Source organism: Microbacterium sp. A84, assembly GCF_051842815.1.
GTDB lineage: Bacteria > Actinomycetota > Actinomycetes > Actinomycetales > Microbacteriaceae > Microbacterium.
Genome location: NZ_JBPXMS010000001.1, coordinates 1,412,799 through 1,468,532, shown reverse-complemented (window position 1 = coordinate 1,468,532; position 55,734 = coordinate 1,412,799). Strand labels below are relative to the sequence as shown.

The following is a 55,734-nucleotide window of genomic DNA, read 5'->3' as shown; positions in this document are numbered from 1 at the left end:
AGCACCACGAACGGTACCGAGCGCCACGTGTCGATGATGACGATGCTGATCATCGCCATCCCGGCGTCACCGAACCAATCGATCGGCTGGACTCCGAAGAGGCCGAGGAACCAGGTCACGACTCCCCAAAGCGGATCCAACATGATCTTCCAGATTCCGCCGGAGACCACGGGAGCGACGACCATCGGGATGAGGAAGAGGGCGCGGACGGCGCCGCGTCCTCTCCACTCGGCGTTGAGCAGGAACGCGATCCCGAACCCGAGCACGATCTGCAGGGGGAGGGCGAGCACCAGGTAGACGCCGGTGACGACGAGCGAGTTGAGGAAGTTCTCGTCGCCGAGCGCGTCCTCATAGTTATCTGCTCCCGCCCAGCCCGACGGTGCGAAGGTGGCGAGGTCGAAGTCGGAGAAGCTGATCTGGAGGGTATAGAGCAGCGGGTAGGCCAGCACGGCCACGAGGAGGACGATCGCGGGGACCATGAAGGTCCACCGACTGGCCACATCCCTCAGGATCGCACCGCGTCGCGCGCGCGACCGTTTCAGCGTCAACGAATCGACCGACATGGGTTACTTCTCCAGCAGTTCCTTGATCTCGGTGGTCGCTCGAGCGAGCGCCTCCTCTGCGGAGCGGTCGCCTTGAACGGCCGCGCTCGTCTCGTTCGCCAGGATCTCCTGGATCGCATTCGAGTCGGGCGAGCGTGGGCGCCACATCTCGCCCTCGGCGGCGACGTCGAATCCGCTCTGGATCGTCGTGTACACCGGGACGAGCCACGGCTCTGCCGGTTCAGAGGCCAGTGTCGACTTTCGCGCGGGGAACGACCCCAGGTTGACGGAAGACCACAGCTCGCCCTCCTTGGAGCTCATCCACTGTAGCAGCGCCCATGCCGCTTCAGGGTTGTCGCTGTTCTTGAAGACCGATCCGCTCCAGATTCCGCGGTGCGCACTCGCGCCCTCAGAGCCTGCCGGCATCGTCTGAATGCCGACCTGATCGGGGGTGAGGGTTGTCACATCAGCGTCGACCGCAGCACTCTTGTACGCACTGCCCCAGGTGAACAGGGTGGCGATCTTGCCCTGGCGGAACGCGTCGAGCGGCTCGTTGTAGTTGTACGTTGAAGCGCCAAGAGGAGCGTACTCGAGCAGGTCGACCTGGGTCTGCAACGCTGCCACACCCTCGTCGGTGTCGAACGTAGGGTTCATGTCGTCGTCGAACAGTGCTTCACCGTTCGAGTTGAGAACGGTCTGCCAGAACGGCGGGGACAGCACTCCGCGCACCCAGGTGAGTCCGACCGCCCAGGAGTCCACCGTGCCGTCGCCGTCGGTGTCCTGAACGAGCTCTGGTGCCTGTTCCATGTACTCGTCCCAGGTGAGCTCCGGGGTGGGTTCGGGCAGCCCGGCCTTGGCGTAGAGATCCTTGTTGTACATCATGACCAGCAGATTCGAGCGGAGCGGCACCCCGTACTGCCCGCCGTCCCATTCGCTCGATGCGAGCGGGGCGGAATTGAAGTCACCCCAGTCGTAGTCGTCTTCGGTCCACTGGTCGGCCTCAGCCTTCAGATCGAGGAGGACTCCCGCCTCGGCCAGCTGAGGTGTCCACGGGTCATCGAGTGTGATGAGGTCGTAGTCAGGGCTGGGGCTCGTCCCGTTGAGCAGGCCTTTTGCCAGGAGGCTGTCGTACGGAGTCGAGTCGATCGTCACATCTATGTATGGGTAGGCCTTGTTGAACTCGGGCACGAGCTCCTTCTGCCAGGTTTCAGCAAAGGCGTCGTTCGACATCATCGTGATCTGGACATGCTTTTCGGCTGTGCCGAGTCCGCCGCCGTCGGCGGAGGCATCGGAGCCGCCACCCGCACCGCTGCATGCGGTGAGCGTGATCGCGAAGACGCTGATCGACGCGATCGCGATCACGGACTTCCGGTGGGTGTGGTGAGAACTGCGCTGGGACATCTGGGTCGTCTCCTCATCTTTGAATAGAGCGTCCGCTTCGTCGGGCGTGTTGCGGTCGAAGCAAATCGGCGTTCGCGGCCCGCTCTCTGTTGAAGTGCGGGGGCTGGGCACGTTTGACCTTTTGAATAAACCATATATTCAGGCGTATTGCAACGTGGAAACAAAAATCATGACCGGATATGGGAAAACGTGCATGGGCATCACCAAGTGGCGACCGGTCATGCGTCTGGCCGTATGTTTCCACGTTGCACGAATGTGCGGCTCGCCCGTGAGTACACTGCAGATGGGCGGATCTACGCCTCGATGCGGACGATGCCCTCGGTCGACTCGCGCAGGATGAGTCGGTGGCCAGCCACGTCTCCGACCGGCGCCGCGTTGGGATCGCTGATTCGCCGCAGGAGGGCTTGGACTCCGAGCTCCGCGATGGCCTCGAGATCGGGCGAGATGGTCGTGAGCGTCGGCATGGAGAACGCAGACTCGGGGATGTCATCCCACCCGACGATCGCCAGGTCCTCTGGTACGCGGATGCCATGCTGCCGGAAGGCGTAGAGCATGCCGATCGCCAGCAGGTCGGTCGCGCAGACGAACGCATCGAAGTCGCCGATGCGCCCGATCAGGGATTCGGCAACCGAGTGACCTTCCTGGCGCCAGTAGTCGCCCTCAGCCTCGATCGGTGCGGACGGCGCGCGCTCGAGTCCCGCATCGATGACGAGGTCTGGGTCCACCGGCAGCCCAGCGGCCTCGAGGCCCAGCTTGTAGCCAGAGAATCGCAGGTCCCCGGTGCCGAGGGTGTCCTGCGGGAAGTACCCGACGAACCCGATCCGACTTCGACCGAGGGAGATCAGGTGTTCGGTGGCCGCGCGGCTCGAGCCGACGTTGTCCACGACCACGTTGTCAACCGCGTCGTTGAGCGTGTGCTCGCCGAGGAGCACCAGTGGTGTCGAATCGCGCTCGTTCAGCAGCTCATCGATCGGCAGTGACAGCGGGCTGAAGATGATCCCATCGGTTCGGATGCTGCCGTAACCCCGAGCGACCCGTCGTTCTCGTTCGGGCTGCCCGAGTGTCTCATCGACCATCACGTCATAGCCTTCGCGGCGTGCTGCGGCGACGACCGCGTGGGCGAGATTGGCGAAGTAGGGGTGCGCGAGAGAAGGAATCGCGAGCGTGAGTAGGTTGCTGCGTCCGCTGCGAAGCTGGCGGGCGGCGGCCTGGGGGCGATAGCCGAGCTCGGCTATCGCCGCTTCAACTTTGGCCTTGGTCTCGGGGCGCAGATAGCGATGCCCATGGATCACGTTGGATACGGTGCGCCACGACACCTGGGCGCGAGCGGCCACATCCTTGATGGTGGGTGGGCGGTCACCGCGTGAAGCCGGGCCAGGGGTGTCGTCCATCAGGCAATTCTAGGCAGTGTGCGACGCCCCAAGACCCGCTCGGTCATGGTGCCGCGCACGAAATGGCATTACCGGTCGAGGCCGGCGAAGCGTTCGATATCGCTGTTGGTGCCCGAGACGATGATCAGGTCGTGGTTCGTGACGACAGTGTCGGCTTCGGCATAGCTGAATGGCTTGCCAGGGCTCTTCACGCCGACGACCGTGACCTTGTACTTCGAGCGCACACCCGACTCGTTCAGACCGACGCCGCGAATGAACTTCGGCGGGTACATCTTCGCCAGTACGAAGTCGTCGTCGAAGCGAATGAAGTCCAGCATCCGTCCGCTGACGAGGTGGGCGACGCGCTCGCCGGCCTCGCGCTCGGGATAGATGACGTGATTCGCGCCGACGCGGGCAAGGATCTTGCCGTGCGACTGCGAGACGGCCTTCGCCCAGATCTGCGGGACCTTCAGATCGACGAGATTCGCCGTGATCAGGACGGATGCTTCGATGAGAGAACCGACCGCAACGACGGCGACCTGGAAGTCCTGCGCGCCGATCTGCTTGAGCGCATCGAGGTTGCGGGCGTCGCCCTGCACCGTGTGAGTGACCCGATCTGACCACTTCTGGACGAGCTCAAGGCTCTCGTCCATCGCCAGCACTTCGCGGTCGAGACGGTCGAGCTCGCCCGCGCATGCGGCACCGAATCGACCGAGTCCGATCACGAGTACGGGGGCATCTCCCCGGAGCGCTTCAACCAACGATCGGCCTTTCCACGGGCAGCGAGTAGAGCTGCGAGCGCGATGTCGCGGCGACTGCCGCGGCGAGAGTCACTGTACCAATGCGCCCCATGAAGATGGTGGCGGCCATAACGTAGGTCGCAGAATCAGGCAGCTCCGCGGTCAAACCCGTCGAGAGTCCCACCGTGCCGAACGCCGAGATCACGTCGAAGAGCACCTCCGCGATTGGGGCCTTCGTAATCTGAGCGATGACGATCGTCGAGAGCGCGACGATCGTGGCACCCCACGCGACGACGCTGAGGGCGACCCGCTGCACATCGCTGGGGATACGGCGACCGAACGCCTGCACTGACTGACGTCCGCGCGCCTCAGACCACACGGCGATCGCAAGCACAGCCAGCGTCGTCACCTTGATACCGCCTGCAGTGGACGCAGACCCGCCGCCCACGAACATCAACATGGAGCCTGCGACAAGCGAGGAGCCGTTCAGATCGCCGATCTCGACGACGCTGAAACCGCCAGAGCGCGTCATCGCGGACAAGAAGAATGCCTGGAACGTCGTGTCAGCGGCATCCATCGAACCGAATGTGAGCGCGTTGTCGTACTCGAGAATGAGGAACACCGCGGCACCCGCGACGAAGAGGATCGCCGTCGTGATGAGAGTGAGCTTGGAATGCAGAGACCAGCGCTTCACATGCCAGTGATGCTTGGCAAGCGTGTAGATCACCGGAAATCCGATGCTGCCGAGGAAAACGCTGACCATGAGCACAGTGAGTACGAAGTAGTCATCGGCGAACTCGGTGACGCCACCCGCGTTCGGTGTGAAGCCGGTGTTTGTGAATGACATCGCCGCGTAGTAGGGGGCTTCCCAGAGGGCGGCGAGCGGGGGGATGCCGGCCATCAGAAGTCCCGGGTACAGCAGTAGCGCGACCACGCCCTCGATGACCAACAGCGACAGCGCAACAGTCTTCAGCAGTTGGCCGACCTCGCCGAGCCGTACGGTCTGGCCCTCGTTGACGACGCCGCCGTGCGCACGCAACGGGTTGGTGTCGCCGGCCGCGAGAAGCTTGGCTCGTAGCCCGAGCCTCTTCGAGATCACCATTCCCAGCAGCGACGCCAGCGTCAACACGCCCATGCCGCCGATGTTCACGCCAAGGAAGACGAGCACATGTCCGAATGGCGACCAGTGCGCTGCCATGTCGACCGTCGCGAGGCCAGTGACACAGATCGTCGACACAGCAGTGAACAGCGCATCGCTGATCGGCGTCACCGTTCCCGATGCTGAGGCGATCGGCAGGGAGAAGAGCGCGGTGAACACCAGAATTAGTCCGGCGAAGATGACGATCGCGAAGCGCGACGGAGACGATGTGACCATGCGTCGGACGAAGTGCCACAGATCGTGGACGCGCGTGCGAGGGGAGAACGACGAGCCGATGCTTGACACTCGTCCCTCCCTGCGCTTCGTCTGAGATGCCTGTCGAGGATCGTTCGACAAGCCTTCGACATGGTACTCCGGCCGTGGGGAGACTACCCTGATCTCATGACCGACATCTTCGACGTGATCGCAGACGGCACGAGGCGTGACATTCTCCAGCTCCTCCTGCGCCGGTCATCTGAGGAGGACGCAGGCACCAGCGTCTCGCACATCGTCAGTGAGCTCGGAATCAGCCAGCCGACGGTGTCGAAACACCTCAAGGTGCTGCGCGAAGCCGAACTGGTGAGCGTGCGCGAAGACGGCCAGCGCCGTTTCTACAGCATCGATGTGGGGCCGCTCGAGACCATCGACGATTGGCTCGTGCCCTTCTTAGTCGACGCCTTCGGCGACGCCGCGCCCGACATCGATTTTTCTCTCGTCCCGCTTCCCGACGGTGCAGCGCACGCTGCCGAGGTCTTCGGCCGCGCTGCAGCATCGGCGAAGCATGTGGTCACCACAGCACTCAAGCGGCTCGGGACCTGAGCCGCACGCGCACCTGATTGCGGGGTGCCCCATTCACACAGGCCACAATTGCCCCGTGGGTTTACACGCGTCCCACCTTCCCTCTAGAGTGTGCTTCAGAGAAAGGGGTAATGGGGATGCCCGAAGTTCCAGATGTCCGATTCCTGACGGTCGCAGAGGTCGCAGCAATCATGCGTGTGTCGAAGATGACCGTCTATCGGCTGGTGCACTCCGGTGAACTGCCCGCGATCCGCTTCGGTCGCAGTTACCGCGTGCCCGAGTCGGCAGTTGCCGATGCCCTTCAACGGCCGATCTCTGAGGTCGGCTGACCGTCTCGGCTCACGAGTCGTGGTCGTGCACTTTGCACCGGCCGTGGTTTGATAGAATGATCCGAGGCATTTTCCGTGCCCGTACCCGGGTGTCCGACATACTGCGACGCCCAGCCACTTGACTTAGTGAGGTTTCCGTGGGTTCTGTCATCAAGAAGCGCCGCAAGCGCATGGCGAAGAAGAAGCATCGCAAGCTGCTTCGTAAGACTCGCCACCAGCGCCGCAACAAGAAGTAAGCGCGGCAAAAGCCACAAAGCGCCCCCGGCCTGCTCACAGAGCTTGTCGAATGGGGCGCTTCGTGTCTGTATTGCCGTTTAGAATTAGCTGCCGTTTCATCGCAGAGACACGACCGTGAGGACGTCATGAAGTCGATCAATATCGCAGACCTCGCCGCGCGCGAGAGCACTCCGCTTATCGACGTGCGTGAGAGGGACGAGTTTGCGGCGGGGCATGTCCCCGGGGCGGTGAACATCCCGATGTCTGAGCTGGGAAATCGACTCGAAGAGCTTCCGTCAGAGGCTTTCGACGTCATCTGTCAGGCCGGCGGCCGTTCCGCACGCATCGTGGATGCGCTGGAATCGCGCGGTTATGACGCGACCAACGTAGAAGGCGGCACCGGCGAGTGGATCGCAGCCGGTCACCCGGTCGAGATTCCCTCCGCGTGACCACGATCACGGTCATCGGCAAGCCGGGGTGCCATCTGTGCCCCACGGCGCTGGCGATCGTGGAGACCGTGGTCGCCGATCTTCCTGATGAGATCGGTGACAGCATCGAGATCATCGAGCGGTCGATCGAAGACGACCCCGCCCTGTACGAGCTGTGGTGGGAGAAGATTCCTGTCGTACTCATCGACGAGGAACTGCATGCGCACTGGCGGGTCTCGCCCGACCGGCTGCGTCAGAGACTGGAGCAGAAATGACGATTCGCCACGTGGTCACCTGGAAGCTCAAGAGCGAAGATGCCGCGGAGCGCGGCGCGCAGGCTGCGGAAGTCGCCCGCCGACTAAACGCGCTGGCCGGGGTTGTACCCCAGCTGCTCTCCATCTCGGCGGGCGCCAATTCGGTGTATCCGGAAGCGAACTGGGATGTCACGCTCGTCGCTGATTTCGACTCGGTTGAGGCGCTCGAACAGTACGCGGTGCACCCCGCGCATGAGGAGGCCGCGCTATATATCAAGTCCGTCGTCGCCTCACGGGTCGCCGTCGACTTCGAGGTCTGAGGCTGCGCCGATCGGCGCGCGCTCAGGAGCGAAACGCAAACGTAACCCTCCGAACGGGTGCACTGGCGTCGCCACGTGTCAGGATGAACTCCATACCCGTCCGTGGGCGTAGCCGCCCCGTTACCTTGGAGCGGTCATGCCTCGTCGCCGTAATCTCATCTTCGGTCTTGCGCTCGTCGCGACCGCCACGCTTGCTCTCGCCGGCTGTGCCGGTGGAGGCGACACGCCCGCAGGCGATGGTGCCACACCCACAACGGGGGGCGATGACTACGGTCTCGTCGAAGCGGGCGTGCTCACCATGTGCTCTGACATCCCCTACGCGCCCTTCGAGTTCGAGGGTGAAGACGGTGAATACACCGGCTTCGATGTCGACCTGCTCAGCGCGATCGCAGGCAAGCTTGACCTGACTCTCGCTGTGCAGGACGTCAGTTTCGAAGCGCTGACCTCTGGCACTGTCCTGCTCGTCGGCGACTGTGACCTCGGCGGCTCTGCGATGACCATCACTGATGAGCGCAAGGCGAATCTCGACTTCTCCGACCCGTACTACGATTCGCTGCAGTCGCTGCTGGTGCGTGCCGATTCCAGCATCGAGTCGATCGACGACCTCGCGGGAAAGACCGTCGGTGTGCAGCAGGGCACGACGGGCGAGACCTACACGACAGAGAACGCGCCCGAGGACACCGAGATCATCCGCTATCCCTCGGACGGCGAGTTGTGGCCCGCGATCCAGGCCGGTCAGATTGACGCGATCCTGCAGGATCAGCCCGTCAACATCGAGCACGAGCGTGCCGACGAGACCTACATGATCGTGGAAGAGTACGACACTGATGAGTCCTACGGTTTCGCATTCGCGAAGGGCGAAAAGGACGCGCTCGTCGAGGCGGTCAACGCGGCTCTGCAGGAGCTGCGCGATGACGGGACCTACCAAGAGATTTACGACACGTACTTCGCGGCCAACTGATCCGCGCTGACACGCATCGACGACGATGGCGATGAAACGCAGGACCAAGCAACGGGCGTACCGCTTGGTGATGTACGCGATCTTCATCGCTATCGTCGCCTGGGCGGTTCTGGGCACCGATTGGGCGAGGTTCAGTAAACAGTTCCTCGACCCGGCTGTCGCGATCAAGCTGTTCCCCGAGATCATCACGGTCGCGCTGGTAAACACGCTGTGGTTCACCCTGGTCGGATTCGTGGGCGGGGCAGTTCTCGGCATCCTGTTCGCCATGATGAAGCTGTCCAGCATCCTGCCCTACCGCTGGTTCGCGACCGCGTGGATCGAGCTGTTCCGGGGGCTGCCCGCTCTGCTGACGATCTTCGCCGTCGCGTTCATGCTGCCGATCGGCCTCGGGATCAAGATTCCCGGCGGGCCAGCGGCATCCGGTCTTGTCGGTTTGATCCTGGTGTCGTCGGCATACATGGCTGAGGTGATTCGCGCCGGCATCCAGGCCGTGCCGAAGGGGCAGATCGAGGCATCTCGGTCGCTCGGTATGTCGCCGCTGAAGACGATGCTTTGGGTGATCCTTCCGCAGGGTTTCCGTATCATCATCCCGCCGCTGACGAACGAATTCGTGCTGCTGCTGAAGGACACCTCACTAGTGTTCATCGCCGGCAGCACACTGATGACGCGCGAACTCACCACTTTTGCGCGTGACCTCGCGAATCAGAACGCGAACGGCACACCGCTGGTGATGGCGGCGATGCTGTACCTCGTGGTGACGATTCCGCTCACCCGATTGGCGGCATGGCTGGAACGAAAGATGGCGAAGCAGCGATGAGTACCGACATGATCGACATCAACGCTCCGGCCATCGAGGTCCGCGGGTTGCGCAAGAGCTTCGGCGACAACGAGGTACTCAAGGGGATCGATCTCACGGTTCGGTCCGGCGAGGTGGTCTGCGTGATCGGGCCGTCTGGCTCAGGAAAGTCGACTCTGTTGCGCTCGGTGAACCTGTTGGAGGAACCCACTGAGGGCAAGATTCTCATCGAGGGCATCGACGTCATCGATCCTGATATCGACATCGACCGCGTGCGCACCCGCATCGGGATGGTGTTCCAGAGCTTCAATCTGTTTCCCCACCTGAGCGTGCTGGGCAACCTCACACTCGCGCAGCGCCGGGTGCTCAAGCGTTCCAAGGCGGATGCCGAGAAGATCGCGCACGAGATGCTCGATCGCGTCGGTCTCGCTGAGAAGGCCGATGAGTACCCTGGGCACCTCTCCGGTGGTCAGCAGCAGCGCGTGGCGATTGCACGGGCGCTGTGCATGAACCCCGACATGATGCTGTTCGACGAGCCGACCTCGGCGCTTGATCCTGAGCTGGTCGGCGAGGTGCTGCAGGTGATGCGCTCGCTGGCGGATGAGGGCATGACGATGCTCGTCGTCACCCACGAGATGGGCTTTGCCCGTGAAGTGGGTTCACGCCTGATCTTCATGGATGGCGGAGCGATCGTGGAAGAGGGCGATCCCCGCGAGGTGCTCGCGAATCCGCAGCATCCCCGCACCCAAGACTTCCTAGCCCGGGTCCTATAACCCCCCTCCACATCCCGCGAGACTTCGCGTGTGTCATCGAAAACGCTTGTTTTGGTGACACACGCGAAGTCTCGCGAGAGGTGGGGCGTGGGTACCGGTGTCAGTCTTCTACTTCGACGACTTCGGCATCGGCGGCGTTGCGACGGACGGAATCGATCCCGTTCAGTGCGCCTGACTTGGACGCGTAAGCCTGACCGGTCGCAATGACCTCGCCGTTGCCGGCCTTGAGGCGGAACCGGTACTCGCCGGCCTTGTCGGTGTACAGCTCGAACTTTCCTGCCATGGGATGTCCCTTCTCCAGAGCCTCGAGGGATCCGTCGCGTCCCTCGACGACACGCTATTTGGCCCGTACCGCCACGGGAACCGGCTCAACGGCGAGGTGCACGCGGTCGCCGTAAGCAGGATGGAACTGCGCGTCGTGCTGTACGCGCACCAGCTCGCCGGAATCCGTCTTCACGAGCGTGCGACGGATACTGCCGAGGAACGTGCTCTCCTCGACGATGCCGCTGGTCGAGGCATCCGCTTCTCCGGCGAATCGCAGATTCTCCGGGCGGAGGTGCACCTCGACCTTGCCCTCGGCGGGGGTGTTGGTCGGCAGGTCGCGACCCCAGACGGTGACCCGCCCGCCAGAGGCGATGCCTGACACGATGCTGGAGAGTCCGACGAAGGCAGCGACGTGCGCGGTCGCAGGTCGCAGGTAGAGCTCCTCCGGAGTGTCGATCTGGTCGATGCGTCCGGCATCCATCACGGCGATCCGATCAGAGACAGCCAGCGCCTCCTCCTGATCGTGTGTGACGAACACCGTCGTGATGCCCAGGCGCAGCTGGATGCGGCGGATCTCGTCGCGCAGCTGCACACGCACCTTGGCATCGAGCGCGGACAGCGGTTCGTCGAGCAACAGCACTCGCGGCTCGGTGACGAGTGCGCGGGCGAGTGCGACGCGCTGCTGCTGTCCGCCGGAGAGCTCGTGTGGAAACCGTTCGGCAAAGCTGCCCAGGCCGACGAGTTCGAGGGCGTCCATGGCTCGCTTCGCAGCCTTCGCCTTGCCCATTCCTCGGCGACGCAGTCCGAACGCCGTGTTGTCGTCGACGCGCAGATGTGGAAACAGCGAGTACGACTGGAAGACCATGCCGATGTCGCGCTTGTTCGTCGGCACCCGAGAGACGTCCTGCCCGCCCAGCAGCACAGCGCCTCCGTCGGCGCTCTCGAGCCCAGCAAGCACGCGCAGCGCCGTCGTCTTACCGCAGCCGGAGGGGCCGAGCAGAGACACGAACTCGCCGGGGGCGATGTCGAGGTCGACGCCGTGCAGCACGCGGTTCGAGCCGTAGCTCTTCTCGATGCCCTGGAACTGCACGCGGGTTCCCTCGCCTGCCTCGGACAGCAGCATGTTGTCCTTAGTCGGGGGGAGAGTGTTCGGGGTTGTCATGAACGGGCCTTTCGGTTGCCGCGGGCGGCGCGGCCGATGACGAGCAGCAGCAGGAAGCAGAACAGCAGCGCCAACAGTGTGAAGATCGCAGGGGCATAGGCATCCTGCTTCTGGACGACGACCAGCGCGGTCTGGAAGACCTGACGGTTCAGCAGCGAGGCGATCGTGAACTCGCCGAGCACGACGGCGATGGAGATGAGGGAACCGGCGAGCAGTCCCTGGCGAATATTCGGGGCGAGTACCTTCACCACGACGACCGGCCAGCTTGCGCCGAGCGAGCGGGCGGCCTCTGCGAGCGTCTTCAGGTCGGCGGCGTCGATGGATGCCTGGATCGATCGGAAGGCGAACGGCAGCACGGTGATGCCGTACGCGAATGCCAACGTCCACGTGCCGGTTCCGAGCGTGCGCCCGATCTGCAGGTAGATCGGTGCGAGGCCGACGACGAGAACGATGGCCGGGATCGAGATCGGCAGCAGCACAGCGAACTCGAAGAACGGCTTCAGCTTCGGGAAGCGCAGGTTCACCAGAATCATCGTCGGCGCCAGCAGCAGGAGAACGATTGCGACCGTGACGACGGCGAGAACGAGCGAGTTGCCCAGGCCTGTCCAGATCGGTTTGATCGCGGCGGATGCGGCCGGGTCGAACAGTGCCGCCCAGCGGTCAAAGGACCAACTGCCGTCCTTGCCGCGCACCGTGTACAGGAACGTCGAGAGCAGCGGCACCGCGAAAAATGCGCCGACCAGGATGCCGATGATCCAGCGGGTCGCGCGGGAGGGGGCAAGACGGTTCATGACTGCCACCTCGCTGCCCGGCGTTGGATGATCGAGTACAGCCCCATCACGATGCCGACGACGATGATCATGCCGAGGGCGAGCGCCCCCGCAAGGTTCTCGCGGCCGAGCACGGTCTCGCTGGTGAGCGCGGCGCGGATCTGCAGCGGCACGATCTGCGAGCCCTGACTGATCAGGGCTGCCGCGGTCGCATATGAGGAGAACGCATTCGCGAACAGCAGCAGCAGGCTCGCGAAGAACGAGGGGGCGAGTACAGGGATACCCACGTGCGCCCAGAAGCTCGCGCGTGTGCCGCCGAGTGTGAGGTTGGCCTCTGACCACTGCGGCTTGAGAGCTGCGAGGGCAGGCATGAAGGTGATCACCATGAGGGGGATCTGGAAGTAGACGTAGGGCATGATGAGCCCTGGCACTTCGTAGAGCCAGACGCCGTTCTCGTAGATGTTGATCCCCAGGGTGTCCTTGAGGAACAGCGTCATGACGCCCTGCGCGCCGACAGTGGCGATGAATGCGAACGCGAGCATGACACCGCCGAACTGGGCGAGCACGCCGGCTGCGGCGTCCACTGTCGAGCGCACCGTGCCCTGTGCGTTCATGCCGAGCAGCGCGTAGCAGACCAGGGCGCCGACGACCGCGCCGACGACCGCGGTGAGCAGGGAGAGGCCTGCGGAGCTGGCGAAGGTGTTCAGTACGACCGGATCTGCGAGCGCGGTGACGTTGCTCCACGTGAAGGAGCCGTCTTTGGTGAAGAATCCCGATCCGATCGCGAGGATGGTCGGCACGGCCAGGAAGAGCAGCACATATGCCGAGAACGGCACGAGTCCCAGCCAGGCCCACGACGGCGCCGACCGTCGGGCCGTGCGAGACGGCCCGACGGTGGTGGGAGCGGATGCCGAGGCATCCGCCCCCAGAGTTGCGGACGTCACTGGATCGCCGCAGCCCACTTCTCGCCGAGCAGCGTGCCGGCGTTGGTGCTCTGCTCCTCAGTGGGAACCACGGTGTCTTCCGGAACCTCGGGGAGCGCTGCCGCGAGATCGGCGTCGATCGTGCCAGCCTCTGTCATCGCCTCCATACGAACCGGTCGGGCGCCGCCCTTGAGCCACAGGTTCTGCACGTCGTCGCTGTAGAGGAACTCCTGCCACAGGCGGGCAGCCGCCGGGTTCGGAGCATCTTTGTTGATCGCCTGGTTGTAGTAACCGGCGTAGCCGACGCCATCGAGCACGACGACCTTCCAGTCAGGGTTGTCGGCGGACAGCCCGGCGTTCAGGTAGTCCCAGTCGAAGACGACGGGCGTCTCGCCGCTGGCGACGGTGGCTGGTGTCGCATCGACCTTGAGGAAGTTTCCGGCCTTCTGCAGTTCGCTGAAGAAGTCGATGCCGGGCTGGAAGTCGTCCAGTGTGCCGTCGGACTGGACCGTGGCCAGCCCCACAGCGGCGAACGCGGCGCCTGCCTGTGTCGGGTCGCCATTGATCGCGACGGCGCCCTTGTAGTCGGCACCGAGAAGATCGTCGAGCTCAGCCGGAGCGTCGAGCTTCGAGGAGTCGTAACCGATCGACAGGTACCCGCCGTAGTCGCCGACGAACAGCCCAGTCGGCTCCTTCAGCGCGTCAGGGATCTCGTCCCAGGTCTGCACCTGGTACGGGGCGAAGACGTCGGTGCTCGAGAGCGCGACGGCGAGGCCGAGGTCGAACACATCTGGCGCAGTGTCGAGGCCCTCGTTGGTCTTCGCAGCGGTGATCTCCTCGGCGCTGGAGACGTCGGGGGACTGCTCGTTGATCGTGATCTCGGGGTACTTTTCGGCGAACAGGTCGAGGACTTCGCCGTAGTTGGCCCAGTCGCGGGGGAGGGCGATGACGTTCAGCTGGCCCTCGGCCTTGGCCGCCGCCTCAAGGTCTTCGAACGAGCCGAAAGCGTCTACAGATGTCGCCGTCGCAGCATCTACGCCGGAGTCTCCACCATCGCCTGTGGTGTCGTCTCCGGAAGCGCAGGAGGTCAGTACGAGGGCGGCGGTCGCGGCGAGGGCGATACCGGCGACGAATCGCTTACGTCGGGTGAAGCGTGCCATGAGGTTCCTCTCGGTGTCCGGCGCTGTGGAGCCGGTGTCGGGTTGCGAGAGGACGCTACGCGCCAGTGGTTACTCAATAAAGCGGTTCGGGTGAATGAGAGGTAGCCGATCGGTGGCGCGCGGTGTCCTCCTGCCCTCGCACACTATCGCCGGATCAGTGCCGGGGTCTAGCCCGGGGCCCCGTCCCGTGCAGGGTGACGCGGAGTGAAGAGTCGCTGACGCCCCCACTTCGCGACAAGACCCCGTGTTGCAGACGCTTGGTCTGCAACACGGGGTCTCGACGAAAACCCGGGGTCTCGGGTCAGGACTCGTCGTTCTCTGGCTCGAAGTCGACTCCAGCCTCAGCGCGCTGCGCATCGGTGATCGGTGCCGGTGCGGCGGTCAGCGGATCGAAGCCGTTGCCGGTCTTCGGGAACGCGATGACCTCGCGGATCGAATCGGTTTTGGTGAGGTGCTGCAGCACGCGGTCCATGCCGAGCGCGATGCCGCCGTGCGGGGGAGCGCCGAACTTGAACGCGTCGAGCAGGAAACCGAACTGCTCGTCAGCGACCTCATCGCTGATGCCCATGACCTCGAAGACGCGCTTCTGGACATCTTCACGGTGGATGCGGATCGATCCTCCGCCGAGTTCGGAGCCGTTGCAGACGATGTCGTATGCGTAGGCGAGCGCCGAACCAGGGTCGGTGTCGAACGTGTCTGCGAACTCCGGCTTCGGGCCAGTGAACGCGTGGTGCACGGCAGTCCATGCTCCCGCGCCGACGGCAACGTCACCGGATGCCACGGCATCGGCCGCAGGCTCGAACATCGGAGCATCCACAACCCAGGTGAACGCGAAGGTGTCGGGGTCGAGAAGACCCAGACGGCGCCCGATCTCCACGCGCGCAGCACCGAGCAGCGCACGGCTGTCCTTCGCAGAGCCGGCAGCGAAGAATACGCAGTCGCCTGCGGATGCGCCGACGAGGCCCGCGAGACCGGCCTGCTCAGCCTCGGACAGGTTCTTGGCGACGGGGCCACCGAGCGATCCGTCGTCGTTGAAGAGCACATACGCGAGGCCGCGGGCGCCGCGCTGCTTGGCCCAGTCCTGCCACGCATCCAGCTGCTTGCGTGGCTGGCTCGCGCCACCGGGCATGAGCACTGCGCCAACGTAGTCGGCCTGGAACACACGGAACGTGGTCTCCGAGAAATACTCGGTCGCCTCGACGAGCTCAAGACCGAAGCGCAGGTCGGGCTTGTCGGAGCCGTACTTAGCCATCGCGTCGGCGTAGGTGATGCGCGGCAGCGGAGTCTGAACTTCGACGCCGATCGTCGCCCACATTGCCGGGACGATGGCTTCCATCATCTCGATGACGTCTTCCTGGTCGACGAAGCTCATCTCGATGTCGAGCTGCGTGAACTCCGGCTGACGGTCGGCGCGGAAGTCCTCATCGCGGTAGCAGCGGGCCATCTGGTAATACTTTTCGACGCCGCCGACCATGAGCAACTGCTTGAACAGCTGCGGGCTCTGCGGGAGGGCGTACCAGCTGCCGGGGTGCAGGCGTGCGGGCACGACGAAGTCGCGGGCACCCTCAGGAGTGGAGCGCGTGAGCGTCGGAGTCTCGACCTCGATGAACTCGCGGGCGTCCAGCACATCGCGGACGGCCTTGTACACCTTCGAGCGCAGGCGCAGGTTGGCGGCCGTCGACGGTCGACGAAGGTCGAGGTAGCGGTGCTTGAACCGCACGTCCTCGCCGATCGTGTCGGTGTCTCCGAGGCCGGTGGAGACCTGGAACGGCAGCGGAGCAGACTCGTTGAGCACCTCGACCGTGGTCGCGATGACCTCGATCTCGCCGGTGGGCAGGTTCGGGTTCGCGTTGCCGGCGGGTCGCTGGGAGACCTCTCCGGTCACCTTCAGAACGAACTCGCTGCGCAGCGGATGCGCGGTCTCCTCGTCGCGGATGACCACCTGGGCGATGCCCGAGGCGTCGCGGAGATCAATGAACGCGACTCCTCCGTGATCACGACGACGATCAACCCAACCCGTGAGGGTGACGGTCTGACCGATGTGTTCGGCTCGCAGGGAGCCGGTCGTGTGAGTGCGAAGCACGGAAGATTCCTCCAGTTCAGTAAAGGGAACTCCGCCATTCTACGTGGGCGGGCCGTGCGTGCCGTCGCGCCCGGGCTCACCGTCCGGTCTCACCGTCGAGGCATCCCTAGACTGGCCTCATGCCTGCCGAACGCCTTCATCTTGTCCGCCACGGCGAAGTCCACAATCCCGAACGGGTGCTCTACGGTCGCCTTCCGAATTATGGGTTGAGCGAAGACGGTAGAGGGATGGCGCGGGCCGCAGCCGAGTACATCGCAGGGCTTGATCGCCCGGTGACCTCGCTGCGCTGCTCGCCCTTGCAGCGCACGCAGGAATCAGCAGAACCGTTCACCGAGATCTTTGGACTCGATCCAGTCATCGACGAGCGAGTCATCGAGCCGACCAACGTGTTCGAGGGCACTCGAATGAGTCGTTCGCTGCGCAACCCACTCAACTGGTGGCATCTGCGCCAGCCGTCGATTCCCAGCTGGGGCGAGCCGTATGCGTCGGTCTCCGAGCGCATGGAAGAGGCGATGAACAGCGCCTGGCACGAGACCGACGGCGGCGATATCGTCATCGTCTCGCATCAGGCGCCGATCTGGATCACACACCTTCACGTCGCTGGACTCCGGCTGCGCCATGATCCGCGCACCCGCCGCTGCGCACTGTCGAGCGTGACCTCCTTCGAGCGGGTCGGCGATGTCTGGCGGGAAGTCGGCTACGCCGAACCTGCCGCGACCGGCGGCGCGGTTGACGTCGGCGCCGTCTGAGCTACTTAGTCCAGCTCACGCGCTCAGTTCCTGGACGACGAAGGCCGCAGCAAGTTGGCCTGCGGCTGCAGCCTGAATGACGGATGCAACGGGCCCCGGCATCGTCGCGCGGTGAGCGAGATCACCCGCGGCGAAGATCCCGGCTACGGAAGTGTGCCCGAAGTCATCGATCTCGATCGCACCGCTGGATAGCATCTGAAGTTCTAACTGCGCGGCGAACGGAGAGTGCTGACGGATCGATCCGGATGCGAGGAACAACCCGGCCAACTCGGTGTCGGCCCCGCCGGAGGTGACGATCACACCGCCGTCTGCCCCTGCTCGCACCGAATCCACGATCTCGGCGGCGACACGTGCGCCGCCTGCCTCGAGAATTGCCCGCTCGTCGTCGGTCACTGCGGTTTCGATGGGGAACACCGTGATTCCGCCGACCACCGGACCCAGCAGGGCAAGGAGGTGCCCCGACCGAGGACCGGCGCCGATGATACCGATCTCGGCACCGTGGAACTCGTGGCCATCGCAGAACGGGCAGGCGAAAGCATGGTGACCCCAGAGGTCATTGAGCCCAGGAACAGCCGGGAGTTCATCGGTGACACCGGTCGCGAGGATGATCCGCCGCGCACGCTCGACTTCTCCGCCCTCGAGCGTGACCGTGAAGTCGTCTGCAACCCCGGCGATGCTCTCCGCCACGGCAGTCCTGAACGTCACATCGGAATAGGCCGTCAGCTGCGCGCGGGCCCGCGCGCGGTGTTCTGCTGGGGCAGTACCGTCGTCGCCCAGCACATTGTGCATATGAGACACCGGGCCGTTTCGGTACTGTGCGGAGTCGAGCACGAGCGTGCTGCGATGCATCCGTCCGAGCGTCAGCGCGGCCTGAAGTCCTGCGGGTCCGGCGCCGATTACGATCGCGTCATACATGGGTGGAGTCCTCTCTGATCTTGTGTTCTCGATCATTCTGTGACTTCATGTCAACATGAAGTCAAGTGTGTCGCGTTCATGGTCCGTCGGCGAGGTCGCGGAGAAGTTTGAACTGCCCACCAATGTGCTGCGGCATTGGGAGGCGGTGGGGCTCCTGCGTCCCGAAAGAGATTCGGCCGACCGTCGACGATACGGCGAGGAGGACATCGTGCGCATCGCGGTGATCAAACGGAGCAAAGACGCGGGGATGACCCTGGAGCAGATCGCGGTGCTTCTGGATGACGGCCGCATGGGGCGCCACGAAGTGCTCTACGCACACCTCGCAGATATCGATCGGCGGATGGTGGAGATGCAGCGCTCGCGGGAGATGACCGAGCACGCGCTGCGGTGCAGCGCCCACGACATCACCACCTGTCCGAGGTTCAGGGCCGGGGTTGATGACGTGCTCGCTCGGTTCTGAGAGGCCCGTCGATGCGTCCAGATCACCCATAGAAACGCAGGCTTAGACTGATGATGTGCCACTCGCTTCGACGATTCGACCGATTCGCGACGGCCGCCTCTCCCGCACTCGACGTTCGCGTCGTGTGGCCGGAGCCGCGTTCGCCGTGCTGTTCGCCGTCGCTCTGACCGCCTGCACCGCAGATCCGGTCGCCGAGCAATTTCTCGAGGGTGATGACAAGGGATACATCTCGGCGGAGTTCACGGTCGTGGAGATCGCGCCCGACGATCGAGGCGCGCCGGTTGAGTTCGGCGGCGTCACGGAATCCGGCGATGAATTTGACAGTGCTGACATCGCCGGAGATGTCACGGTCGTCAACTTCTGGTACGCCGCCTGCGGCCCATGCCGGGTTGAAGCGAAAGACCTCGAGTCGGTCTGGCAGGAGTATGAGGGCGACGGAGTTTCCTTCGTCGGCGTCAACACCTACGACCAGCCCGACACCGCACGTGCCTTCGCCGAAGAGTACGGCGTGACGTATCCGAGTCTCATGGACGTTGACAATGGCGATGCGAAGCTCGCCTTCGCCACAGTCACGCCGATTCAGGCGACCCCGACCACGCTCGTGCTCGACAAGCAGGGTCGCGTCGCGGCCCGCATCATCGGACAGCTCAAGGGCCCATCGGTCCTCTCCACGCTCGTCAAGGACGCGCTCGCGGAGAGCGCGTGAACACAAACGAACTGATCGGTTCCGGCGCACTCTGGCTCGCGATCCCTGTTGCGATGCTCGCCGGTCTCGTGTCGTTCCTTTCGCCGTGCGTGCTGCCGCTTGTGCCCGGTTATCTCGGCTTCCTCGGTGGTGCGGTGGCGCCGCGTGGCGCTTCGACCGGTGCCTCGACCGGACGGGGACGCCTTGTGCTCGGCGTGCTGCTGTTCATCCTCGGTTTCAGCGTGGTGTTCATCGCGTTCACCGTGATCGGCGGCACGGCTGCCGTGTTCTTCTTGCAGTGGGGTGAGTTGATCACCCGCGTTCTGGGTATCGTCATCGTCGCGATGGGTCTTGTCTTCCTCGGACTGTTCGGCTTCGCGCAGCGGGAGTTCAAGTTGCACGTCAACTCGAAGACCGGCCTCATCGGTGCGCCTCTCCTGGGGTTTGCCCTCGGGATCGGATGGGCGCCGTGCATCGGACCGACGCTGGCGGCGATCACTGCGGTCTCGTGGACGCTCGGCGATCCGGTCCGGGCGGGCTTCCTCGGCCTGGCATACAGTCTCGGTCTCGGCATCCCGTTCCTGCTCGTTGCTCTCGGTTTCGGCTGGGCAACGAAGACGATCGGGTTCCTGCGCCGTCACATCCGCATCGTGAACATCATTGGCGGCGCCATGCTCATCCTGCTCGGCGTTTTGATGATCACCGGATTGTGGACCGACATCATGTCGCGACTCGGGGCGGTGATGGGCAGTGTCATCCTCCCGCTCTGATTCCGGCTCTGATTCCCGCTCTGATCTCAAGAACAAGGATGCTGTGAACAGCGACGTCTCCGACCCTCTGCGCCCGTCTGACCACATCGACGGAGACGGCGGCGGCATCACCCAGCCGAAACTCGGCGTCATCGGATGGCTGCGGTGGGGCTGGCGTCAGCTGACCTCGATGCGCACCGCGATCATCCTTCTCCTGGTGCTCGCGATCGCGGCGATCCCCGGCTCGATCTTCCCGCAGCGGATGGCCGACCCGAACGGCGTCACCCAGTGGCAGACCGACAACCCCGACCTTTTCCCCGTGCTCGATGCGATGAACCTCTTCGACGTGTACCTGTCGCCGTGGTTCTCGGCGATCTACCTGCTTTTGTTCATCTCGCTGGTCGGATGCGTGATTCCGCGCATCAAGCACCATCTGAAGGCGCTGCGCGCGCGACCCCCGCGGACGCCAGCGCGACTGCAGAGACTCGAAGACCACCGCGAGGTCACACGCCCCCTGCTCCCTGAGGCGATCGAGGATGCCGATGCCGAGGCATCCCGCTCGATCGATGTCGCGCAGAAGCAGCTCAAAGCGCTCGGCTATCGCGTCGAGCGCTACGACAGGGGTCGCACGTACTCTGTTTCGGCCGAGCGCGGCTACTGGCGCGAGACCGGCAACCTGATCTTCCACCTCGCACTCGTCGGGGTGCTCCTCGTTGTCGGTATCGGCGGCAGCTTCGCGTACACAGGGCAGCGCGTGATCGTCGAGGGGCAGACGTTCGTCAACACGCTGCTCGACTACGAGTCGATGAACCGTGGGCGTTTCGTCAGTGACGACGCGCTCAGCCCCTATGCGGTGACCCTGGACTCGTTCGATGTGACGTACCAGGAGTACGGCTCCGCGGCATCCGGTCAGGCAGGTAACTTCTCGGCCAACGTGTCGGTGCGCGAGAACGGTGAAACCAGCGAGGATGCCGTACGGGTGAACCATCCGCTGGGTGTCGCCGGCGACAAGATCTACCTGCTCGGCAACGGCTACGCGCCCACGCTCACCGTGCGCAATGCCGAGGGTGACGTCGTCTACAGCAACTCGGTGCCCTTTCTGCCGCAGGACAACAACATGACCTCGCTCGGGGTGATCAAGGTGACCGACGGGATGCCGCAGCAGCTTGGCATCGCAGCATTCTTCTACCCGAGCGCGGCCGAGCTCGACACCGGTGCCTTTACGTCCGCGCATGGTGATCTGCTGTCGCCGCTGCTGACTCTGGACGTCTACGAAGGAGACCTCGGCATCAACGAGGGAACGCCTCGCTCGGTGTACGTGCTTGAGACGGGGGAACTCACGAAGCTCACCGGTCGCACGACAGACGTCGCGTCGATCGAACTGCAGCCCGGTGAGACGGCGGACCTGCCCAACGGGCTCGGAACGATCACATTCGAGGACGAGGCGCCCGCCGACGCGACCAACTACAGCCAGTCGGTCAAGCGCTTCGTCTCGCTGCAGATTCACCACGACGATTCGGCCGTGTGGGTGCTCGTGTGCGCCCTGCTCGCTCTTGCCGGACTCATGCTCGCACTGTTCGTGCCTCGCCGCCGGATGTGGGTCAAAGCGATCGTCGCGGATGACGCTGTGCACCTTGAATATGCCGGTCTCGCCCGCGGGGAAGACCCGACTCTTGCCTCCGCCGTTGACGATCTGGTCGCCGGTCACGCACGGCTGCTCGACGTCGGCCGTGGACCCAGGGCACTCTCCGATCCTGTCGAAGTGACTGACCCCTCCGACGAAGACACTCGAAAGTAGACTGGCATCATGCTCGACTTGGACTCCCTCTCGATCCTGTCCATCTGGACGGCGATCGCGATCTACGCGGCAGCATTCATCGCTTACGCGTTCGATCTCGCGCGCCGCTCTGAGGTCACCTCGGATGCTCGACTCGAGCGTGAGACGGCGCTGGTCGGTGCGAGTGCAGCCGCTGGTGCTGTTGCAGGCTCGGGTGTGGCGACAGCGGGCGCAGCGTCCACCGAAGTGGCCACACCTCGCTACGTGATGGCGCGGATTGGCACCACACTCACCGTGCTGGCATTCGTGTTCCACCTGGCGGCGACCGTGCTGCGTGGCATCGCCGCAGAGCGCGTGCCGTGGGCGAATCTGTATGAGTTCGCGATGATCGGCACACTGTTGGTCGTGCTCGTTTACCTGCTGGTGCTCACCCGCATCGATCTGCGATTCCTCGGCACATTCATCACGGGTCTTGTCATCGTGCTGATGGGTGCTGCCGCAATCAGCTTCTATGTCGGTGTCGTGCCGCTGATGGACCCGCTGAAGAGCGTGTGGCTCGTCATCCACGTCTTCGTGGCGTCGCTGAGTACGGCATTTTTCGCGCTGGCCTGCGGCCTGTCGGTACTGCAGCTGATGCAGGAGCGTCGTCAGCGTCGTATCGCCGAGAACGCCGAGAAGCCCGGCGCGGCATTCCTGCGCACGCTTCCGACGGCCGACCGGTTGGAAGGCATGGCGTTCCGCTTCGCGATCGTCGGTTTCATCCTCTGGACCTTCACGCTGATCGCCGGCTCCATCTGGGCTCAGGATGCCTGGGGTCGCTACTGGGGCTTCGACGTCAAGGAGACCTGGACCTTCATCGTCTGGGTGCTCTACGCCGGATACATCCACGCTCGAGCGACTCGCGGCTGGCGCGGCAACCGTTCAGCGTGGTTGTCGATCGTCGGTTTCACCGCCGTGATCTTCAACTTCACGATCGTCAACGTCTTCTTCAAGGGTCTGCACGCGTACTCCGGCCTGAGTTGATCGTCGAGGGTGTGACCGTCTGTGACGGACCGCCCCGTCGTGCCCTTTCCTTGGCGTACCGTCCCCTGTAGATTCAGCGCAGGGAGAGAGGTAACGTGCGAGTCAGCGCAGGGAAGCCCAGAACGCCCATTCTCGTTGGAATCGTCGAAGATCATCCGGCGATGCTGTTCGGGACTGTCGCAATTCTGAACAACACCACGGATATTCGCGTCGCGGCGAGCGGAGCGGCAGCGGCCGACATCGTCGCCCGCGCCAGGCGGCTCGATGTGGTGCTACTTGACCTGTCGCTGTCCGATGGTACTGACCCGGCATCCAACGTTCGCACTCTTGCACCGTTCGGGACGAGCATCCTTGCCTACACCTCCGGTTCTCAACCGCATCTCATCCGCGAGGCGGCGCGAGCCGGAGCGGCCGGGATGATCCACAAGTCGGCGCGGATCGAGGTCATCATCGACTCGGTGCGCAGCGCCGCCCGCGGCCAGACCATCGCATCCCCGAACTGGGCCGCCGCTCTCGAATCCGATCGCGACTTCGTCTCAGCCCATCTCAGCCGACGTGAGGCAGAGGTGCTATCGCTGTACGCCTCGGGCGAGACGGCCGAGCGCGTCGCGCACGCCCTGTTCCTGTCCCGGGAGACCATCACCGATCACGTCCGACGCATCCGCGTGAAGTACGCGGCCGTCGACCGCGCCGCGCCCACGAAGGTAGACCTGTTCCGCAGGGCCGTCGAGGACGGGCCCGTACCGCAGGATCGATGACCGAAGGCCAATCAGCAGGAGAGCGGCTCGGCAGGAGAGTGGCCAGGTCAGTTCGTGAACGGCCAGATCAGGGGCACATAGAACACCGCGACAGCGAAGAACAGCACCATGAGCGGAAGGCCGAGTTTGGCGTAGTCGCCGAAGCGGTAGCCGCCTGCTTCCATCACCATCAGGTTCGCGGGCGTGGCGACGGGGGTAAGGAACGCGGCGGCTCCGGCGATCGTGAGCGCCATCATGAACGGCTGCGGGGAGACATGCATCGCCACGGCCAGCGCCACCGCCACCGGGGCGACGATGAGCACCGTCGCAGTGTTGCTGATCAGCTGACCGAGCACCAGCGTGATGAGCACGATGACGGCGACGGCGGCGTAAGGCCCGGCATCCCCGAGCATGTCTCGCAACCCCTCCGCGATGAGTCGGGCCGCCCCCGTCTCCTCGAACGCCGTGGCCAGCGGGATCATGCCGGCGACGAGGATCACGGTCGTCCACGAGATCGCGCGGTAGGCCCGAGTGATCGAGACGACGCGCGTAAGGATCAGTGCGCCGGCCGCCAGGAGACCCGCGATCGCCGCGGGAACGACGCCCGTCGCGAGCAGGATGATCATCGCGACGAGGATCACGAGGGTGCGCTTCGCGCCCGTGCCGAACGGGACGGACCGCCGCAAGGTGTGCGGTGCGTCGACCACGAGTACTTCGTCGCGCTTTGCCGTGTGCCGTTGCAGAGCGTCCCATGGGCCGTCGAGCAGGAGTGCGTCTCCTGCTCGAAGGTCGGTTCCCGTCTCATCGAGTGACTCATCGCCCCGGCGGACGCCCAGCACAATGAGATCGCCGCTGGGGGTGCTCATGCCGGGGAAGACATGCAGGCCGATCAGGGATGAGCGCGGTGGGACCACGACCTCCGCAACGCCGCGACTCGATGACATCAGGGTGCGATCGGAGTCGATCTCGTAGTCCGTCCGCAGCGTCGTAGCGAGTTGTTCGAGATCGATCGGTGCGGTGGCCGGGGTGCGGTCGGGCAGCAGCCGTGACCCGAAGAGCAGGATGATCGCCAGAGTGCCGACGAGCAGCGGGAGCCCGGCGAGAGCGAACTCGAAGAAGCCGAACTCCCGACCTCCGCTGTCCGCGGCCATGTCGGAGACGATGATGTTCACCGGCGTACCCGTGAGCGCCAGCATGGATCCGGCGTGCGCCGAGAAGGCGAGCGGCATGAGCATCAGCGATGGACGGATGCCGGCGCGGGCGGCGACCATGACGACCAGCGGTAACAGCGACGCCACCGAGCCGTTGACGCTGATCACCGCAGTCAGGAGGGCGGCCAGCAGGCCGATGGTGAACAGCAAGCGGGTCTTGTTCGTGCCCGTGCGGTTGATGACCTCGTTGCCCGCCCACGCGACGATGCCGGTGGACTCCAGCGCCTCGCTGACCACGAACAGTGCGGCGATGAACAGCACCGTCGGATCTCCGAAGCCCGCGAGCGCGCTACTGAGATCAAGAATGCCGAAGAGGTAGAGGGCAATCGATACGCCAACGGCCACGATGCCGAGCGGTACTCGATTCGACACGAAAGCGATCACTGCGCACAGCAGGATGACAAGCGTCGTGACAATCGGATCCATATCCCTCGACGATAAGGGGCGTGTAGCCGGCCGGCATCCCCACTTCTGGGGGGATGGGTTGCAGGCGGGATCGTGCGTCACGATTATTGGGGCATGACTGCTGACAAGGCGTTGAGTACCCCGGATGCCGAGAGCAGGGGGTTTTTGAACTGGATCGAGAAGGTCGGCAATAAGGTGCCGAACCCGACGATCATGTTCGTGTACCTGATCGGCATCATCGCCGTGCTCTCCGCGATCCTGTCATGGGCCGGTGTCTCTGTCACGGATGATGTGGTCACACCTGTGCCTCGCGATGAGTTTTCGCAGATCAACGAGCACCTGGGCGGCACGTGGAGCATCTACGACTCGACCACCGGCGAGCCGGCAGAGGTCCCCGATTACATCGTCGAGGAGCGCACCTTCGACGTGCAGAACCTCCTCTCGGTTGAGGGCGTACGTTACTTCTTCAGTTCCTTCGTCGACAACTTCGCTGGCTTCGGCGTCGTCGCCGTCGTGCTCATCGCGATGGCCGGAGTCGGCGTCGCGGAGCACGCGGGCTTGATGGGTGCGCTGATCCGTCGGGTCGTCAAGGTCGCGCCGCCGCGGTGGCTGGCGTTCATCCTGATCTTCGTCGGCGTGCTGTCTTCGGTGGCGACGGATGCCGGATATCTGATCCTTGTGCCGTTGGCCGCGGCCGCCTTCCTCACCGTCGGGCGAAATCCGCTCGCGGGTCTCGCCGCCGCGTTCGCGGGTGTCGGCGCGGCGTTCGGGGCGAACCTGCTGATCACGCCGAGCGACAGCATGCTCACCGAGATCACGAATGAAGTTCTGACCTCGGCGGGCATGGAGCCGATCGAGGTCACGCAGAACTTCTACTTCGGGATCGTCTCATCGTTCCTGCTGGCAGCAGTCGCGCTCCTGGTCACCGTGTTGATCACCGAGAAACGGCTGGGCGCCTACGACAGGGCGGATCTCACTGTCGTGGACGATTCCGCCGACGTTGATCACGACGCCGAGAGACGAGGCTTGAAGTTCTCGTTCTGGGCGATGCTCGGCTTTGTGGTGTTGATTCTGGCGCTGATACTTCCTCCCGGGGCGCCGTTGCGCGACCCGGAGACCGGCGACATCATCGGCACGACACCGTTCATGGCCAGCTTGGTCTTCATCATCTCGCTCGCTTTCCTCGTCTGCGGCGTCGCCTACGGTGCCGGAGCGAAGACCCTCCAGGGCGGATCTGCGGCGGTCGAAGCCATCGGGAAGACCTTCGCGAGTTTGGGCGGGCTGTTGGTGATGTTCCTGATGATCGCCCAGTTCATCGCTCTGTTCAACTGGACGAACCTGCCAACTGTCGCCGCTGTCTCCGCAGCGGAATTGCTGCAGCAAGCGAACGTTCCGGCGATCGTGCTGCTGCTCGCATTCATCGTGGTGATCGTGATCCTGGACTTCATCCTTCCCGGGCTCGTACCGAAGTGGGTCATCTTCGCGCCGGTGTTCATCCCGATCTTCGCCTCGCTCGATGTGGCCCCGCAAACACTGCTCGCCGCCTACCGGGTCGGCGATTCGCCGGTCAACGTACTGACGCCGCTGATGGTCTACCTGCCGTTCATGGTGACCGTAGCCCAGCGGTACAAGAAGGACGCCGGTATTGGCACGATCATCGCCCTGATGATCCCGTACGCACTCTGGATGTTTCTCGCGTGGACGGCGCTCTTTATCGTCTGGTTCTTGCTCGGCATTCCGTGGGGGCCGGGGTCCCCGGTCGAATTAGTCGGCTGATCCGCGTCGCGACCATCCGCAGTTGAACGCATTCGAACTGAAGGAGCAGACTCATGGAACGCAGCCCCAACAAGGTGATTCCGGCGGATCTCGCCACGATGCCGGGTCTTGACGCACTCGACGCCGCCGAGATCGTGGTCGGTGAGATCGGTTCGGATGTCGAAGCGATCGGCGTCGGCGTGTACTCCGATGGTGACGTGCCCAGCGAGCTCGGCTTCGATCGCGCAGCGCTCGAGGATGCCGGGTTCACCGCATCCGAGGGCAGCACGCTCGTGCTCCTGCGCGCAGGTCAGGCAGACCTCGTCGCCGTCGGCCTTGGTGCGCGCAGTGACGTGGACGCCCGCGTGCTGCGGGACGCGGCAGCGGGGCTCGCCCGTGCGGCGTCCCGGCGTTCCCGCCTCGGGCTGCGCATCGACGACCTCGCTGAGGTGGATCCGGCTACGGCCGTACGCGCGCTCGCCGAGGGTGCGCTGCTCGCGCGGTACCGCTACACGGTTCTAAACAGTTCATCGAAGCACGTGGGACTGAACTCGCTGACGATCGATATTCCCGGCGGCACGGATGCATCCGTCGCCGAGGCCCTCGCGACTGCGCGCGCGGCCGTCGTCGCGCGTGATTTGGCGAATACCCCTCCCGGGCACCTCACCGCCGTCAACATGGGCGAGATCGCCGTTGATCTCGGCGCTCGGTTCGGTTTTGAGGTCGAGCTTTTCGACAAAGCTGCGCTCATTGAGCTTGGCTGTGGCGGGCTGCTCGGCGTGAATCAAGGCTCCACGGAGGAGCCGCGAATGATCAAGCTGACCTATGCGCCGTCGGGCGCCACCCGTCACCTGGGCCTCGTCGGTAAGGGCATCATGTACGACTCCGGTGGTATCAGCCTGAAGCCGAGCGACCCGATGCACCTGCTGATGAAGATGGACATGGGCGGTGCGGCCGCCGTGCTCGGAGCGTTCGCGGCGCTACGCGATCTGGGTGTCACGGCGAAGGTCACCGGCTGGCTGGCATGCACCGACAACATGCCCTCAGGTACGGCCTACAAGCTCGGCGATGTGCTTACCACCCGCGGCGGAACGACGATCGAGGTGAAGAACACCGATGCCGAAGGGCGTCTCGTGATGAGCGATGCGATTGTTCTGGCCAACGAGGACGGCGTCGATGCGATCATTGACATCGCCACCCTCACCGGCGCAGCCCTGGTCTCGCTGGGTGCGTCCACGGCTCCGGTGTTCGGCAATGATCAGCGCACGGTCGATCTGGTGCGCGTGGCATCCGATGCCGTCGATGAGCAGGTCTGGCAGCTTCCGCTTGAGAAGAAGTACCGCAAGCAGCTCGATTCCGATATTGCGGATATTGCTAACCTCGGCGGTCCGTTCGCGGGAGCGACCACAGCGGCGCTGTTCCTGGAGCACTTCGTCGGCAAGACGCCGTGGGCGCACATCGACATCGCCGGTACCATGCAGACGGAGAAGGATGACTCGTGGCGAACTGCGGGAGCGACCGGCTTTGGCGCACGCATCCTGCTCGAATCGGCGCGCACGTTCACGTCGGCGGAGCACGCATGACGGTTTTCACCTACAGGAGGAACCCATGACAACGTCTGTATATATCGGGCCGCTCAGCTTCACCGTTCTGGCGGTGCCCGCCGGCGCGGATCTCACAGATGCCGTCGGCGATCTGCAACGGCTGCATGGATCGAGCACGATGGAAATTCTGGACGTCGAGGTGATCGAACGGGGTCCAGACGGGACGGTGAGCCGGGCCTCTCTGGCGGACGATGGCGCCGCGGCGGAATTCGGCGAGCTGTCCGCTGTCGAGACCGAGCTACTGGATTCCGAAGATATCGCGCAGATCGGTGTGGAACTCGAGCAGGGCGAACGTGCCCTGGTCATCGTTTATGAAGACCGGAACCTGGCAACCGTCGGTGACCGGATCATCGCCCTTGGTGGCCGCGAGGTCTGGTCCGGTGGTATTGATGTCAGTGACTTGGATGCCGATGGCGATGGCGCCTCGGTGGAGGAGGAATCATGAGTCTGCTACGCACCGCGGCCCGCGCATCCGTCGCGGCACGAGTGGTCGGCAATGTGCAGCGTCGGCAACGGGGCCAATGGGCGGCACAGGATGCAGCCGCTGCCGCAGCGGCGCAGCCACTTGCGCCTGCGCCCGTGGCGCCCGCACCTGTAGCGCCTGCACCCACGGGTGCTGCCACGCCGACTGACGAGATCATGCGAGCGAAGCAGCTACTGGACGCCGGCGTGCTCACGACAGCCGAGTTCGAAACTCTGAAGCAGGCGGCGTTGGCTAAGGCTCTGGGATGAAAATGCGCGCGGGTGATGGTGCTGTCAGCGGCGGTGCTTCGCCCCTAGAGTCCCTGGCGGGAATGGCGCGGACGTGGAATCCGATCAACCGGTGAGCCCATCCTCAGGGGTGACGCCGGACACAGTTCGGCCGGTCGGCATCGGGGCACTCGCGACATCGGCTGGAGGCGTATACGGACTGATCATCGTCGCCGGAATGATCGTCGTCAGCAGCAATCTGAGCGACGACACGGGTGCGGCATTTCTTTCGGTCGTCGCCACGCTTCTGGTCTTCTTCGCGGCCCACGTATACGCTGCGGCGGTGTCGTGGATGGTGAGCCCAGGGGGCACGAGACGTGGATTGGGTGAGGCGTTCCGGCATGGCCTGCAGGATTCAGCAGGCCTGCTCCTGATCAGCGCGATCCCGCTCGCCGTGTTGGCGCTTGGAGTCGTCGGCCTCCTCCGCGATACCGACGCGGTCTGGCTCGCTCTCGGAACGGACGTGCTGCTGTTGGGCGCCCTCGGCTGGTTGATCGCGGCGACGCGCACCGACAGCATCTGGGCACGACTCGGCGGCGCGCTGCTTACGGCCGCGTTCGGCGGCATTCTGATCGCCCTCAAGGCGCTGGTCCATCATTGACGCGACCGTGAACACCTCAACGACTGACACCACGCCGACCGCGATCGCCCGCCGTCGGCACTGGTGGGCTCTCGACCCCGGCGGGTCGATCGGTGGGCTGTTTCTTGCGATCCTTTCCGTAACACCGTCGCTGCTGCCTCGGCCGTCGCTGTTCCAAGGCGCGATCGCGGCCATCGCTTTCGGGCTCGGGTACATGCTCGGTGTCGCGGTCTGGGCGATCCTCCGCCGGTTCATGCCCTGGCGCCCGAGCCGAACAGCGCAGCGCGCACTATGGATCGTCTATGCACTGCTGTGGCTCGTCGCGCTCGGCGCACTCTCGGTGCTGTCTTTCGCCTGGCAGAACGAGGTGCGATCACTGGTGGAGATGCCGCCGCTGCTCGGCATCGATGTGGCGGCATTCTTGCTCGGTTTCTTGCCTGTTGCGGTGCTTCTGGTCACGATCGGCAAGGGAGTTCGGCGACTGCATCACGCGCTTCGCCGAACCTCCGGTGCTGTCGTGGGTCTGCTGGGCACGCTGACCGTTGTCGCCGCGGCGCTTGGCGCACTGGTGCTGGCGGTGATGATCGCCGTAGACGGGATCTACCTGAATCTCAACGGCGATGCGGAAGCGGATGCTGTGCAGCCCGCTTCCACCTATCGGTCTGCGGGTGTGGAGTCGGCGATCGGCTGGGACACCCTCGGTAGGCACGGGGCGAACTTCGTCGCCGGCGGTCCGACGGCATCCGAAATCGAAGCGGTGACCGGCGAGGCCGCCCTCGAACCGATCCGCGTATACGCGGGGTTGGAATCGGCACCGACGGCCTCCGAGCGAGCGGCCCTCGTGGTCGCTGAGCTCGAACGGACGGGCGCATTCGAGCGATCAGTGCTGGTCGTGGCGACCACAACGGGATCCGGCTGGCTCGAACCGCAGACGGTCGACGCGCTCGAATATCTGCACGCGGGCGACACCGCAATCGCCGCGCTGCAGTACGCCTACACGCCGAGCTGGGTGTCGTTCCTGTTCGATGCGGATGCCCCGGTCGAGGCCGCGGGGTCGCTCTTCGATGCAGTGTACGAGCATTGGATTCAGCTCCCGGAGGACGACCGGCCCATGCTCATCACCTACGGGCTGAGCCTCGGCGCGCACGGTAGCCAAGCGCTGTTCGACGATATCGACGATGTGCGTGCACGGACAGACGGGGCGCTGTTCGTCGGCAGCCCGAACGGGTCGGAGCTGTGGCGGACGCTGCAGGCATCTCGCGACCAGGGGAGTCCCGCATGGCAACCCGTACTGAACGACGGTAGCCAGGTGCGGTGGCTGTCGAAGCTGGGCGACGAACAGGCGCTCACTGGTGAGTGGTCCGAGCCACGGGTGCTCTATTTGCAGCACGCGACGGATCCGGTGACGTGGCTGGGCCCCGAACTCATCTGGAGCCAGCCGGAATGGCTGGACGCGGATCAGCGTGGTGCCGACGTCAGCCCGTCGATGCGATGGATACCGGGAGTCACTGCGGTGCAGGTGGCCATCGACATGCTGATGGGGGAGTCGGTGCCGGCGCGCCATGGGCACAACTTCGGCGACGTCATCACCACGGGGTGGCGCGAGGTCACCGGTGATGCGGGTCTCGATGCGGCGGCCATCGCCCGCATCCAGGCGATCATCGAAGCCATGAGCGTGGAATCGGACTGATCGGTCGGTTCGGGTCGGGCCGTGCCCGACCGCGGCTGATCCCGGCCGCGGCAGGTGGCGCACGTTGCCGCCTCGCCCGCCCGGATGCGGCAACCCGCGACCCCTGCCGACGGTAGATCGTACTGCAGCGGATGCTACGCCGTGGCGAGCACCGCCTTCGTCGAGGTCGTGCGACGCAGCGCCACCACGATCGTCGTGACGACGATCGACAGCACGCCCCACACGATGAGGGCTGCGATTGCGCTACCGTTCGCGGCGATCAGCCCGGTGAATGCCGGCGCGGTCGGCAGCGCGCCGCCGATTGAGGCAAGCCAGCCTGGCACCGTCGAGATGAGGCCGGTGGCCACCGCGATGACGCCGACCAGCGCGCTCACCCAACGTCCGATTCCGCCGAACAGTGCGACGAGCGCCTGGTTCACTGCGGCGAACGCGATGCCAGCCAGCACGGCTGTGCCGGCGAAAGGCCACCATGCCGCGGCATCGTACTGAGCCACGATCTGAACGATCACCGCCACGAGCACTCCCTGTCCTGCCCCGATCAGTGCTGCCGGCGCGAAGGCCTTGAGTGTCAGCGCAGCGGACGAACGACGCGAGGTCAGCGTGCGTGCGGTGTATGCGCGCATCACGATGAACGACGCGAGAGCGCCGAACCACAGCACCACAGCCGCGAGCAGCGGAATAGCCGTCGGACCGAAGATCGTGTTTGCCTGAGTGTTCGACGCCACGGGGTTGGCGATGACGGATGCCAGAGAAGTCGATTCCGCGTCGTCAAACGAGGGGAGCGACTCGGATGCCGTCCGCAGCCCACCGGCGAGGTCTCCGGTGCCTGTCGCCAGAGTGTCGAGGCCGGTGGCGAGTTCGCTCGCGCCCTCGCCCAGAGCGGTCGCTCCGCTACTCAGCGAGTTCGCGCCGCCGCTGAGCGAGCCTGCTCCGCTGCTGAGCGCTGCGGCGCCGGAGGCGGACTGATCGATACCGCCGGCAAGCTGACCCAAACCGTCAGCCAGCGTGGTCGCACCCGTTCCCGCAGCGCGCATCTGCCCGGCGAGCTCCTGTGAGGCCGCCGTATCGAAGGCAGTCAGCCCGCCGGCAGTGCCGGCCGCGGCCTGTGCTGCCTGCCCGGCAGCACCCTGCAGTTCGGGCAGCGAGCCGGTGATCTGCGCAAGCCCCACGCACACCGGGTCGGTCGTTTCACGGCCGACGCAGGCGGCCTGCAGTCCGCTCAGCCCCGTGGCCAGCTCGTCGATGCCGCTCTTGACGCCGGCCGTCGCCTGCTGGGCGCCGTTCGCCGCGGAGAACAGTTCGTCGGGGACGAGCCCGTTCTGCTCGAGCGCAGCCGCCCCATCCGTCAGCCCTGTCCCCAGCGTGCTGGCCCCAGAGCCAGCCTCGCGAGTCTTGGCCGAGAGGGTGCCGAGCCCTGCCGACAGCTCTGATGCGCCGGAACCCAGCTCCGTCGCGCCGGATGCGAGCTGCGTCGCCCCGTCCGCGATCTGCGTGGCGCCGCCCGGAAGCTCAGCCGCGCCATCCGCTGCCGATCGAGCGCCAGTCGCGAGCTCCAGCGCGCCGGACGCCGCCTCACCGATCTGGTCGCCGATCGTGGTGAAGCCGACCAGCACGTTCTCCAGGGTCGCCTCCGACAGCATCGTCCCCATGGTGGATGCCGCAGCATCCGCAATCTGCCCGGTGATGAGATCGTCCGCGACGAGGCCGTCATCCGGCGTCGTCACGTTGATCACTGCTTGCTCGGCGGTGCCTCCGCCGTCAGAGATCGCCTGACCCGCCGACGTGGCGGATGCCGAGAACTCGGCGGGGATCGTGATGACGGCCTGGTAACTGCCGTCGGCAAGGCCCGCAGTGGCATCCGCCTCGTTGGAGATCACCCAGGTGAGGTTGGAGTCCAGGTCGTCAGAGCCCTCCACGAGCCCGGCGGTGAGCTGGCGTCCGAGCGGGGTGTACTGATCATTGATCGTGACCGGCTCATCGAGGTTGACGATCGCAGCGGTCATGCTGTCGAGTCGATCGGTCGGGTTCTGCAGGGCAGCGACCAGGACGCCGCCGATCAGGGCAGGCAGCAGCAGCACACCCAGCAGTGTCAGCCAGGAGATGGGCTTACGGGAGCGAGCCCGTTCAATCGAGAGGGTCATGCGTTCACCTCAGAGGAATCGTCGTGAATCGAAGTCGAAGCAGTCGAAGCAGTCGAAGCGGCGCTGTGCCGTGCCGAAGCGTCGAGTATCTCGGCGGCGGGCCAGGAGGCCTCCGTCAGGATGATGCGGGCGAGACCCGCATCGGATGCGGTGGCGAACACGGCGAGCGGGCGAGACGCCGCAGCATCCCGAAGCATCGCCGTGGCCTGATCGCGCTGGGCGCCGGTGAAGCGGTCGACGCCGTCGATCACAACAAGCTTCGACTTTCCGCGCAGCGCTTCCTGCAGATCGAGCAGCGCGGCATCCGCGTCATCCACCAGTACACAGCCGACGTGAGCACGCACCCATGCGGCGCGTCCTGGCAGCAGGTGCCCTGCGACGCGCAGCGTGCCGGCATCGGGGGTGAGTCTGCCGGCGATTGCCAGTGCGAGCGCACGGCGCGTGCGGGCATCGAGGTCGGTGACGACGACAGCCTTGCCGGGGGCGACGCGCAGCGTGATTGCTTCGATGGCCGGAGCATCCGCGCTGAGCACGAGGTCGTCCGCGGCGACGATCGAGCCGTCGCCAGGCCATGCCTCGAGGTGTCGTTCGCGTTCGACGGCTGCGCCCTCGATGTCTACGCTCGGAAGGATCTTCTCCAGCCAGGCAGGGATCTGCCACGCGCGTTCGCCGAGGATCGCCATGAGAGCGGGGATGAGGGTCATGCGCACGAGGAACGCATCGATCGCGATGCCGGCGGCGAGGCCGAGAGCGATCGGTTTGAGTGAGGAGTCGCCCTCCGGCACGAACGCCACGAACACGGCGAACATGATGAGGCCTGCGGCCGTGACGACCTTGGCTGAACCGGTAAAGCCCGTGCGGACGGCGCGGAGAGCGGCAGCCCGACGAGCCGCGCGGTCAGGCGATTTCGAATCGGCATCGTGCACGAAGTCCTCGCGCATGCGGGAGACGAGGAACACCTGGTAGTCCATCGCGAGCCCGAACAGCACGCCCATGAGGATGATCGGCATGAAGCTGATGATCGGCCCCACCTTCGCGACATGCAGGACATCGGCGAGCCAGCCCCATTCGAAGACCGCGCCGACGACGCCGAATGCGGCGATGATCGAGAGCAGGTACCCGAGTGCTGCGGTGATCGGCACCCAGAGCGAGCGGAACACGATCGTCAGCAGGATCAGCGACAGACCGATCACGAAGATGCCGAACGGCAGCAGCGCACCGCCGAGCTGATCTGAGATGTCGATCGCGACAGCGGTGAAGCCGGTGACCTTCACATCGATGCCGAACTCTTCGAGCCATTCATCGTGGTGTGAACGAATCTCGCGCACGAGATCGCTGGTTGCCGGGTCATCCGGTGCGGTCTCCGGAATCACCTGGACGATGCCGGTGTCGGCGGTCTCGTTCGGCGTGGCGAGGGCCACTTCCTTCACTCCGTCGATTTCGGCGACCGCATCGCCGAGATCTTCCATGAGTGCCAGCGGATCGGTCGAGGTGACGATCGTGCCCGTCAGGACGAGAGGGCCGTTGAACCCAGGGCCGAATTCGTCTGCGACGAGGTCGTAGCTCTGTCGGGCTTCGTCGTCGTGGGCGAGCACGCCGGCGTTCGGCAGTGCGAGGTTGAGGCTGAGAGCGGGGATCGCGACGATGCCGAGGCCGATGACGACGGCGAGCGAGGTGAGTACCGGATGCTTCGTCACTCCGCCGACCCAGCGTTCGCCCATCGATCCATTGAGGGGCAGGCCGGGGCGGGTCTTCGCTTCCTTGCCCTTCTTGGGGGCCTTCACCTTCTTGGGGCGTCCGACGATCCGTCCCTTCATGAACCCGAGCACGGCGGGAGTCAGCGTGACCGCGATCGCGACGGCGATCGCCACGGCGACGGACGCCGCGATGCCCATGGTCGTCAGGAACGGGATGCCGGCGAAGCCGAGCCCGATCAGTGCGATGAGCACAGTGATGCCGGCGAACACCACAGCGGAACCGGCCGTACCGACAGCGCGAGCCGCAGACTCTTCCGGGTCAACGCCCTCGCGCACCTGGTCCTGGTGTCTGGCCATGATGAACAGGGCGTAGTCGATGCCGACGGCGATCCCCAGCATCAATGCGAGCAGCGGGGTAGTGGATGACACACTCGCGAAGGCCGTGGCGGCAAAGATGCCGCACATCGAGATGCCGACGCCGAGCATCGCGGTCAACAGGGGGAGTCCTGCGACCACGAACGAGCGGAAGGTGACGATCAGCACGAGTAGTGCGATCACGAGGCCGACGGCTTCGGTGAGCGTCACGCCGGGGATGGAGATGGCGAAGAGATCGCCACCGAGTTTGAGCTGCGATCCTTCTGGGAGCTCCGTCGCCAGGGCATCAACCGCTGCGGTGAGCGTGTCCTTCGTCTCGTCGGAAACGTCGGTGGACTGACCGTCGAACTGCAGCTGCACGATGGCCGCCGTCTCGTTCTCGTTGATCATGCCCGTGATCATCTCGTCGTAGGGCGATGTGACCGCGAGCACCCCGTCGAGGTCGGCGAGCTCGTCGACGGCATCCTCAATCGGCTCGCGGTAGGCGTCGTCAGTGATCGAATCGCCGTCGTCGGCGACCACGATGAACTGCGCGTTCGTGCCGCTCACCTGGGGGAAGGAACGCGCGAGTTGCTCCAGGCCGTCCTGTGACTCAGTGCCGGGGATGCTGAACGAGTTGTCCGTGCCCTGATTGAGCGCGAGGGCTCCGCCACCGGCCGCGGCCAGGATGATCAGCCAGGCGACGAGTACCCGCCAGGGGTGCACGAATGACCAGCGTCCGAGCGACGACAGGAGTGTGGACACAGAATCCTCCGAGACGAGGGGTGACAGAATGGATACAGGCATGTATCCGATACATCTGTGTATCCTACGGTGAGTTGTGCGTGCGAATCTGTGCGCCGGATGTGAAGGTGGGGAGAGGAGGATTCGATGTCAGTTCCCGTGACGAGACGGCGTGAGAACACGCGTGCGCGCCTGCTGGACGCCGCATCTCAAGTGTTCGCGGAAGTGGGCCTCGAAGGTGCGAGCGTTGAGGCGATCTGCGAACGCGCGGGCTTCACGCGCGGCGCCTTCTACTCGAACTTCGAGTCGAAGGATGAGCTGTTCCTTCAGCTGACATCGGTCATCGCCGAGAGGCGGCTCGCGCTGGTGCGTTCGCGCATCGACGAGTTCGTTGAAGCTGGAGTGCTGAGCTACGACGCCGACCCGATTGACCTTGTGCGGCGGGTGATGGAGTCCGGCGAGGATGATCGTCTCAGCGTCCTGATGATGAGTGAGATTCGCATCCGTGCACTGCGCGATGACGCGTTCGGTGCGGCGTACGTGCTGCAGGAACGTGAGCTTCGCGCCAGCATCCAACAGATCATTCAGGGCATCGTCGATGCTGGTCTCTTCGCGCTGCGCATTGATGTCGCGACTGCGGCGGGGCTTCTCATGATGGTCTGGGAACACTCGATGGCACACGGTGCGATCGAGCGGCAGTCGGCTGCACAGCTGCAGCATTCCGGCAGTGAATCCCTGGGCGAACTGGTGAAGCTGATCGTCGTCGCGGACTGATCTGCACGGGGCGGAGGCGGCGAGCGCCGCTCGCTACAAGACCGCTCGCTACAGCGCCGCTCACTACAGGAGCGCGTGGCAGCGGCTCAGCCGCTCGAGCCACCAGTCTCGACGATCATCGGGTGCCGCGAGGCGATCGAGTCGCGCCGCATCTGGTGTCACACGGCCGACGGGAATCGCACCGTCGACAGGTGAGAGGTCGGCGACGTTCTCGACGAACAATGCCCCGGTTCCGAGGCCGCAGTCGAAGTCGAGCTGCGGAAGGCTCGCGGCAAGGGTTGCGCCCTGGCTGAGCCCGACGGCGGTGTCCAACGCGCTGGAGACCACTGCCGGAAGCCCTGATTCTGCGACGATGCGGAGGGCCCGGCGAATGCCACCGAGCGGCTGCGCCTTGATCACGATGAGGTCGGCGGCGCCGGCGCGGGCGACAGCGATCGGGTCCTCCGCCTTGCGGACGCTTTCGTCAGCGGCGATCGGGATGCCCATGTACTTCACGCGTGCGCGCAATTCGGCGAGCTCGTCGACGGTGGCGCATGGCTGCTCGGCGTATTCGAGGTCGTACTCGGCGAGAGCGTGGAGGGCCCGTTCGGCCTCGTCGACATTCCACGCACCGTTGGCATCGATGCGCACGCGCCCCTCCGGCCCCACCGCGTCGCGCGCGGCGTGCACGCGAGCGACGTCGTCGCTCAGGTGCTGGCCGGGCTCTGCGACCTTGACCTTGGCTGTGCGGCATCCAGGAAAGCGCGCCAATACCTCGGCAACATGGGCGGCATCGACGGCAGGCACGGTGGCGTTGACGGGGATGCGGTCGCGCAGCGGCGCGGGTTGCGCATTCCAGGCGTAGTCGATCGCCGCGGCGAGCCAGACGGATGCCTCGGCATCCGCATATTCGACGAACGGCGAGAACTCGGCCCACCCCTCAGGCCCCTCGAACAGTAACGCCTCACGCACGTCGACACCGCGGAATCGGGTGGTCATCGGCAATGCGACGACGCGGGCGGTACCGAGCAACTCTGCGAGCGGGACGTTCATGTCCCCATCATGCACTCGCGGAGTGCCGAATCCCAGATGCAGAGTGATCAGCGCGGCGTGTCATACGGCCGACACGCCGTGGCGCCGCGGGCCTGTCTGGGAATCGGGCCGCCAGTCAGGTCAAACGCTTCTGGAGCTCGCCCATGCGCTCGGACGGGGCGAAGCCGAGGTGCGTGTTGATAGCGAGCATGTGCTCGTTCACTCCGGCGTTGTAGGTATAGACCGAGGTCACGGTGGGGGCGTGGGTCTGCAGCATCCGCAGGTTGGCGATCTTCACGGCGGTGCCGAGTCGGTGTCCGCGCGCGGCGCGGTGCACCAGCGTGCCCCACTGGTACGCGTTCCCATCATCCCCGGATACGACGAGCTGCGTGTAAGCGACGGCTCGACCGGCGGCATCCAGAGCGATTGTGCTGTAGCTGGTGCGATTCTGCTGGACGAGCAGGGCCTCGGTCTCGCGCACATCGGCGACGTTGGCAGTGCGGGCTTCGAGATCGAGTTCGCCGACTGGCGCTTCCGTGTCGATCGAGGCATCCAACTCGGCCCATTCGGCGACGACCTCCTCCGGCACGGGGCCGACCCACGAGCGCAGTGTGTAACCGGCGGAGTGTGCGGATGCATCGGTCTCGAGCCCATCGAGTAGCGCAGCGTCGACGGGCAGTCGGAGCCGGCTCTGCACGTCGCCGAGCGCGAGTGCGTATCCGTGGCGTCGGGCGAACTCGCGGCCCGGAATCCCCGCACCGTCAACGCCCGCGGCATACGGCCAGGATGTCTCGCCGTTCAGGATGCTGCGCCTGGCGGCTTGTGCGTCGCCTTCCAGTAATGCCAGCACGGCGCTGCCGATTCCGCGTCGTCGCAGCGCTGGTGTGACATGCACGCCGATGCTGGCGCTACGCACATTGTCACGCAGTGGCAGGGCGAGCCGGGCGGATGCGACGACTTCACCGTCGATGCGCGCAAGGTACGCGCGTCGCTCGATCGTGTCGGTACGCTGCTGCAGTTCGAGGCGTGATTCCTCGAGCGTCCACACCGGGGTGTCTGCTCCGCGATCGGCACGCTCGGCGGTCGCGTAGATCTCCCACCAGGTGTCCACGGCTGCGTCGTCGAAAGGGTCGATTCGGGTGAGGTGCACATGCATGTGATCGACGTTAGTCGATCGGATCAGCGGTCTGATATTAATGTGCCATTGACTATAGTGTGTGAGACACAGTAATGTGGTGAACATGAACGAGACGCTCGATACGCATCTGCAGGAACTGCGGCGCGGCACGGTGGTGCTCGCGTGCCTGCAGTTGCTGCGGAGTCCTGGCTACGGCTACGCGCTGCTCGAAGAACTCGGGCGCCGCGGCTTCGCCACCGACGCCAACACGTTGTACCCGCTGCTTCGCCGTCTGGAGAAGCAGGAGTACCTCACCAGCGAGTGGAACACCGAAGAAGCGCGCCCCCGCAAGTTCTATCGCACCTCAGACGCTGGCATCCGGCTCGCCGACACACTCACCCAGGACTGGCTCGCGCTCACTGCTGCGATCGCCACGCTCACCTCCACAACTTCAGGCACAGAGGAGAACTGAAATGACCTCCACACTCACCGAGCGATACATCGCCGCCGTCACAAAGTCTTTGAATCCCGCCGCGCAGGATGACGTGCGTACTGAGCTCGAAGCATCCATCGCGGATGCCGTCGACGCGCGTCTCGAGCAGGGGCGAACACAAGAGGATGCCGAGCGCACCGTGCTCACGGAACTCGGCGATCCGGCCGCGCTCGCCGCAGGATTCGCCGACCGCCCGCTGCACCTGATCGGCCCGCGCTACTACCTCACCTGGTGGCGACTGCTGAAGCTGCTGCTGATCATTGTTCCTGTCTCGGTCACCGGTGCTGTCGCGCTCGGACAGGCGATTGCGGGCGCGACCATCGGCGAGATAATCGGGTCGGCCATCGGAATCGGGCTCAGCGTCGCCATGCACATCGCCTTCTGGGTAACGCTGGTGTTCGCCGTGCTGGAGCGCACCGGGGCAGACACCGGGGTGCGTTGGAACGTGGACCAGCTTCCGGAGCCGCAGGTGAAAGAGGCGCCACGCGCTGAACTCATCGCCTCGCTGACGTATCTGGTGATCGTCACCGGCGCGGTGCTCTGGGATCACTTCCGCGGATTCTTCCCCACTGGCGGCGAGCACATCCCCATCCTTAACCCGGAGCTGTGGCCGTGGTGGATCGCGGGACTCTTCGTGCTCTTGGCAGCGGAATCAGCGCTCGCCATCGCTGTGTATGGGCACAAGCGCTGGAACCGCGGATTCGCGATCTTCAACACCGCCCTCGCCGTGTTGTTCGTGAGCTGGTGGCTGACACTTCTCGGTCGCGGTCAGCTGATCAACTCTGACTTCGTAGAGTTCGCCTTCACTGGCGCAGTCGATGAGAACGTGTTGCGCATTCTGGCAGTGCTGACCGGTTTCACTGCCGTCGGAATCGCAGTCTGGGACATCATCGACGGCTGGCGCAAGGCACGCCGCGCGGCACTCCAGGCATAGGCTGGGCTCATGGTCTCCGAGCTTTTCGATCCTGCGGAATGGGTGCTTGCGCCCGGCGCCGAGGACTACACCGACATCACCGCGCACGTCTCTGTCGATGGCGGTGTCGCCCGCATCGCGTTCAACCGGCCGGAGGTACGCAACGCCTTCCGCCCGCACACGGTCGACGAGCTGTATCGGGCACTCGACATCGCGCGGCAGGATCCGAAGATCGGCGCAGTGCTGCTCACCGGCAACGGCCCGAGCGCGAAGGACGGCGGCTGGGCGTTCTGCTCGGGTGGCGACCAGCGCATCCGCGGACGCGACGGCTACAAGTATTCCGAGGACGAGACTGCGGTCGCCAACCCGGCTCGCGCCGGACGCCTGCACATTCTCGAGGTGCAGCGGCTGATCCGCTTCATGCCGAAGGTCGTCATCGCTGTGATTCCCGGCTGGGCGGCCGGCGGCGGGCACTCGCTGCACATCGTCTGCGACCTGTCGATCGCATCCGCCGAGCACGGCAAGTTCAAGCAGACAGATGCCGACGTCGGCAGCTTCGACGCCGGATACGGCTCGGCATATATGGCGCGCCAGACCGGGCAGAAGATTGCCCGTGAGGTGTTCTTCCTGGCCGAGGAGTATTCCGCGCAGCGCGCATATGAGATGGGTTCGGTGAACCGCGTCGTGCCGCACGAGGAGCTCGAACGCGAGGCGCTGAAGATGGCGCGCACCGTGCTGACGAAGTCGCCGACGGCGATCCGCATGCTGAAGTTCGCGTTCAACGCGGTCGATGACGGGATGATGGGCCAACAGGTGTTCGCGGGCGAGGCGACGCGCCTGGCCTACGGCACCGACGAAGCGGTCGAGGGCCGCGACTCCTTCCTGGAGAAGCGCGATCCCGACTGGTCCCCTTTCCCGTACCACTTCTGACCACACCCCCTCACACAGCTCGCGAGACTTCACTTATGTCCCAGATTGACCCCGAAAACAGCACACACGCGAAGTCTCGCGCGCTGATTTCGACGGACGGGGAAGATCCACTTGCCTTGTTGGGTGCGCTGAGGGGGGCACTGGACGGCGGGCCGGCCCTCGGGCTCGGGATGCTGGGTGATCGGCCAGACACCGTCGCTGACGGCACGGCCGCGGTGATCGGTACCTCGGGATCAAGTGGCATCCCCAAACGAGTGGTCGTGAGTGCCGAGGCGTTGCGTGCCGGCGCCGAGGCGACTGCGAGCCGGATCGGGACAGGCCGCTGGCTGCTCGCACTTCCCGCCGGATACGTCGCAGGGCTCCAGGTGCTGGTCAGATCAATTCTCTCGGGCACGACACCAGTGACGCTGGACGGCGGATTCTCGCCTCGGTCCTTCGCCGAGGCGACGCTGCCAATGCTTCGTACCGGCACCGAGCAGCTGTTCACTTCGCTCGTGCCCGCTCAGGTGTCGACACTTCTCGAAGCGGCGGAGGAAGACTCGACGGTACTCGCCGCACTCCAGGCATACCAAGCGATTCTCGTCGGCGGGCAGGCGTTGCCTGAGCCCGTGCGCGAGCGCGCGGCGGAGATGGGCGCACGTCTTGTGCGCACCTACGGTTCGACCGAGACGAGCGGCGGATGCGTGTACGACGGCATCCCGCTGGAGACCGTTGCTGTGAAGACTGTCGAGGGGGAGTTGCGTATCGCCGGCCCCATGCTCGCCGATGGATACCTCGGTGACCCCGGCCTCACAGCGCGCACTTTCGTGCGCGATGAGCACGGCATCCGCTGGTATCGCACTGGCGACCTCGGCATCGTCGAGGACGGCGTCGTGCGCGTGCATGGCCGGGCCGACAATGTGATCGTGTCCGGCGGTGTCAACATTTCGCTCGATCGTGTCGAACGGCTGGTTCGCAGCATCCCGGGGCTCACCGGTGCTGTGGTTGTCGGCGTCGAGGACGAGCGATGGGGCGAAGCATCTGTGATCGTTGCCGCGCGCGGAGCGGCGCTGCGCCGAAGCGAGGCCGAGCAGCTCGAGCATGCGCGCGAGGTCGTCGCTGCAGAGTTGGGCAAGCCCGCGCGTCCCGCGCGCCTGGTGATCGTCGACGAGATCGCCACCTTGGCATCCGGCAAGCCCGACCGCGAGGCCGTCCGCCGCCTGCTCTAAAAACCCCTTGCGAGTGGGTGTTTGTGGCTCCACTTTTGCCGGAAATGCAGCCACGCGCGCCCACTCGCAAGGGGTCGCAGGGGTCGCAAGGGTGGGAAGGGGTAGCAAGGGGCGTGGGATGCTGGAGGGATGGCGAACTACACCCACGGACACCACGAGTCCGTGCTGCGCTCGCACAGCAACCGGACGATCGCGAACTCGGCGGAGTACCTTCGCCCGCACCTGAATGCTGATGCGCGACTTCTCGACGTCGGTGCGGGACCGGGCACGATCACGGTCGAGTTCGCACAGCACGTCGCCCAGGTCACCGCGACCGAGATCGGACCGGCCGAGCTGGCACTCTCGCAGAAGCTCGCCGCTGAGTCGGGCGCGGCGAACATCGACTTCTCGATCGAAGACGTGCACGCGCTGAGCTTCGCTGACAACTCTTTCGACATCGTGCACACGCACCAGGTGCTGCAGCATGTCGCTGATCCGGTGCAGGCGCTGCGCGAGATGCGACGGGTCACGAAGCCCGGCGGAATCGTCGCTGCGCGCGACGCCGATTATGCCGGCTTCGTTTGGTTCCCGCTGCTGCCCGAACTCGACGAGTGGCTGCGGCTGTACCGGGCTGCGGCGCGCGCGAACGGCGGGGAACCGGATGCCGGACGCCGACTACTCTCGTGGGCTCGGGCTGCGGGGTTCGAAGCCGTCACGGCGACAGCATCCACCTGGTGCTATGCGACGCCAGAGGAGCGCGCATGGTGGGGCGGCATGTGGGCCGACCGCATCCTCGAATCAGCGCTCGCACGCCAACTCGTCGACAGCAAGATGGCGACCGGCGCAGACCTCCAGCGCATCAGCACCGCGTGGCGTGCCTGGGCGGACGACGGAGACGGCTGGTATCTCCTGCCGCACGGCGAGATCATCGCTCGCGCGTGATCTGTGCCCGCGCGTGATCTGTGCTCGCGAGACTTCGTGAATGTCACGAAACCGGGCAGAGAACGTGACACACGTGAAGTTTCGCGGATACATCTTCCGGCGGATGCCGGTGGGCGCACGCTCGCGTAGCGTGAGAGGGTGATCCGTCCGCTGTCTCGCACCTCGCTCGTCCTCGACATTGTCGGGGCGGTCGTGCTGTTTGGGGTGCTGACGCCGACCTCGCTGGCGTTCTACGGGTCCGGAAACCTCAGCACGACAATGACTGAGGCCGTCGGCATTATCGCCCTGGTCATCGCAGGGTTGCTGCAGTTCGGCGCCGTCGCGATCGGACGACTTGCGCCGGGTATCGCGCTCATCGCCGCGTGGGCTGGAGCCATCGTGCAGATGGCGGGGGGTCTCGGCCCGCTGCCGATCAACCTCGCGATCCTGGGGGTGCTGTACGCCACTGCTGCATGGGGGACGACGCGCGTCTTCTGGGCGGGGCTTGCTTCTTCTTTCGTCGGCGGCATCATCGCTGCCGCATACGTCGTGTTAGTCAGCGGCCTGACCGCATCCGGACTCACCGGCAGGATCACCACCTTCGTGCTGCTCGGCGTCATGAGCGTCCTTGCGCTCGGCTCGCCCTGGTTCGGAGGCTTCGGGTGGCGTATGGTGCTGCGCTGGCGTGCCAGCCGCGAGGCGCAGTCGATCGCCGAGCTCTCTGCAGCGGAAGAACAGGAGCGGGTGCGCATCGCACGCGACATGCACGACATCGTCGCGCATTCGCTGGCGGTGATCGTGGCTCAATCTGACGGGGCGCGCTATGCCGCAGCATCCGATCCTCAGGTTGCCACCGAAGCGCTCGGCACGATTGCGCAGACCGCACGCTCGGCGCTGTCGGATGTGCGGATGCTGCTCACACAGCTACGCCACCGCCAGGGCGACGGACCCCAGCCCACCATCGCCGACGTCGAGCAGCTGTTCGCACACGTGCGGCAGGCCGGGCTGGAACCGCGCGTCACCGTCGATCCGATGCCGCCGGGGGAGCCGCCGGGGGCGATCCAACTCGCGGTGTATCGCATCCTGCAGGAAGCGTTGACGAACGCGATCAGGCATGGTGCGGGCGGCGCGAGAGCTGTCGTCGACGTGCGACTGGCGTGGCTATCTGACCGCGTCGATCTCGAGGTGCGCAACGCCGTCGCCCCTGCGGCGCCGGGAGCGCCCGGCGGGCACGGCCTGGTCGGTATGCGCGAGCGCGCGCAGCTCATCGGCGGTTCACTCACCGCTGCGCGCGACGGCGACGAGTTCGTCGTTCGGGGAACATTACCGATCGGAGCCTCATCAGACGGTTTCGACGTTTCGGAAGGAAACGCATGATCCGCGTACTACTCGTCGATGACCAGGCGCTGTTCCGTGCTGGCATCCGGATGCTGATCTCATCCCAGCCCGACATGGAAGTCGTCGCGGAGGCGGGCAACGGGCAGGAGGCGCTCGCCGCGGTCGCGCAGTCGACGCCGGATGTCGTCCTCATGGATATTCGGATGCCGGTGATGGATGGGTTGACCGCGACCGCAGAACTTCTCAAGGCGCCGGACGCGCCAAAGGTCGTGATGCTCACGACGTTCGATCTGGATGAAGCTGCGGCACGAGCCATTCGTCAGGGTGCGAGCGGGTTCCTGTTGAAGGATGCCGAACCCGAGTTCCTGCTCGCGGCGATCCGCACTGTCGATTCCGGGTCGAACGTGATCGCGGCATCCGCCACCCGCGAGCTGTTCGCGCACTTCACCGAGCAGACGAAGCCGGTGCCCGCGCGATTCTCCGCGCTCACCGGTCGAGAGCAGGAGATCTTCGCGCTCGCCGCCCGTGGCCTGTCGAACGCCGAGATCGCGGGACGGGAGTTTCTCAGCGAGGCGACCGTGAAGACGCACATCAGCCGGATCCTCGCCAAGCTCACACTGCGCGACCGCGTGCAACTGGTGGTCTTCGCCTTCGAGCACGGGCTGGCGTAGGAGGCGACCGGGCCGCACGAGCGCTGGTGCCCTGCCCACAGGGGTTTAGTCGAGTTGAGGGCTCTGATTTTCGGGCAGCAGCCTGCCCAGCAGCGCACGAGTGGCGTGCGTTGGGCCGGTGCGCCACGCCACGCCGAGGCGTGAACGCGCTGCAGGGGCATCGATCGGCACGGCACGGACGCCCTTCCACTCGCTCGCGGTCGTTTCGCTGACGATTCCGACCCCGAGTCCGCGCACCGCGAGCATCTCCACGAAGGACGGCGTGGACACTTCCCAGCGCGGAGCCGATGCGGGCAGTATCGCGTCGAGCGCAGCGCGGACACCGGTCCCCGCAGGCAGAGTGATCAGGTCGGCGTCAACGAGCTCGGCCACGCGGATGCTACGGCGAGACGCCCACGGATGCTCAGGCGCGACGACGGCGACGAGGGCGTCGTCGAACACGATGGTCGACTGCAGCCCTTCGGGTTGCTCGCCGGTCCAGGCCGCGATTGCAAGATCGCTCTCACCGCGGCGCACCGCTGCGAGGATGTCGTCGGACGTGCCCTCATTCACGCGAATATCGATGCCTGGATGATCTTGGTGCAACTGGGCGAGTGCATCGAAGAACCGCGACCATCCGAGTCCGGTCACCGTCCCCACCCGCAGTGACCCCGTGACGAGACCGCGTAGGTCGTCGGCAGCCGTGCGCACCTCGCCGACTGCGTTGAGTGCGGCGCGGAACGTGGGAATCAGGCGCTCGCCTTCTGGGGTGAGTGTGACCCGACGGGTGGATCGATCGAATAGTGCGACGCCTAGTTCGCGCTCAAGTTTCTGCACCTGAGCGCTGATGCCGGACTGGCTGACGTGGACGGCATCGGCGGCCGCGGTGAAGGAGCCGGCATCGACCACGGCAAGGGCATAGCGCAACTGATGAAGTTCCATATCTTAAACAGATGGTACAGATCAGAACAAGCTGTTGGACAGATGATGGTAGCGGCAGTGAGGCTGTAGGTATGAACACTGATCCCATTGGCATCCTCACGCGCCTTGACTTCGATACCGTCGCCCCGCATTTCTCCAAGGTGCTCGCCGCGCTCGATGCGGCCGCGACGCGCGAGCTGGACGAGGCGGGCATTGAGCCGCTGCTGCGCGAACTCGTCCGCATCCGTGCCTCACAGCTGAACGGCTGCAGTTACTGCGTCGACTTGCATACGTCTGACGCGTCGACGAGGGGCGAGCATCCGCGCCGACTGGCGGCCGTGGCAGTCTGGCCGGAGTCCGCGCTGTTCACCAGGCGGGAACGTGCCGCTCTCACGCTGACAGAGAGCATGACGCGATTGTCCGAGACACACGTGCCTGATGAGGCATGGACAACCGCTGCGACGGTGTTTTCCCCAGAAGAACTGGGAGCGCTCGTCTCACTCATCGTCGTCATCAACGCCTGGAACGGCGTCGGCGTCTCGACGCGCGCCTGGACGGTGACCCTGTGACCGGCGCGGAGGCGACCAGCCGTGCGGCGACGATCTATTTCGATGCATGGCGTGACCGCGACTTCGACCTGTTGCGGACGGTGCTCGCTGACGACGTCGAATTCGCCGGGGTACTCGGATCAGCGCACGGTGCCGACGAATGCATCGCAGGGCTGCGCGGCATGGCGGAAGGGGTCATGGACGACCTCGTGCTGCACGCGCGCGTGGTCGAGGGGCAGGATGCCATGACCTGGTTCGACCTCGTCGCCAAGAACGGCGCTGTGGTGCCGACCGTGAACTGGAGTCACGTCGAAAACGGCCTGATCACCCGCATCCGGGTCACATTCGACCCTCGCCCGCTGCTCTGATAAGTCTCGCGAAACTTCGCGTATGTCACCGAGAACGCGCGTTCGGATGACACGGGCGAAGTCTCGCGGATCATCCTTGGGATGTAGGCGGATGCTACGCGCGGGCGATGTGCGGAGCATCCGCTCTTCGTAACGTCGTAGGTATGGAGATCACGACCAGCGACCTCGGGCTCGCAGCCCGCGTCCAGCACCTGACCAAGTCCTATGGCGCAGGCGAAGGCACAGTCACGGCTCTCGACGACATCAGCGTCGGTATCCGTCGCGGACAGTTCACGGCGATCATGGGTCCATCTGGCTCTGGCAAGTCCACGCTCATGCACATCATGGCCGGGCTGGATGCTCCGACCGAGGGGCGCGCCTGGATCGGCGACACCGACATCACCGGCCTCAACGACCTTGATTTGACCATCCTCCGACGTCGCCGGGTCGGCTTCATCTTCCAGGCTTTCAACCTGGTGCCGACCCTCGATGCCCTCGGCAACATCTTGCTGCCGTTCGAGCTCGATGGGCGTCGGCCCACAGCGATTGAGCGCGCCCGGATCGACGGTCTCATCGAGCGGCTCGGACTCGCGACCCGGCTCGGTCACCGCCCGCATCAGCTCTCCGGTGGTCAGCAGCAGCGCGTGGCAATCGCGCGCGCGCTCGCGACTGCCCCCGACCTCGTCTTCGCCGATGAGCCGACCGGAAACCTCGACTCGGCAACAGGCCGGGAGGTGCTGCAACTACTCGCCACGGCGAGCCGGGAGCACGGCCAGTCGATCGCGATGGTCACACACGACGCGATCGCCGCGAGCCACGCCGACCGGGTGCTCTTCCTCGGCGACGGCCGGATCGTCGCCGATCATCCGCGACAGAGCGCCGAGGAGATCTCGGCATACATGCTCGCCGCAGAGGTGGCAGCATGAGCGCGGTCGCCACGTTCGTTCCCGAGTCGACGGCCACCGGCCCGCGGTTCGGCTGGCTGCGCGATCGGGGGATGGGTGCCAGCATTCTCGTTGCCGCACTCTCGTCAGGCTTCGGCGTTGTGCTCGTCGAAGCCACCGCGTACATCGGCGTAATGCTGAAGTCGGATCCCTACATCGGCGACAGTGGCACGCTTGCCGTGGTCGTCTCGATCCTCACCGTGCTGCTTATCGGAGTGGCGCTCTACGTTGCGGCGATCGTTACGGCGAACACCTTCTCAACGATCATCGCCGGCCGCACCCGACGCATCGCTCTGATGCGGCTGATCGGAGCGAGCGCGCGCTCGCAGCGGGCAGAAGTGGCGCGGCAGGGGCTTGTCGTCGGCGTGATCGGAGCGGTGCAGGGGCTGATCGTTGGCCTGCTGCTCGCGGCATCCGGTGTGTACATCGCGGACAGATTCCTCGGCGAAGTGTCGGAGTTCACGATGACTCAGCCGGCGATCTTCATCCCGGCGGTCGGCGTCGCGCTGACGACGTGGGCGGCCGCGTGGAGTGGTTCGCGCCGCGTGCTCGCGGTGACGCCGTTGCAGGCGATCGGTGGATCCGTTGAGCGTTCGCATGAGGATGCTGCGGCACGCCCCACGCGGCACGTCGGGGCTCTGCTGTTGCTGATCTCCGGCGCCGCGCTGCTCGTCTTCGGAATCCTGGTGGGTCTGGCCACGCCGCTCGGCGTCGTTATTGCGTTCCTAGGCGGACTGCTCTCGTTCACCGGCCTGTCAATCGGGGCGGTGCTGGTGATGCCGCCATTGCTGCGACTGGTAGGACAACTGTTCGGCCGCTCGGCGACAGCGAGGCTCGCGGCCGAGAACGCCCTGCGGTATCCGGAGCGTTCGAGCCGCATGGCCATCGGCGTGGTGATGGGTGTGACGCTGGTGACGATGTTTGCCGTGGCGCTGGAGTCGGTGAAGGTACTGCTGGTGAAGGCTGCTGGCGGTGAACTCGATGCGCAGTTCGCAGTGATCATGGACAGTTTTGCGGCGGTCATGATGGTGCTGGTCGGAATCTCGGCGGTCATCGCCGGAGTCGGGCTCGTGAATCTGCTGACGATTGGTGTGGTGCAGAGGCGGCGGGAGCTCGGGCTGCTGCGAGCCATCGGCCTGTCGAATCGGCAGGTGCGGCAGATGATCCTGCTGGAGGCGCTGCACGTGACGATCACGGCGACTGCCACGGGCCTCGTTCTGGGGGTCCTGTACGGGTGGATCGCGGCGCAGTCGCTGCTCGGATCGGTGCGAATGCCCCCGGACTTCGAAGCGACCGCTGGGCTCGTGGCACCGGCGGTGCCGTGGGTGCCCATCGTCGTGATCGTCATCGCGACAGCCGTACTGACCCTGGTAGCGGCTGCGACCCCCACGCGCCTTGCGACGCGAGTTGCTCCCGTCGAGGCCCTCGCCGTCGACTGAGAACCCGCGCGGCGCGCGGGGTGCGTCAGACGCGGTGCGGCTCGACGATCGACTTGATCGTCGCCGGGTCGGCGGTGGATTCCAGTGCGTCTTGCGCCTGTTCGAGCGTGAACGTGCCGGTGACCATGGCATCGAGATCGACCTGTCCGGTGGCGGCGAGTGCGATTGCCGCGGGCCAGGTGTTTGCGTAGCGGAAGACACCGGTGAGGATCAGCTCGTGAGACTGGATCCGCCCCACAGGGAGCGGAAGCGTGCTCTGCCCCATGCCCACGAGCACCGCACGGCCGCCCGGGCGCAATGCCTCGATGCCGCTCCACACGGCAGGCGTTGCCCCCGACGCATCTATGAATGAATCGGCATGCACGCTCGCGATAGCAGAAGCATCCGCGCTCGGGTCGAGCACCGAGGTCGCACCGAACTTCAGCGCGGAAGCGCGGCGTCCCTCGCTGATATCGGTGACGATGATCTCGGCAGCGCCGGATGCACGCGCTACTTGCGCCAGCGTCAGTCCGACCGGGCCGGCGCCCGTGATGAGCACTCGATCGCCTGCCGTGATGCACGCCTTTCGTGCGGATGCCACGGCGACGGAGAGCGGCTCCAAGAGTGCCGCTGCCCAATCGCTGACGGCATCCGGGATCTCGTGGGCGAAATGACTCTGGATCGTCACGTACTCCTGGAATGCTCCGTCGGTGCCAGGGATCGCATAGAACTTCATCGCTGGGTCGAGGTTGTAATCGCCGCGCAGCGACTCCGCCGATTGCGTCGAAGGATGCTGCGGCTCCACCGAAACGCGCTGCCCGATCCTCGTCGGGCTGACGTGGGCTCCGACGGCGACGATGACTCCGCCGGACTCATGGCCGAGCACGAGGGGGCCGTCCAGGGTCCAGTCTCCGAGGTGACCGTCCTTGTAGAAGTGCACATCCGAGCCGCACACGCCGACCGCAGTGACGCGCACGAGTACCTCGTCGGCTGCGGGGGTGGGCGTAGGACGCTGCTGCATCACGACCTCGCCGGCCTTCACCAGCACGCTCGCGCGCATCGTCGGTGTCGGGCGGGGGGAGATGCGTTCAACAGCGCTGGTCATGATGCCTCTTCCTCATGCGTCACATTCGAATTTCTCATGCGTCACATTCGAAGTTGACATCCGAATGTGATGTTTCTATGTTGAATATAACGTAGTTACGTGTCAAGATCACAGGGAACCTAACATAGGCCCGTGACGAAAGCCGATGGCGGCGAAAGCACAAACAGGAGCAAAGATGCGCGCAATTGTATTCACGTCCGAAGGCCAGTTGGCACTCGAGGAGCGTCCTACGCCGACGCCCGGATACAAAGAGATCCTCATTGAGACTGCCGCGGTCGGCATCTGCGGAACCGACACGCACGTGTTCGACGGCGAGTTCGAGGGAACGGTGTTCCCCCTGGTTCCCGGACACGAGGCGACCGGCACGATTGTCGCGCTGGGCGAGGGTGTGAACAGCGGCGTCTTCGACTTCAAGGTCGGCGACAACGTCGCGGTGAACCCGAGCACTACCTGCGGTGAGTGCGAGTTCTGTCTCAATGGCCACCAGAACCTCTGCCGTTTCTGGAACGGACTGGGTGTGGTTGCCTCAGACGGTGCGGCGCAGCAGTTCTTCACCGCACCAGCCGGCAACGTCTACAAGCTCAAGCCGGAAACAGACCTTTACCAGGCAGCGCTCATCGAACCGCTCGCGTGTGCGATCCGCGGGTGGGATGTTCTGCCACGCCGTCTCGGTGACCACGTTCTGGTGTACGGCGCCGGGACTATGGGCCTTCTGATGGCCCAGCTCGCGTCGAAGGCTGGAGCCGCGACGGTCACGATCGTCGACCTCAACGCGGCGCGACTCGAGACCGCCGCCGAGTGCGGAATCGAGCTGCGCTACACGAGCCCCGATGAGGCAGAGCGTGAGAAGTGGGATGTCGTCATCGACTGCACCGGCAACATCCGGGCGATCGAGGATGCTCTCACCCGCGTGAAGCCGGCCGGGTTCTTCCAGGACTTCGGTGTTGCGCCGGCGGACCAGATGGCGAAGTTCTCGCCGTTCCGCGTCTACCGTGACGAGATCTCGATCGTGGGAACCATGGCGGTCCTCAACTCCTTCGGCCGCGCAGTCGAGCTCTTCGAAGCCGGAGCGATCAACGCTCCCGCCATGATCAGCCACTCGTTCACTCTCGACGACTACTCAGAGGCACTGGAGCTGTTCCGTCGGGGCGAGGGACGCAAGCTCCAGATTCGTCCGAACGACACCGAATCGCGGGTCTTCCTGTGAGCGGGGCGGCAGGCACCTCGTCGAAGACGGTGAGCAAGAAGCTCTCACCAGGCGCCAAGCGCGGCGTCTGGATCGGCGTGATCGTTCTCGTCGTCCTGGGCATCGTCTTGGGCACCAAGGCCGTTCCGAGCGATGACCCGCTTGCCCAGGGAGCCGTGGTGTTCGACCCGGCGACCTTCGGCGCGGACAAGTTCCCCACCGTTCAGGAGGGCATCCTCGAGCGTGCGACTCCTGCCGTGACTCTCGCGGAGGCCATTGCAGCAGATCCGGATGCCGCCGCGGAAGAGTACGCGATCGCAAGCTCCGGCGGCCCCGTCTACAGCGTCACCTTCACCGGCGTCGTCGGCGAGGGACAGTCGGGCATCTATGAGGTGGCAGTCGAGGGCATGCCGAGCGACCACCTCATCCGCATGCAGACCGGACCCGCCATCAACGGCACCGAACTGCGTGACGCGAGCGGAGACATCGTGTTCGGTGAATTCAAGAACCAGATCGACTTCCAGAACGCGGCCGCTGCGCTCAACGAACAGCTGAAGGTCGATGTCCTCGCCGACATCGACACCGCCGCTCTTGCGGGCGAAACAGTCACGGTGACGGGCGCATTCACTCTCGTGAACCCGGCCGGATGGCTGGTCACCCCGATCGAGATCGACGTCCAATGACCGACGGTCCTGGCTTCGACGACGTCGTCCTCGAAGCCCGCAACATTGTGAAGACGTACGGGGGAACCCGTGCTCTCAAAGGCGTGAACTTCCAGATCCGCAAGGGCACCGTCACGACGCTCTTCGGGGAGAATGGCGCTGGTAAATCGACGCTCATGAAGATCCTCTCCGGCGTGGAGCAGCCCACGTCGGGCGAGATCATCCTTGACGGTGAACCTGTCGTCTTGTCATCGACGACCGTTGCTCGGGACCGTGGAATATCGATCATTCACCAGGAACTCAGCCTGGCTCCGAACCTGTCCGTGCGCGACAACATCTTCATGGGACGCGAGATCACAGGCGTATTCGGGATCGACTATGCGGAGGAGACCCGGCAGGCGAAGGCGCTTCTGCTCGATCTGCAGCTACCGATCGAGCCGGACACACTGGTCGCCGATCTTCGGGTCGGCCAGCAGCAGATCATCGAGATCGCTCGCGCACTGTCGGTGAACTCTCGAATCCTCATCATGGACGAACCGACCTCGGCGCTCGCCGCTGCAGAGGTCGAGGTTCTGTTCGGAATCATCCGTGATCTGCTCGCACGTGGCGTGGCGATCGTGTACATCTCGCACCATCTCGAGGAAGCGCTGGAGGTCACCGACCATGCCGTCGTTCTCCGAGACGGCTCGATGACAGCCCTGGGTCAGCGTGCGGACATCGACCTCGAGTGGATCGTTCGCAACATGGTGGGCGAGCACTTCGATCTCGGCTCGCCGCCCACCGGCTACGAGTTCGGCGACACCGTACTCAGCGTCAAGGGCCTCACTGTTCTTGACCGTGAAAACCCCGAGCGTGCGATCGTCAGCGGGCTTGACCTCGACGTCAGGGCCGGCGAGATCGTCTGCATCTACGGACTCATGGGAGCCGGGCGCACCGAGTTGCTCGAGGCCATCGCGGGCAAGGAACCCGTCGCTGAGGGAGACATTCTCTTGGACGGCGAATCCATCCTCTCGAAGTCGATCGCCAGTCGCATCTCCTCTGGCGTCGGCCTCGTGCCAGAGGACCGCCAGCGCGATGGTCTCGTGCAGACCTTCGACGTCGGCACGAACCTCACCCTCGCGAGTCTGGACAGCAGTCTCGTGCGCGGCATGATCTCGCGCAGTGTGGAGAAGGCCCGAGCGCAGGAGCTCATCAAATCAGTCACCGTCAAGACACCGGGGCCGGATCTCCCGATCGGCTCGTTGTCGGGTGGCAATCAGCAGAAGGTTGTGATCGGTAAGATCATCGCCACCGACCCCCGGGTCATGTTGCTCGATGAGCCCAGCCGCGGGATCGATGTCGGCGCGAAGGGCGAGGTCTTCCGCCTGCTCGCCGAACGCGCACGCAACGGCCTCGCGGTCGTCTATTCCACTTCCGAAGTGGGCGAATGCCTCAGCATCGCGCACCGGATCATCGTGATGCGACGTGGTCGGATCTCAGCCGAGTTCACGCCCGACGTTTCCAAAGACATGATCATGGCCGCCTCTGGCGAGGCCGTGGCCGCCTGAATCCCAGATCGGATCGGACAATGACGACAACGACCACCGCCATCATGGCAGGCAAGAAGCAGTTCTCGTTCACGAAGCTGCTTCTGGAAGGGCGCGCCTTTCTCGCGCTCATCCTGATCATCATCGTGTTCTCAGTGATGTCACCGAACTACTTCACTGTCGACAACATTCTGATCATGTCCTCCCACGTGGCCATCTACGCCCTCCTCGGACTGGGGATGCTCATGGTGATCCTGAACGGAGGCATCGACCTCTCGGTCGGGTCCACGCTCGGATTCTCCGCGGTCATCGGCGGTTACCTGCTCCAGGGGGTGCCGATCAACTTCCTGGGGATGACGCTGTATCCGAGCGTTCCCGTCGTGGTGCTGCTGTCCTGCGGCGTCGGTGGGCTCGTCGGGCTCGTCAACGGCATCCTGGTCGCGAAGTTCAATGTCGCGCCCTTCGTCGCGACCCTCGGCATGCTGTACGTCGTGCGTGGACTCGCGCTACTGATGACAAACGGCCTCACGATCAACAACCTCGAGGGCGTCCCCGAACTCGGCAACACCGGGTTCGACTGGCTCGGGTTCAACCGCATCCTGAACATTCCGATCGGTGTCATCATCATGGGCGTCGTGGCGCTGATCCTGGGCGTCGTGCTCGGACGCACGAAGTTCGGTCGTTGGCTGTATGCCTCGGGTGGAAACGAACGCGCAGCAGAACTCTCGGGTGTTCCGGTCAGATCCGTCCAGATCTGGGTTTACGTCATCTCTGGCACGTGTGCTGCGATCGCAGGCCTCATTCTCGCTTCGACTCTGACGAGCGCGAGCCCGACAGCGGGCAACACCTACGAGTTGACGGCGATCGCCGCTGTCGTCATCGGAGGAGCTGCGCTCAGCGGCGGTCGTGGCAACGTCCGCGGCACGTTGCTCGGCGCGTTCGTGATCGTCTTCCTCTCCGACGGACTCGTCATCGTCGGCGTCTCCGCGTACTGGCAGATGGTCTTCATCGGTGCAGTCATCGTGATCGCGGTGCTGCTCAACACTCTGCAGTACGGGCGTCGGCGCAAGCCGGCAGCCACGAGTCCTGCTGCTCCCGTGTCGCCGGTCGCCGTTGGCGCGACGACTTCCACAACGTCGGAAAAGGATGCTTCGGCCACAGCCGAGCCCAAATCCTAACCACGAACTCGGCACCGAAGAACGTTGCCGAGACATCAAGAAAGGACACAATCACATGGTGCGCATGAAGACACTTGCTGCCCTCGCAACTGCGAGCGTACTCGTCCTCGG

58 protein-coding genes (2 of these 58 running past the window's edge) are annotated in these 55,734 nt (G+C 64.9%); 39 read left to right on the top strand and 19 right to left on the bottom strand.

All coding sequences use genetic code 11. From position 1 onward, the window contains the following. The 5 genes from ACSU04_RS07190 to ACSU04_RS07170 form a co-directional block, all read right to left on the bottom strand. Window positions 1-563, bottom strand: partial view of a carbohydrate ABC transporter permease gene (locus tag ACSU04_RS07190; RefSeq protein ID WP_439288899.1) — the 5' portion only. Its footprint begins 361 nt before the window's first position; 563 of the gene's 924 nt are visible here — the first part of the coding sequence; the start codon lies at window positions 561-563; its stop codon lies off the left edge, out of view. 3 nt (window positions 564-566) lie between these two features. Then, window positions 567-1,943 carry an ABC transporter substrate-binding protein gene (locus tag ACSU04_RS07185; protein WP_439288898.1) on the bottom strand — a complete coding sequence of 459 codons (1,377 nt, stop codon included), beginning with the start codon at window positions 1,941-1,943 and terminating at the stop codon, window positions 567-569. A gap of 293 nt (window positions 1,944-2,236) precedes the next feature. Continuing rightward, complete coding sequence (locus ACSU04_RS07180; protein ID WP_439288897.1) at window positions 2,237-3,334, bottom strand: LacI family DNA-binding transcriptional regulator; 1,098 nt, start codon at window positions 3,332-3,334, stop codon at window positions 2,237-2,239. Window positions 3,335-3,402: 68 nt separating this feature from the next. Further along, window positions 3,403-4,074, bottom strand: coding sequence for a potassium channel family protein (locus ACSU04_RS07175; protein WP_439281409.1), 672 nt, complete (start codon window positions 4,072-4,074; stop codon window positions 3,403-3,405). Continuing rightward, complete coding sequence (locus ACSU04_RS07170; protein ID WP_439289437.1) at window positions 4,067-5,428, bottom strand: TrkH family potassium uptake protein; 1,362 nt, start codon at window positions 5,426-5,428, stop codon at window positions 4,067-4,069. Before ACSU04_RS07170 ends, ACSU04_RS07175 begins: the two co-directional genes overlap by 8 nt. A gap of 165 nt (window positions 5,429-5,593) precedes the next feature. On the opposite strand from ACSU04_RS07170, the gene ACSU04_RS07165 reads away from it, so the two are divergent. From ACSU04_RS07165 to ACSU04_RS07125, 9 genes are all read left to right on the top strand, one after another. Further along, window positions 5,594-6,010, top strand: a complete 417-nt coding sequence (locus ACSU04_RS07165) for an ArsR/SmtB family transcription factor (protein ID WP_439281408.1) — start codon at window positions 5,594-5,596, stop codon at window positions 6,008-6,010. Between the two features lie 116 nt (window positions 6,011-6,126). Beyond that, on the top strand, window positions 6,127-6,318 hold the full coding sequence (locus ACSU04_RS07160; RefSeq protein ID WP_439281407.1) for a helix-turn-helix domain-containing protein: 192 nt from the start codon (window positions 6,127-6,129) through the stop codon (window positions 6,316-6,318). 137 nt (window positions 6,319-6,455) lie between these two features. Continuing rightward, window positions 6,456-6,554, top strand: a complete 99-nt coding sequence (locus ACSU04_RS07155) for a 30S ribosomal protein bS22 (protein WP_003792170.1) — start codon at window positions 6,456-6,458, stop codon at window positions 6,552-6,554. A 126-nt stretch (window positions 6,555-6,680) separates the two neighbouring features. After that, window positions 6,681-6,983, top strand: a complete 303-nt coding sequence (locus ACSU04_RS07150; protein WP_439281406.1) for a rhodanese-like domain-containing protein — start codon at window positions 6,681-6,683, stop codon at window positions 6,981-6,983. After that, window positions 6,980-7,237, top strand: coding sequence for a glutaredoxin family protein (locus ACSU04_RS07145; RefSeq protein ID WP_439281405.1), 258 nt, complete (start codon window positions 6,980-6,982; stop codon window positions 7,235-7,237). Before ACSU04_RS07150 ends, ACSU04_RS07145 begins: the two co-directional genes overlap by 4 nt. Beyond that, entirely contained in the window at window positions 7,234-7,536 is a 303-nt protein-coding gene (locus ACSU04_RS07140; RefSeq protein WP_439288896.1) for a Dabb family protein, read from the top strand. The genes ACSU04_RS07145 and ACSU04_RS07140 overlap by 4 nt, the downstream gene beginning before the upstream one ends. Window positions 7,537-7,672: 136 nt before the next feature. Then, a complete protein-coding gene (locus ACSU04_RS07135) occupies window positions 7,673-8,497 on the top strand; it encodes a transporter substrate-binding domain-containing protein (protein WP_439281403.1) in 825 nt (274 codons plus the stop codon). A 31-nt stretch (window positions 8,498-8,528) separates the two neighbouring features. After that, on the top strand, window positions 8,529-9,314 hold the full coding sequence (locus ACSU04_RS07130; RefSeq protein WP_439281402.1) for an amino acid ABC transporter permease: 786 nt from the start codon (window positions 8,529-8,531) through the stop codon (window positions 9,312-9,314). Continuing rightward, window positions 9,311-10,066 (top strand): amino acid ABC transporter ATP-binding protein, encoded by a 756-nt coding sequence (locus ACSU04_RS07125; protein WP_439281401.1) that lies wholly within the window; start codon window positions 9,311-9,313, stop codon window positions 10,064-10,066. Before ACSU04_RS07130 ends, ACSU04_RS07125 begins: the two co-directional genes overlap by 4 nt. A 100-nt stretch (window positions 10,067-10,166) precedes the next feature. Here ACSU04_RS07125 and ACSU04_RS07120 read toward each other — a convergent pair whose 3' ends face one another. The 6 genes from ACSU04_RS07120 to aspS form a co-directional block, all read right to left on the bottom strand. Continuing rightward, a complete protein-coding gene (locus tag ACSU04_RS07120) occupies window positions 10,167-10,349 on the bottom strand; it encodes a YegP family protein (protein WP_439281400.1) in 183 nt (60 codons plus the stop codon). 54 nt (window positions 10,350-10,403) lie between these two features. Next, on the bottom strand, window positions 10,404-11,492 hold the full coding sequence (locus tag ACSU04_RS07115; RefSeq protein ID WP_439288895.1) for an ABC transporter ATP-binding protein: 1,089 nt from the start codon (window positions 11,490-11,492) through the stop codon (window positions 10,404-10,406). After that, window positions 11,489-12,283, bottom strand: a complete 795-nt coding sequence (locus ACSU04_RS07110; protein WP_439288894.1) for an ABC transporter permease — start codon at window positions 12,281-12,283, stop codon at window positions 11,489-11,491. The genes ACSU04_RS07115 and ACSU04_RS07110 overlap by 4 nt, the downstream gene beginning before the upstream one ends. Next, entirely contained in the window at window positions 12,280-13,206 is a 927-nt protein-coding gene (locus tag ACSU04_RS07105) for an ABC transporter permease (protein WP_439288893.1), read from the bottom strand. Before ACSU04_RS07105 ends, ACSU04_RS07110 begins: the two co-directional genes overlap by 4 nt. Continuing rightward, window positions 13,203-14,345, bottom strand: coding sequence for an ABC transporter substrate-binding protein (locus ACSU04_RS07100; protein ID WP_439281396.1), 1,143 nt, complete (start codon window positions 14,343-14,345; stop codon window positions 13,203-13,205). The genes ACSU04_RS07105 and ACSU04_RS07100 overlap by 4 nt, the downstream gene beginning before the upstream one ends. A gap of 301 nt (window positions 14,346-14,646) precedes the next feature. After that, window positions 14,647-16,428, bottom strand: coding sequence for an aspartate--tRNA ligase (gene aspS, locus ACSU04_RS07095; protein WP_439281395.1), 1,782 nt, complete (start codon window positions 16,426-16,428; stop codon window positions 14,647-14,649). A 119-nt stretch (window positions 16,429-16,547) separates the two neighbouring features. Between aspS and ACSU04_RS07090 the strand changes: the two genes are divergently transcribed. Next, entirely contained in the window at window positions 16,548-17,177 is a 630-nt protein-coding gene (locus tag ACSU04_RS07090; protein WP_439288892.1) for a histidine phosphatase family protein, read from the top strand. Between the two features lie 15 nt (window positions 17,178-17,192). On the opposite strand, the gene ACSU04_RS07085 is transcribed toward ACSU04_RS07090, so the two are convergent. After that, entirely contained in the window at window positions 17,193-18,092 is a 900-nt protein-coding gene (locus tag ACSU04_RS07085; RefSeq protein WP_439288891.1) for an NAD(P)/FAD-dependent oxidoreductase, read from the bottom strand. 67 nt (window positions 18,093-18,159) lie between these two features. Here ACSU04_RS07085 and ACSU04_RS07080 point away from each other — a divergent pair, with 67 nt between their 5' ends. The 6 genes from ACSU04_RS07080 (at window position 18,160) to ACSU04_RS07055 (ending at window position 23,544) form a co-directional block, all read left to right on the top strand. Next, window positions 18,160-18,552: a MerR family transcriptional regulator gene (locus tag ACSU04_RS07080; protein WP_439288890.1), complete on the top strand. Its 393-nt coding sequence runs from the start codon at window positions 18,160-18,162 to the stop codon at window positions 18,550-18,552. A gap of 55 nt (window positions 18,553-18,607) precedes the next feature. After that, window positions 18,608-19,258, top strand: a complete 651-nt coding sequence (locus ACSU04_RS07075) for a TlpA family protein disulfide reductase (protein ID WP_439281391.1) — start codon at window positions 18,608-18,610, stop codon at window positions 19,256-19,258. After that, on the top strand, window positions 19,255-20,007 hold the full coding sequence (locus ACSU04_RS07070; protein WP_439281390.1) for a cytochrome c biogenesis CcdA family protein: 753 nt from the start codon (window positions 19,255-19,257) through the stop codon (window positions 20,005-20,007). Before ACSU04_RS07075 ends, ACSU04_RS07070 begins: the two co-directional genes overlap by 4 nt. After that, complete coding sequence (gene resB / locus ACSU04_RS07065) at window positions 19,988-21,784, top strand: cytochrome c biogenesis protein ResB (protein WP_439288889.1); 1,797 nt, start codon at window positions 19,988-19,990, stop codon at window positions 21,782-21,784. The genes ACSU04_RS07070 and resB overlap by 20 nt, the downstream gene beginning before the upstream one ends. A 9-nt stretch (window positions 21,785-21,793) precedes the next feature. Next, the gene (ccsB, locus tag ACSU04_RS07060) at window positions 21,794-22,786 is read left to right on the top strand and encodes a c-type cytochrome biogenesis protein CcsB (RefSeq protein WP_439288888.1); all 993 of its coding nucleotides are present in this window, start codon (window positions 21,794-21,796) and stop codon (window positions 22,784-22,786) included. Between the two features lie 95 nt (window positions 22,787-22,881). Next, window positions 22,882-23,544 (top strand): response regulator transcription factor, encoded by a 663-nt coding sequence (locus ACSU04_RS07055; RefSeq protein ID WP_439288887.1) that lies wholly within the window; start codon window positions 22,882-22,884, stop codon window positions 23,542-23,544. A 47-nt stretch (window positions 23,545-23,591) separates the two neighbouring features. Here ACSU04_RS07055 and ACSU04_RS07050 read toward each other — a convergent pair whose 3' ends face one another. Further along, window positions 23,592-25,160, bottom strand: a complete 1,569-nt coding sequence (locus ACSU04_RS07050) for an SLC13 family permease (RefSeq protein WP_439288886.1) — start codon at window positions 25,158-25,160, stop codon at window positions 23,592-23,594. A 93-nt stretch (window positions 25,161-25,253) separates the two neighbouring features. Here ACSU04_RS07050 and ACSU04_RS07045 point away from each other — a divergent pair, with 93 nt between their 5' ends. From ACSU04_RS07045 to ACSU04_RS07020, 6 genes are all read left to right on the top strand, one after another. Continuing rightward, entirely contained in the window at window positions 25,254-26,915 is a 1,662-nt protein-coding gene (locus ACSU04_RS07045; RefSeq protein WP_439288885.1) for an AbgT family transporter, read from the top strand. A gap of 53 nt (window positions 26,916-26,968) precedes the next feature. Then, window positions 26,969-28,477, top strand: coding sequence for a leucyl aminopeptidase (locus ACSU04_RS07040; RefSeq protein WP_439288884.1), 1,509 nt, complete (start codon window positions 26,969-26,971; stop codon window positions 28,475-28,477). A 25-nt stretch (window positions 28,478-28,502) separates the two neighbouring features. Further along, the gene (locus ACSU04_RS07035) at window positions 28,503-28,943 is read left to right on the top strand and encodes a hypothetical protein (protein ID WP_439288883.1); all 441 of its coding nucleotides are present in this window, start codon (window positions 28,503-28,505) and stop codon (window positions 28,941-28,943) included. Next, window positions 28,940-29,230 carry a hypothetical protein gene (locus ACSU04_RS07030; protein WP_439288882.1) on the top strand — a complete coding sequence of 97 codons (291 nt, stop codon included), beginning with the start codon at window positions 28,940-28,942 and terminating at the stop codon, window positions 29,228-29,230. Before ACSU04_RS07035 ends, ACSU04_RS07030 begins: the two co-directional genes overlap by 4 nt. A gap of 73 nt (window positions 29,231-29,303) precedes the next feature. Continuing rightward, window positions 29,304-29,849, top strand: coding sequence for a hypothetical protein (locus ACSU04_RS07025; protein ID WP_439288881.1), 546 nt, complete (start codon window positions 29,304-29,306; stop codon window positions 29,847-29,849). Between the two features lie 7 nt (window positions 29,850-29,856). Beyond that, window positions 29,857-31,518, top strand: coding sequence for an alpha/beta hydrolase (locus ACSU04_RS07020; RefSeq protein ID WP_439288880.1), 1,662 nt, complete (start codon window positions 29,857-29,859; stop codon window positions 31,516-31,518). 134 nt (window positions 31,519-31,652) lie between these two features. Here the strand turns inward: ACSU04_RS07020 and ACSU04_RS07015 are convergent, their stop codons facing one another. Both ACSU04_RS07015 and ACSU04_RS07010 read right to left on the bottom strand, forming a co-directional pair. Next, window positions 31,653-33,659 carry a YhgE/Pip domain-containing protein gene (locus ACSU04_RS07015; RefSeq protein WP_439288879.1) on the bottom strand — a complete coding sequence of 669 codons (2,007 nt, stop codon included), beginning with the start codon at window positions 33,657-33,659 and terminating at the stop codon, window positions 31,653-31,655. Beyond that, entirely contained in the window at window positions 33,656-36,475 is a 2,820-nt protein-coding gene (locus ACSU04_RS07010; RefSeq protein ID WP_439288878.1) for an MMPL family transporter, read from the bottom strand. Before ACSU04_RS07010 ends, ACSU04_RS07015 begins: the two co-directional genes overlap by 4 nt. Window positions 36,476-36,601: 126 nt before the next feature. On the opposite strand from ACSU04_RS07010, the gene ACSU04_RS07005 reads away from it, so the two are divergent. Then, a complete protein-coding gene (locus ACSU04_RS07005; protein WP_439281383.1) occupies window positions 36,602-37,228 on the top strand; it encodes a TetR/AcrR family transcriptional regulator in 627 nt (208 codons plus the stop codon). Window positions 37,229-37,291: 63 nt separating this feature from the next. On the opposite strand, the gene ACSU04_RS07000 is transcribed toward ACSU04_RS07005, so the two are convergent. After that, entirely contained in the window at window positions 37,292-38,260 is a 969-nt protein-coding gene (locus ACSU04_RS07000; RefSeq protein ID WP_439288877.1) for an o-succinylbenzoate synthase, read from the bottom strand. Between the two features lie 115 nt (window positions 38,261-38,375). Continuing rightward, window positions 38,376-39,395 (bottom strand): GNAT family N-acetyltransferase, encoded by a 1,020-nt coding sequence (locus ACSU04_RS06995; protein WP_439288876.1) that lies wholly within the window; start codon window positions 39,393-39,395, stop codon window positions 38,376-38,378. Window positions 39,396-39,480: 85 nt separating this feature from the next. Between ACSU04_RS06995 and ACSU04_RS06990 the strand changes: the two genes are divergently transcribed. From ACSU04_RS06990 to ACSU04_RS06960, 7 genes are all read left to right on the top strand, one after another. Then, entirely contained in the window at window positions 39,481-39,828 is a 348-nt protein-coding gene (locus ACSU04_RS06990) for a PadR family transcriptional regulator (RefSeq protein WP_439281380.1), read from the top strand. Between the two features lies 1 nt (window position 39,829). After that, entirely contained in the window at window positions 39,830-40,783 is a 954-nt protein-coding gene (locus ACSU04_RS06985; protein WP_439288875.1) for a permease prefix domain 1-containing protein, read from the top strand. A 9-nt stretch (window positions 40,784-40,792) separates the two neighbouring features. Beyond that, entirely contained in the window at window positions 40,793-41,692 is a 900-nt protein-coding gene (locus ACSU04_RS06980; RefSeq protein ID WP_439281378.1) for a 1,4-dihydroxy-2-naphthoyl-CoA synthase, read from the top strand. Between the two features lie 35 nt (window positions 41,693-41,727). Further along, window positions 41,728-42,900, top strand: coding sequence for an AMP-binding protein (locus ACSU04_RS06975; RefSeq protein ID WP_439288874.1), 1,173 nt, complete (start codon window positions 41,728-41,730; stop codon window positions 42,898-42,900). 129 nt (window positions 42,901-43,029) lie between these two features. After that, complete coding sequence (locus tag ACSU04_RS06970; RefSeq protein WP_439288873.1) at window positions 43,030-43,821, top strand: class I SAM-dependent methyltransferase; 792 nt, start codon at window positions 43,030-43,032, stop codon at window positions 43,819-43,821. A 138-nt stretch (window positions 43,822-43,959) separates the two neighbouring features. Continuing rightward, window positions 43,960-45,177, top strand: a complete 1,218-nt coding sequence (locus ACSU04_RS06965) for a sensor histidine kinase (protein WP_439288872.1) — start codon at window positions 43,960-43,962, stop codon at window positions 45,175-45,177. Then, window positions 45,174-45,809, top strand: coding sequence for a response regulator (locus ACSU04_RS06960; RefSeq protein ID WP_439281374.1), 636 nt, complete (start codon window positions 45,174-45,176; stop codon window positions 45,807-45,809). Before ACSU04_RS06965 ends, ACSU04_RS06960 begins: the two co-directional genes overlap by 4 nt. A 45-nt stretch (window positions 45,810-45,854) precedes the next feature. Here ACSU04_RS06960 and ACSU04_RS06955 read toward each other — a convergent pair whose 3' ends face one another. Then, window positions 45,855-46,730, bottom strand: a complete 876-nt coding sequence (locus ACSU04_RS06955) for a LysR family transcriptional regulator (protein WP_439281373.1) — start codon at window positions 46,728-46,730, stop codon at window positions 45,855-45,857. 71 nt (window positions 46,731-46,801) lie between these two features. Between ACSU04_RS06955 and ACSU04_RS06950 the strand changes: the two genes are divergently transcribed. From ACSU04_RS06950 to ACSU04_RS06935, 4 genes are all read left to right on the top strand, one after another. Next, the gene (locus tag ACSU04_RS06950) at window positions 46,802-47,278 is read left to right on the top strand and encodes a carboxymuconolactone decarboxylase family protein (protein ID WP_439281372.1); all 477 of its coding nucleotides are present in this window, start codon (window positions 46,802-46,804) and stop codon (window positions 47,276-47,278) included. Continuing rightward, window positions 47,275-47,625: a nuclear transport factor 2 family protein gene (locus ACSU04_RS06945; protein ID WP_439281371.1), complete on the top strand. Its 351-nt coding sequence runs from the start codon at window positions 47,275-47,277 to the stop codon at window positions 47,623-47,625. Before ACSU04_RS06950 ends, ACSU04_RS06945 begins: the two co-directional genes overlap by 4 nt. 143 nt (window positions 47,626-47,768) lie before the next feature. After that, window positions 47,769-48,530, top strand: a complete 762-nt coding sequence (locus ACSU04_RS06940) for an ABC transporter ATP-binding protein (RefSeq protein ID WP_439288871.1) — start codon at window positions 47,769-47,771, stop codon at window positions 48,528-48,530. Continuing rightward, the gene (locus tag ACSU04_RS06935; RefSeq protein WP_439288870.1) at window positions 48,527-49,987 is read left to right on the top strand and encodes an FtsX-like permease family protein; all 1,461 of its coding nucleotides are present in this window, start codon (window positions 48,527-48,529) and stop codon (window positions 49,985-49,987) included. The genes ACSU04_RS06940 and ACSU04_RS06935 overlap by 4 nt, the downstream gene beginning before the upstream one ends. A 25-nt stretch (window positions 49,988-50,012) precedes the next feature. On the opposite strand, the gene ACSU04_RS06930 is transcribed toward ACSU04_RS06935, so the two are convergent. After that, the gene (locus ACSU04_RS06930; RefSeq protein ID WP_439288869.1) at window positions 50,013-51,071 is read right to left on the bottom strand and encodes an NAD(P)-dependent alcohol dehydrogenase; all 1,059 of its coding nucleotides are present in this window, start codon (window positions 51,069-51,071) and stop codon (window positions 50,013-50,015) included. Window positions 51,072-51,246: 175 nt separating this feature from the next. On the opposite strand from ACSU04_RS06930, the gene ACSU04_RS06925 reads away from it, so the two are divergent. The 5 genes in view from ACSU04_RS06925 to ACSU04_RS06905 are tightly spaced (at most 55 nt apart) and all read left to right on the top strand, a layout consistent with a single transcriptional unit that may run on beyond the window. Beyond that, window positions 51,247-52,278 (top strand): zinc-dependent alcohol dehydrogenase family protein, encoded by a 1,032-nt coding sequence (locus tag ACSU04_RS06925; RefSeq protein ID WP_439281367.1) that lies wholly within the window; start codon window positions 51,247-51,249, stop codon window positions 52,276-52,278. Continuing rightward, on the top strand, window positions 52,275-52,940 hold the full coding sequence (locus tag ACSU04_RS06920) for a DUF2291 family protein (protein ID WP_439288868.1): 666 nt from the start codon (window positions 52,275-52,277) through the stop codon (window positions 52,938-52,940). Before ACSU04_RS06925 ends, ACSU04_RS06920 begins: the two co-directional genes overlap by 4 nt. Then, window positions 52,937-54,466 (top strand): sugar ABC transporter ATP-binding protein, encoded by a 1,530-nt coding sequence (locus tag ACSU04_RS06915; RefSeq protein ID WP_439281365.1) that lies wholly within the window; start codon window positions 52,937-52,939, stop codon window positions 54,464-54,466. Before ACSU04_RS06920 ends, ACSU04_RS06915 begins: the two co-directional genes overlap by 4 nt. 20 nt (window positions 54,467-54,486) lie before the next feature. Beyond that, a complete protein-coding gene (locus ACSU04_RS06910; RefSeq protein ID WP_439281364.1) occupies window positions 54,487-55,623 on the top strand; it encodes an ABC transporter permease in 1,137 nt (378 codons plus the stop codon). Between the two features lie 55 nt (window positions 55,624-55,678). Further along, on the top strand, window positions 55,679-55,734 hold the 5' end (the start) of the coding sequence (locus ACSU04_RS06905; protein WP_439288867.1) for a substrate-binding domain-containing protein. The gene runs 940 nt beyond the window's last position; the window shows 56 of its 996 coding nt (coding positions 1-56); the start codon lies at window positions 55,679-55,681; its stop codon lies off the right edge, out of view.

What these genes read in the sequence shown, in the direction of transcription:
- ACSU04_RS07040 (WP_439288884.1), top strand. Translation starts at nt 26,969, where the DNA reads ATGGAACGCAGCCCCAACAAGGTGATTCCGGCGGATCTCGCCACGATG.
- ACSU04_RS07150 (WP_439281406.1), top strand. Translation starts at nt 6,681, where the DNA reads ATGAAGTCGATCAATATCGCAGACCTCGCCGCGCGCGAGAGCACTCCG.
- ACSU04_RS06940 (WP_439288871.1), top strand. Translation starts at nt 47,769, where the DNA reads ATGGAGATCACGACCAGCGACCTCGGGCTCGCAGCCCGCGTCCAGCAC.
- ACSU04_RS06930 (WP_439288869.1), bottom strand. Translation starts at nt 51,071, where the DNA reads ATGACCAGCGCTGTTGAACGCATCTCCCCCCGCCCGACACCGACGATG.
- ACSU04_RS06960 (WP_439281374.1), top strand. Translation starts at nt 45,174, where the DNA reads ATGATCCGCGTACTACTCGTCGATGACCAGGCGCTGTTCCGTGCTGGC.
- ACSU04_RS07140 (WP_439288896.1), top strand. Translation starts at nt 7,234, where the DNA reads ATGACGATTCGCCACGTGGTCACCTGGAAGCTCAAGAGCGAAGATGCC.
- ACSU04_RS07110 (WP_439288894.1), bottom strand. Translation starts at nt 12,283, where the DNA reads ATGAACCGTCTTGCCCCCTCCCGCGCGACCCGCTGGATCATCGGCATC.
- ACSU04_RS06980 (WP_439281378.1), top strand. Translation starts at nt 40,793, where the DNA reads ATGGTCTCCGAGCTTTTCGATCCTGCGGAATGGGTGCTTGCGCCCGGC.
- ACSU04_RS06925 (WP_439281367.1), top strand. Translation starts at nt 51,247, where the DNA reads ATGCGCGCAATTGTATTCACGTCCGAAGGCCAGTTGGCACTCGAGGAG.
- ACSU04_RS07005 (WP_439281383.1), top strand. Translation starts at nt 36,602, where the DNA reads ATGTCAGTTCCCGTGACGAGACGGCGTGAGAACACGCGTGCGCGCCTG.
- ACSU04_RS07085 (WP_439288891.1), bottom strand. Translation starts at nt 18,092, where the DNA reads ATGTATGACGCGATCGTAATCGGCGCCGGACCCGCAGGACTTCAGGCC.
- ACSU04_RS07115 (WP_439288895.1), bottom strand. Translation starts at nt 11,492, where the DNA reads ATGACAACCCCGAACACTCTCCCCCCGACTAAGGACAACATGCTGCTG.
- ACSU04_RS06950 (WP_439281372.1), top strand. Translation starts at nt 46,802, where the DNA reads ATGAACACTGATCCCATTGGCATCCTCACGCGCCTTGACTTCGATACC.
- ACSU04_RS06975 (WP_439288874.1), top strand. Translation starts at nt 41,728, where the DNA reads ATGTCCCAGATTGACCCCGAAAACAGCACACACGCGAAGTCTCGCGCG.
- ACSU04_RS07090 (WP_439288892.1), top strand. Translation starts at nt 16,548, where the DNA reads ATGCCTGCCGAACGCCTTCATCTTGTCCGCCACGGCGAAGTCCACAAT.
- ACSU04_RS06915 (WP_439281365.1), top strand. Translation starts at nt 52,937, where the DNA reads ATGACCGACGGTCCTGGCTTCGACGACGTCGTCCTCGAAGCCCGCAAC.
- ACSU04_RS07160 (WP_439281407.1), top strand. Translation starts at nt 6,127, where the DNA reads ATGCCCGAAGTTCCAGATGTCCGATTCCTGACGGTCGCAGAGGTCGCA.
- ACSU04_RS07180 (WP_439288897.1), bottom strand. Translation starts at nt 3,334, where the DNA reads ATGGACGACACCCCTGGCCCGGCTTCACGCGGTGACCGCCCACCCACC.
- ACSU04_RS06970 (WP_439288873.1), top strand. Translation starts at nt 43,030, where the DNA reads ATGGCGAACTACACCCACGGACACCACGAGTCCGTGCTGCGCTCGCAC.
- ACSU04_RS07170 (WP_439289437.1), bottom strand. Translation starts at nt 5,428, where the DNA reads ATGGTCACATCGTCTCCGTCGCGCTTCGCGATCGTCATCTTCGCCGGA.
- ACSU04_RS07135 (WP_439281403.1), top strand. Translation starts at nt 7,673, where the DNA reads ATGCCTCGTCGCCGTAATCTCATCTTCGGTCTTGCGCTCGTCGCGACC.
- ACSU04_RS07120 (WP_439281400.1), bottom strand. Translation starts at nt 10,349, where the DNA reads ATGGCAGGAAAGTTCGAGCTGTACACCGACAAGGCCGGCGAGTACCGG.
- ACSU04_RS07165 (WP_439281408.1), top strand. Translation starts at nt 5,594, where the DNA reads ATGACCGACATCTTCGACGTGATCGCAGACGGCACGAGGCGTGACATT.
- ACSU04_RS06990 (WP_439281380.1), top strand. Translation starts at nt 39,481, where the DNA reads ATGAACGAGACGCTCGATACGCATCTGCAGGAACTGCGGCGCGGCACG.
- ACSU04_RS06995 (WP_439288876.1), bottom strand. Translation starts at nt 39,395, where the DNA reads ATGCATGTGCACCTCACCCGAATCGACCCTTTCGACGACGCAGCCGTG.
- ACSU04_RS07045 (WP_439288885.1), top strand. Translation starts at nt 25,254, where the DNA reads ATGACTGCTGACAAGGCGTTGAGTACCCCGGATGCCGAGAGCAGGGGG.
- ACSU04_RS07015 (WP_439288879.1), bottom strand. Translation starts at nt 33,659, where the DNA reads ATGACCCTCTCGATTGAACGGGCTCGCTCCCGTAAGCCCATCTCCTGG.
- ACSU04_RS06910 (WP_439281364.1), top strand. Translation starts at nt 54,487, where the DNA reads ATGACGACAACGACCACCGCCATCATGGCAGGCAAGAAGCAGTTCTCG.
- ACSU04_RS06935 (WP_439288870.1), top strand. Translation starts at nt 48,527, where the DNA reads ATGAGCGCGGTCGCCACGTTCGTTCCCGAGTCGACGGCCACCGGCCCG.
- ACSU04_RS07050 (WP_439288886.1), bottom strand. Translation starts at nt 25,160, where the DNA reads ATGGATCCGATTGTCACGACGCTTGTCATCCTGCTGTGCGCAGTGATC.
- ACSU04_RS07035 (WP_439288883.1), top strand. Translation starts at nt 28,503, where the DNA reads ATGACAACGTCTGTATATATCGGGCCGCTCAGCTTCACCGTTCTGGCG.
- ACSU04_RS07130 (WP_439281402.1), top strand. Translation starts at nt 8,529, where the DNA reads ATGAAACGCAGGACCAAGCAACGGGCGTACCGCTTGGTGATGTACGCG.
- ACSU04_RS07185 (WP_439288898.1), bottom strand. Translation starts at nt 1,943, where the DNA reads ATGTCCCAGCGCAGTTCTCACCACACCCACCGGAAGTCCGTGATCGCG.
- ACSU04_RS07000 (WP_439288877.1), bottom strand. Translation starts at nt 38,260, where the DNA reads ATGAACGTCCCGCTCGCAGAGTTGCTCGGTACCGCCCGCGTCGTCGCA.
- ACSU04_RS07100 (WP_439281396.1), bottom strand. Translation starts at nt 14,345, where the DNA reads ATGGCACGCTTCACCCGACGTAAGCGATTCGTCGCCGGTATCGCCCTC.
- ccsB (WP_439288888.1), top strand. Translation starts at nt 21,794, where the DNA reads ATGCTCGACTTGGACTCCCTCTCGATCCTGTCCATCTGGACGGCGATC.
- ACSU04_RS06985 (WP_439288875.1), top strand. Translation starts at nt 39,830, where the DNA reads ATGACCTCCACACTCACCGAGCGATACATCGCCGCCGTCACAAAGTCT.
- ACSU04_RS07030 (WP_439288882.1), top strand. Translation starts at nt 28,940, where the DNA reads ATGAGTCTGCTACGCACCGCGGCCCGCGCATCCGTCGCGGCACGAGTG.
- ACSU04_RS07125 (WP_439281401.1), top strand. Translation starts at nt 9,311, where the DNA reads ATGAGTACCGACATGATCGACATCAACGCTCCGGCCATCGAGGTCCGC.
- ACSU04_RS06955 (WP_439281373.1), bottom strand. Translation starts at nt 46,730, where the DNA reads ATGGAACTTCATCAGTTGCGCTATGCCCTTGCCGTGGTCGATGCCGGC.